General features: G+C 46.4%; 43 protein-coding genes and 1 tRNA gene (1 of these 44 running past the window's edge). 34 read left to right on the top strand and 10 right to left on the bottom strand.

From position 1 onward, the window contains the following. Both rho and BLS44_RS19370 read left to right on the top strand, forming a co-directional pair. Positions 1–1,096: the 3' portion of a transcription termination factor Rho gene (gene rho, locus BLS44_RS19375; RefSeq protein WP_090391889.1), read on the top strand. 596 nt of this gene lie to the left of the window's left edge; the window shows 1,096 of its 1,692 coding nt (coding positions 597–1,692); its start codon lies off the left edge, out of view; its stop codon occupies positions 1,094–1,096. A gap of 183 nt (positions 1,097–1,279) precedes the next feature. Then, positions 1,280–1,987, top strand: coding sequence for an NUDIX hydrolase (locus tag BLS44_RS19370; protein ID WP_090391888.1), 708 nt, complete (start codon positions 1,280–1,282; stop codon positions 1,985–1,987). A 47-nt stretch (positions 1,988–2,034) separates the two neighbouring features. On the opposite strand, the gene BLS44_RS19365 is transcribed toward BLS44_RS19370, so the two are convergent. Continuing rightward, the gene (locus BLS44_RS19365; RefSeq protein WP_090391887.1) at positions 2,035–2,361 is read right to left on the bottom strand and encodes a hypothetical protein; all 327 of its coding nucleotides are present in this window, start codon (positions 2,359–2,361) and stop codon (positions 2,035–2,037) included. Positions 2,362–2,417: 56 nt separating this feature from the next. Next, the gene (locus BLS44_RS19360) at positions 2,418–4,589 is read right to left on the bottom strand and encodes a S46 family peptidase (protein ID WP_245729287.1); all 2,172 of its coding nucleotides are present in this window, start codon (positions 4,587–4,589) and stop codon (positions 2,418–2,420) included. A 573-nt stretch (positions 4,590–5,162) separates the two neighbouring features. Between BLS44_RS19360 and nadA the strand changes: the two genes are divergently transcribed. The 4 genes from nadA (at position 5,163) to BLS44_RS19340 (ending at position 9,613) form a co-directional block, all read left to right on the top strand. Next, on the top strand, positions 5,163–6,173 hold the full coding sequence (gene nadA / locus BLS44_RS19355; protein ID WP_090391886.1) for a quinolinate synthase NadA: 1,011 nt from the start codon (positions 5,163–5,165) through the stop codon (positions 6,171–6,173). Between the two features lie 9 nt (positions 6,174–6,182). Continuing rightward, the gene (locus BLS44_RS19350) at positions 6,183–7,370 is read left to right on the top strand and encodes a PQQ-dependent sugar dehydrogenase (protein ID WP_143019853.1); all 1,188 of its coding nucleotides are present in this window, start codon (positions 6,183–6,185) and stop codon (positions 7,368–7,370) included. An 82-nt stretch (positions 7,371–7,452) separates the two neighbouring features. Next, positions 7,453–8,208, top strand: a complete 756-nt coding sequence (gene fabG, locus BLS44_RS19345; RefSeq protein ID WP_090391885.1) for a 3-oxoacyl-[acyl-carrier-protein] reductase — start codon at positions 7,453–7,455, stop codon at positions 8,206–8,208. A gap of 193 nt (positions 8,209–8,401) precedes the next feature. Next, complete coding sequence (locus BLS44_RS19340) at positions 8,402–9,613, top strand: chromate transporter (protein WP_245729285.1); 1,212 nt, start codon at positions 8,402–8,404, stop codon at positions 9,611–9,613. Here BLS44_RS19340 and nadD read toward each other — a convergent pair. Beyond that, positions 9,598–10,170, bottom strand: a complete 573-nt coding sequence (nadD, locus tag BLS44_RS19335; protein ID WP_090391883.1) for a nicotinate (nicotinamide) nucleotide adenylyltransferase — start codon at positions 10,168–10,170, stop codon at positions 9,598–9,600. The genes BLS44_RS19340 and nadD overlap by 16 nt on opposite strands. 6 nt (positions 10,171–10,176) lie before the next feature. Beyond that, positions 10,177–10,419, bottom strand: a complete 243-nt coding sequence (locus BLS44_RS19330; RefSeq protein WP_090391882.1) for a FeoA family protein — start codon at positions 10,417–10,419, stop codon at positions 10,177–10,179. 51 nt (positions 10,420–10,470) lie between these two features. Between BLS44_RS19330 and ybeY the strand changes: the two genes are divergently transcribed. The 5 genes from ybeY to BLS44_RS19305 all read left to right on the top strand — a co-directional run bounded on the left by ybeY (position 10,471) and on the right by BLS44_RS19305 (position 17,200). Beyond that, positions 10,471–10,911: an rRNA maturation RNase YbeY gene (ybeY, locus tag BLS44_RS19325; RefSeq protein WP_090391881.1), complete on the top strand. Its 441-nt coding sequence runs from the start codon at positions 10,471–10,473 to the stop codon at positions 10,909–10,911. Positions 10,912–11,976: 1,065 nt separating this feature from the next. Next, on the top strand, positions 11,977–13,845 hold the full coding sequence (gene mnmG / locus BLS44_RS19320; RefSeq protein WP_090391880.1) for a tRNA uridine-5-carboxymethylaminomethyl(34) synthesis enzyme MnmG: 1,869 nt from the start codon (positions 11,977–11,979) through the stop codon (positions 13,843–13,845). A gap of 34 nt (positions 13,846–13,879) precedes the next feature. After that, the gene (locus BLS44_RS19315; protein ID WP_245729284.1) at positions 13,880–14,629 is read left to right on the top strand and encodes a DUF2490 domain-containing protein; all 750 of its coding nucleotides are present in this window, start codon (positions 13,880–13,882) and stop codon (positions 14,627–14,629) included. 183 nt (positions 14,630–14,812) lie between these two features. Further along, a complete protein-coding gene (locus BLS44_RS19310; RefSeq protein ID WP_090391879.1) occupies positions 14,813–15,934 on the top strand; it encodes a glycoside hydrolase family 88/105 protein in 1,122 nt (373 codons plus the stop codon). Positions 15,935–16,150: 216 nt separating this feature from the next. Continuing rightward, on the top strand, positions 16,151–17,200 hold the full coding sequence (locus BLS44_RS19305; RefSeq protein ID WP_090391878.1) for a TlpA disulfide reductase family protein: 1,050 nt from the start codon (positions 16,151–16,153) through the stop codon (positions 17,198–17,200). 113 nt (positions 17,201–17,313) lie between these two features. On the opposite strand, the gene BLS44_RS19300 is transcribed toward BLS44_RS19305, so the two are convergent. Beyond that, positions 17,314–17,386: transfer RNA gene (locus BLS44_RS19300), tRNA-Phe, on the bottom strand. A 95-nt stretch (positions 17,387–17,481) separates the two neighbouring features. After that, positions 17,482–19,749 (bottom strand): DNA helicase RecQ, encoded by a 2,268-nt coding sequence (recQ, locus tag BLS44_RS19295; RefSeq protein WP_176954489.1) that lies wholly within the window; start codon positions 19,747–19,749, stop codon positions 17,482–17,484. A gap of 186 nt (positions 19,750–19,935) precedes the next feature. Between recQ and BLS44_RS19290 the strand changes: the two genes are divergently transcribed. Genes BLS44_RS19290 through BLS44_RS19275 form a run of 4 tightly spaced genes read left to right on the top strand, consistent with a single transcriptional unit; the run spans position 19,936 to position 23,048 of the window. Next, positions 19,936–20,898, top strand: coding sequence for a KpsF/GutQ family sugar-phosphate isomerase (locus tag BLS44_RS19290; RefSeq protein ID WP_090391877.1), 963 nt, complete (start codon positions 19,936–19,938; stop codon positions 20,896–20,898). A 10-nt stretch (positions 20,899–20,908) separates the two neighbouring features. Then, positions 20,909–21,988, top strand: a complete 1,080-nt coding sequence (locus BLS44_RS19285; protein ID WP_090391876.1) for a mannose-1-phosphate guanylyltransferase — start codon at positions 20,909–20,911, stop codon at positions 21,986–21,988. 2 nt (positions 21,989–21,990) lie between these two features. Next, positions 21,991–22,713, top strand: a complete 723-nt coding sequence (locus BLS44_RS19280; protein WP_090391875.1) for a 3'-5' exonuclease — start codon at positions 21,991–21,993, stop codon at positions 22,711–22,713. Between the two features lie 8 nt (positions 22,714–22,721). Continuing rightward, on the top strand, positions 22,722–23,048 hold the full coding sequence (locus tag BLS44_RS19275; protein WP_090391874.1) for an MmcQ/YjbR family DNA-binding protein: 327 nt from the start codon (positions 22,722–22,724) through the stop codon (positions 23,046–23,048). A gap of 370 nt (positions 23,049–23,418) precedes the next feature. On the opposite strand, the gene BLS44_RS19270 is transcribed toward BLS44_RS19275, so the two are convergent. After that, the gene (locus BLS44_RS19270) at positions 23,419–24,954 is read right to left on the bottom strand and encodes a GH3 auxin-responsive promoter family protein (protein WP_176954488.1); all 1,536 of its coding nucleotides are present in this window, start codon (positions 24,952–24,954) and stop codon (positions 23,419–23,421) included. Positions 24,955–25,221: 267 nt separating this feature from the next. On the opposite strand from BLS44_RS19270, the gene BLS44_RS19265 reads away from it, so the two are divergent. Continuing rightward, on the top strand, positions 25,222–27,510 hold the full coding sequence (locus BLS44_RS19265; RefSeq protein WP_090391970.1) for a GH92 family glycosyl hydrolase: 2,289 nt from the start codon (positions 25,222–25,224) through the stop codon (positions 27,508–27,510). A gap of 12 nt (positions 27,511–27,522) precedes the next feature. Here BLS44_RS19265 and BLS44_RS19260 read toward each other — a convergent pair whose 3' ends face one another. Then, on the bottom strand, positions 27,523–28,293 hold the full coding sequence (locus BLS44_RS19260) for a DeoR/GlpR family DNA-binding transcription regulator (RefSeq protein WP_090391873.1): 771 nt from the start codon (positions 28,291–28,293) through the stop codon (positions 27,523–27,525). Between the two features lie 180 nt (positions 28,294–28,473). Between BLS44_RS19260 and BLS44_RS19255 the strand changes: the two genes are divergently transcribed. The 11 genes from BLS44_RS19255 (at position 28,474) to BLS44_RS19205 (ending at position 42,681) form a co-directional block, all read left to right on the top strand. Further along, positions 28,474–30,039 (top strand): glycerol-3-phosphate dehydrogenase/oxidase, encoded by a 1,566-nt coding sequence (locus BLS44_RS19255; RefSeq protein WP_090391872.1) that lies wholly within the window; start codon positions 28,474–28,476, stop codon positions 30,037–30,039. A 33-nt stretch (positions 30,040–30,072) separates the two neighbouring features. Next, positions 30,073–31,401, top strand: a complete 1,329-nt coding sequence (glpT, locus tag BLS44_RS19250) for a glycerol-3-phosphate transporter (protein WP_090391969.1) — start codon at positions 30,073–30,075, stop codon at positions 31,399–31,401. Positions 31,402–31,447: 46 nt separating this feature from the next. Continuing rightward, positions 31,448–34,648 carry a SusC/RagA family TonB-linked outer membrane protein gene (locus tag BLS44_RS19245; protein WP_090391871.1) on the top strand — a complete coding sequence of 1,067 codons (3,201 nt, stop codon included), beginning with the start codon at positions 31,448–31,450 and terminating at the stop codon, positions 34,646–34,648. 10 nt (positions 34,649–34,658) lie between these two features. Further along, positions 34,659–36,131, top strand: coding sequence for a SusD/RagB family nutrient-binding outer membrane lipoprotein (locus BLS44_RS19240; protein WP_090391870.1), 1,473 nt, complete (start codon positions 34,659–34,661; stop codon positions 36,129–36,131). A 10-nt stretch (positions 36,132–36,141) separates the two neighbouring features. Next, entirely contained in the window at positions 36,142–37,407 is a 1,266-nt protein-coding gene (locus BLS44_RS19235) for a DUF5689 domain-containing protein (RefSeq protein ID WP_143019852.1), read from the top strand. 41 nt (positions 37,408–37,448) lie between these two features. After that, complete coding sequence (locus tag BLS44_RS19230; protein ID WP_090391868.1) at positions 37,449–38,126, top strand: GDSL-type esterase/lipase family protein; 678 nt, start codon at positions 37,449–37,451, stop codon at positions 38,124–38,126. Between the two features lies 1 nt (position 38,127). Beyond that, the gene (locus BLS44_RS19225) at positions 38,128–39,039 is read left to right on the top strand and encodes a glycerophosphodiester phosphodiesterase family protein (RefSeq protein ID WP_090391867.1); all 912 of its coding nucleotides are present in this window, start codon (positions 38,128–38,130) and stop codon (positions 39,037–39,039) included. 196 nt (positions 39,040–39,235) lie between these two features. After that, complete coding sequence (glpK, locus tag BLS44_RS19220) at positions 39,236–40,732, top strand: glycerol kinase GlpK (protein WP_090391866.1); 1,497 nt, start codon at positions 39,236–39,238, stop codon at positions 40,730–40,732. A 73-nt stretch (positions 40,733–40,805) separates the two neighbouring features. Next, entirely contained in the window at positions 40,806–41,513 is a 708-nt protein-coding gene (locus BLS44_RS19215; RefSeq protein ID WP_090391865.1) for an MIP/aquaporin family protein, read from the top strand. Positions 41,514–41,896: 383 nt separating this feature from the next. After that, complete coding sequence (locus tag BLS44_RS19210) at positions 41,897–42,178, top strand: hypothetical protein (protein WP_143019851.1); 282 nt, start codon at positions 41,897–41,899, stop codon at positions 42,176–42,178. Between the two features lie 74 nt (positions 42,179–42,252). Continuing rightward, positions 42,253–42,681, top strand: coding sequence for a hypothetical protein (locus tag BLS44_RS19205; protein ID WP_090391863.1), 429 nt, complete (start codon positions 42,253–42,255; stop codon positions 42,679–42,681). Between the two features lie 84 nt (positions 42,682–42,765). Here the strand turns inward: BLS44_RS19205 and BLS44_RS19200 are convergent, their stop codons facing one another. Both BLS44_RS19200 and lysS read right to left on the bottom strand, forming a co-directional pair. Further along, positions 42,766–43,851, bottom strand: coding sequence for an aminotransferase class V-fold PLP-dependent enzyme (locus BLS44_RS19200; protein ID WP_090391862.1), 1,086 nt, complete (start codon positions 43,849–43,851; stop codon positions 42,766–42,768). An 81-nt stretch (positions 43,852–43,932) separates the two neighbouring features. Further along, complete coding sequence (lysS, locus tag BLS44_RS19195; RefSeq protein ID WP_090391861.1) at positions 43,933–45,456, bottom strand: lysine--tRNA ligase; 1,524 nt, start codon at positions 45,454–45,456, stop codon at positions 43,933–43,935. Between the two features lie 236 nt (positions 45,457–45,692). Between lysS and BLS44_RS19190 the strand changes: the two genes are divergently transcribed. The 7 genes from BLS44_RS19190 (at position 45,693) to BLS44_RS19160 (ending at position 57,433) form a co-directional block, all read left to right on the top strand. Further along, complete coding sequence (locus tag BLS44_RS19190) at positions 45,693–46,454, top strand: helix-turn-helix domain-containing protein (RefSeq protein WP_176954487.1); 762 nt, start codon at positions 45,693–45,695, stop codon at positions 46,452–46,454. Positions 46,455–46,658: 204 nt separating this feature from the next. Next, complete coding sequence (locus tag BLS44_RS19185; RefSeq protein ID WP_090391859.1) at positions 46,659–47,858, top strand: Pycsar system effector family protein; 1,200 nt, start codon at positions 46,659–46,661, stop codon at positions 47,856–47,858. A gap of 16 nt (positions 47,859–47,874) precedes the next feature. Then, positions 47,875–49,896: a polyphosphate kinase 1 gene (gene ppk1, locus BLS44_RS19180; protein WP_090391858.1), complete on the top strand. Its 2,022-nt coding sequence runs from the start codon at positions 47,875–47,877 to the stop codon at positions 49,894–49,896. Beyond that, positions 49,893–50,723: an SdiA-regulated domain-containing protein gene (locus BLS44_RS19175; protein ID WP_090391857.1), complete on the top strand. Its 831-nt coding sequence runs from the start codon at positions 49,893–49,895 to the stop codon at positions 50,721–50,723. Before ppk1 ends, BLS44_RS19175 begins: the two co-directional genes overlap by 4 nt. Positions 50,724–50,728: 5 nt before the next feature. Further along, the gene (locus tag BLS44_RS19170) at positions 50,729–54,328 is read left to right on the top strand and encodes a BamA/TamA family outer membrane protein (RefSeq protein ID WP_090391856.1); all 3,600 of its coding nucleotides are present in this window, start codon (positions 50,729–50,731) and stop codon (positions 54,326–54,328) included. A gap of 6 nt (positions 54,329–54,334) precedes the next feature. Next, positions 54,335–56,734: a GAF domain-containing protein gene (locus tag BLS44_RS19165; RefSeq protein WP_090391855.1), complete on the top strand. Its 2,400-nt coding sequence runs from the start codon at positions 54,335–54,337 to the stop codon at positions 56,732–56,734. A gap of 321 nt (positions 56,735–57,055) precedes the next feature. Then, positions 57,056–57,433, top strand: coding sequence for a GxxExxY protein (locus BLS44_RS19160; RefSeq protein WP_090391854.1), 378 nt, complete (start codon positions 57,056–57,058; stop codon positions 57,431–57,433). Positions 57,434–57,671 lie beyond the last annotated feature (238 nt).

The following is a 57,671-nucleotide window of genomic DNA, read 5'->3' as shown; positions in this document are numbered from 1 at the left end:
TGAAGGGGTCCTGGAAATGATGCCGGATGGATATGGTTTCCTGCGGTCCTCTGACTATAACTATCTCTCCAGCCCGGATGATGTTTATGTTTCTCCTTCTCAGATAAAATTATTTGGTTTAAAGACCGGCGATACCATTCATGGAGCCGTACGTCCTCCCAAAGAAGGCGAAAAATATTTTGCTCTTCTGAAGGTGGATACGATCAATGGTAAAAAACCGGATGAAGTAAGAGACCGGGTTCCGTTCGATTACCTGACTCCGCTGTTTCCCTACGAAAAACTCAATCTGTTCACCCGTCCTTCGGACCTCTCTACAAGGATCATTGATCTCTTTACTCCTATTGGTAAGGGACAGCGCGGGTTGATCGTGGCCCAGCCAAAAACCGGTAAGACCATGTTGCTAAAAGCAGTGGCCAATGCTATTGCTGAAAACCATCCGGAGTGCTATTTAATGGTGGTACTGGTGGATGAACGCCCGGAAGAGGTTACGGATATGGAGCGCAGCGTACGGGCAGAAGTGATCGCCTCTACCTTTGATGAACCAGCAGAAAAGCACGTAAAGGTTTCTACCGTTGCTTTGCAAAAAGCAAAACGGCTTGTAGAATGCGGCCATGATGTAGTGATCCTCCTGGATTCCATTACCCGCCTGGCACGTGCACACAATACGGTATCGCCCGCCTCCGGTAAGGTGTTGAGTGGTGGTGTTGAAGCAAATGCCATGCAAAAACCAAAGCAGTTCTTTGGTGCCGCACGTAAAATAGAAAATGGCGGATCCTTAACGATCCTGGCCACCGCATTGATTGATACCGGAAGTAAAATGGATGAAGTGATCTTTGAAGAGTTCAAAGGAACCGGTAATATGGAACTGCAGCTGGATAGAAGACTTTCCAATAAAAGGATCTACCCGGCCATTGATCTTACCGCATCTTCTACAAGAAGGGATGACCTGTTGCTGGACAAAGATGTTCTGCAGCGGATGAATCTATTGCGGGTGTACCTGGCCGATATGAAGACGGAAGAGGCAATGACAGAATTGCTCCGTCGTATGAAAGGCACAAAAAGCAACGAAGAATTCCTGGCAAGCATGAATTCTTAATATACTATTTTCTGAATTTTTCAAAAGCAATGCGAGGCCTCAGCGTCTCGCATTTTCTTTTAAAAAGCGACAGATCTTCAAAAATAAAATACTTCATCCCCTCTTAAATTCATCTGCAGAACCATTACATTTGCCGTTACATAACATTAATTGTCATTTTGAAAATTCCAACCCGGCACATTTATGGCGGCAAAATATAGTAATCAATCGCGTTATACTGTTGCGGTGGATTGTATCGTTTTTGGCTACGATGGGCAAAACCTAAAGATCCTGCTCGTAAAGCGCGCGCTTACTCCACTAAAAGGAAGGTGGAGCCTGATGGGAGGATTTGTTGCAAAGAACGAGAGTGCCGACCAGGCAGCCAGCCGTATCCTTGCTTCCTTAACCGGTTTAAAAGACGTATACCAGGAGCAGTTTTATACCTTTACTGATCCGGGAAGAGACTCCCAGGAGCGGACCATTTCCATTGCATATTTTTCGCTGATCGATATTAAAAAATATAAAGAATTTATAAGTGATGCCTACCATGCCGAATGGTTCTCTATAAAAGACTTTCCAAACCTGATATTTGATCACGAAGAGATGGTAAAAACAGCAAAGAAACGGCTGCAGTATAAAGCAACATCACATGCCATCCTTTTTGAATTGCTTCCGGATAAGTTTACCCTTCCTCTCCTGCAAAGCCTTTTTGAAGATGTGTACGAATCCAGTTTTGATAAAGGTAACTTCAGCAGGAAAATGCTTTCCACAGGACTATTGCTGAAACAACGCGACAAAGACAAAACCGGATCAAAGAAGGGTGCCTATTTCTACAAGCTGGACCGCAAAAATTACCAGCAGAACCTGCATAAGATCCTGAAGCTGGTGCCTAATCCTAATAGTATTTTATAGCCCGCTTTTGTCCCTCACTTTTAACGGGAGGATGTTCTTTGTATAAATTAAGAAGGGGATGCCTCTGTGCTCCCGGTATCTGAAGCCGCTGTATGACTATCGGCACTCTTATTTCCAAAGAGATCGCTCATCCATTTTTCAGCACCGGGAAAATGTTCTTTTAATGAATCCATTCCTTTTGTTGCCAGCTCCGAAAAATAGTCCTTTGCCTGTTCCGCAGATTTTGAAGCGTCTTCTTTTAATTTATTCGCTTTCTCTTTCAGGTTATTCATCATCTGCTCCTTTTCCTCTTCGCTCATACTGGTATATTTTCCGGCGGCCAGCCCAGCCAGCGCCCCCAATATAAAGGTGGCAATGTGTTTGTTATTTACCATGAAGAATCAATTTTAAGTGAATCAATAGATACTTAAATATACAAAATAATGCCGGTTTACTTTCCGGCATCCACAAGCTTCATTTCCCGGATCAGGTGACCGGCTCCGGCATACTTTTCTATTATGAACAACACATACCGGATATCTACCATGATGTTACGGCAAATAGAGGCATCGTAACTGATGTCGCTCATTGTTCCTTCCCATACCCGGTCAAAATTGATGCCAGTCAGGTTACCATTTGCATCCAGGGCGGGGCTGCCGCTATTGCCTCCCGTAGTATGATTCGAGGCAATGAAACATACAGGCATCCTGTAGCTTCCCAGGCTGTCCCTTACACCATAACGCCCATAATCTTTTTCCCGGTACAGCCGGCGCAGTCTTTCCGGAACATCAAATTCATAATCTCCCGGAATGTATTTTTCTATTACTCCATCGAGATAGGTATAATAGCTGTATGTGACACCATCTGCCGGGTTATATCCATCAACCTTGCCAAATCCCACACGGAGTGTGCTATTGGCATCGGGGTAAAAAGTTTTATCGGCAAACACCTCTGTTTGTGCCTGCATATATCTTCGTTGCAAACGGTTGATCCCCGCCTGCAGCTCATTTAATTTCGGAGTTACTGTATTATTATACAGATCCGCCATTCCAAGGATCAATTTTGCCGCGGCGTCTTTTTCAAATGACTCATAAAGCACCGAAGGATCAGATCTTACCCCCTCCAGCACCTTTGAAGGATCCAGAAAAATACTGTTTGCATACAATGCCGCTGCCCATTGCTGATAGTTCCTCCCATACTGTTCAAATTGCTGTTTTGCAACCGGTGCTATATATTGCGCCTGCTGTTTTTCCATATAAACCGGCAGTAATGCTGCAAAAATGTCTTTATCCACATCAATACTCAGGTTCTTATACAGAGCCGTCAGCTTTTCCAATTGTGCAGCACGCTCTTTGGCATAATCGGGCTTATTTGTAGCATCCTTCAAAGCTCTCAGGCGGTTGATGATACCAAATAATTCAATTTTCCCGGTAATTTCAAGATAATAATCACGGGTAAGCGCATACGGTTCTATTGCCTTATATACCCTGTTCAGTTCTCCTAAAACTGTACGGTACTTTTCCAGGTTACCGGATTCCACCCGCTTTTGAAAATCAGCTTCATAGTTCAGCTTCTTTTGTACTCCGTTTGTACGGGTGAGCCCCAGTATTTCTCCCTGCCATTTCTTCCATGCGTTGGCGATACCGGCATATTTGGAAGCATACTTTATTTTCAATTCCTCATCTGCCTGCATATATTTTTTCATAATGCCAAGGGTCTTATCCCTGATCATAATTTTTGCCGGATCATTCACTTCTACGATCTGGCGTACTGCTTCACTGGGAAGGTACTCAGATGTACGGCCGGGAAAACCGAAGATCATGGTAAAATCGTCCTGTTTCATTCCCCTGAGAGAAATTGACAGGGCTTTCTTAGGCACATAAGGAATATTATCCGGTGCGTATTCAGCCGGGCTATTATCCCTTCCCGCATAGATCCTGAAAACACTGAAATCGCCGGTATGCCGGGGCCACATCCAGTTATCTGAGTCCTGCCCGAAATTGCCGATACTGGAAGGAGGAGCACCTACTAAACGTACATCCTTAAATGTCTCTGTTATAAAAAGATAATATTTATTACCCTCAAAAAAAGGACTTACAAAAGCATTTTCAAATTTGCTGAGCTTTGTTGCTTTCTTAAGCATATTGGTATTCCGGTCAACCATGCTCTGGCGCTCGTTTTCCTTCATATCACTGCGTACACCTTTTAATACCTGGTCCGATACATCATCGATCCGTACAATAAAAGTCACAAAAAGACCTTCATTAGGTAATTCCTCCGCCTGGTTGCGCGCCCAAAAACCATCCCGGATATAATTCCGGTCAAGTGTGGAATGTTTTTGAACAGCCTCAAACCCACAATGATGGTTCGTAAGTACCAGCCCTTTTTCAGAAACGACCTCACCCGTGCAAAAGCCCCCAAAGCTTACAATTGCATCCTTTAAACTTCCTTTATTAATATCATAAATATCTTTTGCATTGATCTTCATACCCAGTTGTTGCATCCGCTTCTCATTCAGGTTTTCCAGCAGCTGGGGCAACCACATTCCTTCATCGGCTTTTGCCAGGCCCATGCACAGTAATCCGGCCGTCAGGCCGAAAAATTTTTTAAAAAAATTCATCATTTTAAGAATTATAGATGGGGCAAGATAAAGTAAATTTTATTACTTACTTACATTCGTTTTTAAAAAATACCTCGTGCTTTTTTTCTTTTACAGCGTCTTTTTGTCCCCAACACCCTGTTAATTACCATAAGATAATGTGTATAACCCTGCGTGAAACGTGTATGTGAAATGTATTACTGGCTGAAAGATTGGACAGGATGTCCTCATTTTTTATTTTCGGTTAACAGCCGTCATTTTATACCAACAATATTAACATAGTGTAAATTTAATATGTCTTTAGTTTTTTGTAAACATCTATCAATTCACATTTTTGTTAATAACCACGCATAAGCCATAAGATCCGTACCTTCATTATGTGGATATCTGTACATTTAATGTGGGTAAACGAAAAGCGGGAAAAAACGGAAATTGGGAAAAACAGAGTTATCCACTAATCCACAGCCGTAATAATAATAGCTTATTTTAAATAAATAATTAATATAAATATTATTAAAAGGAAAAAACAGGATTTGAAAAAAGTTTGATTTTTTGTTTAGCTTGGTCGTATCATTGCAGGGATAAAATTTTTCAAGTATGAATTCAGGTATTTTGGAAGCAGCAAAGAGTGGCTTGGAAGAAAACGGTTTTCTGGATGTGACCGTTGATCCGAAATTGGATCTGTTTGTTGAGATTGAAAAATTGAAGCGGGAGAAGAATGCTGTTGTCCTGGCACATTACTACCAGGAACCGGACATCCAGGACATTGCCGATTACATCGGCGATAGTCTGGGACTGGCACAGGAGGCGCAGAAAACCGATGCCGATATGATCGTTTTTGCAGGGGTGCATTTTATGGCTGAAACTGCCAAGATCCTGAATCCGACAAAAAAAGTAGTGATCCCCGATTTTAAGGCGGGCTGTTCGTTAAGTGACAGTTGTCCTCCTCCCTTGTTCCAAAAGTTTAAAGAGCAGCACCCGGATCATGTGGTGGTGAGCTATATCAACTGCAGTGCGGGGATCAAGGCACTGAGTGATGTGATCGTTACGAGCAGTAATGCCCGGATCATTGTGGAAAGCTTTCCGAAAGATCAGAAAATTATTTTTGCGCCCGATAAGAACCTGGGCGCCTATATCAACAAGGTTACGGGAAGGAATATGTTGTTGTGGAATGGTGCCTGTATGGTACATGAAATATTCAGTCTTGAGAAAATTACCCGGCTGAAACATCAGCATCCAAATGCCAAACTGATTGCGCATCCGGAATGCGAGGAGCCCTTGTTAAGACTGGCTGATTATATTGGTTCAACCACAGGTTTATTGAAATACACCAAACAGGATGATGCAAAGGAATATATTGTAGCAACAGAAACAGGTATCCTGCATCAGATGGAAAAGGCAAGCCCCGATAAGCTGTTCATTCCGGCACCGCCGGATAATAGCTGTGCCTGCAATGATTGTCCGCATATGAAACGAAACACCCTGGAGAAGCTGTATCTATGTATGAAGTATGGATTGCCGGATATTATTATGGATGAGTCATTAAGGCTGGCTGCCAGGAAGCCGATAGACAGGATGCTTGAGATCAGTGCTGCTGCAGGCTTGTAAGTTTGTAACATGTGGAAATGTTTTGCGATAATCAGTAGTATTTTTATTTTACCGTTAGTTTCCCTTTCACAGGAGAAATTTCAATGGGATCAGCAAACCATCACATTAAAAAAGGGATCCCCGTTTCAGTTAAATGTTCCTCGGGGGTATCGTATTAATGTTGCTGCGCAGGGCCTGGAGCGCCCGCGCTTTTTTTGTAAGAGCCCGGATGGACGGTTGTTTGTTACGGATATGCATAACAGGGGCGACAATCATAAGGGAAGGGTGCTGATCCTTGAAAACTGGGACCATCAGAGAAAAACATTTGGAAAAGTAACTACTTTTTTGGAGAACCTGCATAACCCTAACCAGGTAGCGTTTTATACGGCAGGCGGTCAGGTATATCTCTATATTGCAGAAACGGGTAAACTGAGTTACTACAGGTACACCCCGGGCGATTCAATTGCCGCGGGAGCACCTGTGGTGATTGGCACTTTTCCGGACTATGGTTTGAGCTATAAATATGGGGGGTGGCATCTTACCCGGAGCATTGCTTTTAATAAAGGAAAGATTTATGTGAGTGTGGGAAGCAGCTGCGATGCCTGCATCGAGAAGGAGGATGTTCGGGCTACGGTGATGGAAATGGATCCTGATGGCGGTAATAAAAGGATCTTTGCAAGAGGCATCCGGAATGCAGTAGGTATAAAGTGGGTAAAGGACGTGCTTTGGGTAACGCATATGGGGAGGGATAACAGGGGACCTGATAAACCGGAGGAATTATTTCACCCGGTGGTGGAAAATGGATTTTACGGATGGCCTTATTATTATCAATATAGGAAGACGATTGTTGCCGATACACAGTTTGTAAAAAGCAGCCGTCCGGGTTTTGTGAGAAAACCTGTGGTGGCGCCCTACAGCTTTAAGGCACATGCAGCGCCTTTGGGTTTTGAATATGTAAGTGACTTTGAAGATCCGCTTCTGAACAGGTCTTTCCTGGTGGCATTACATGGAAGTACCAGTGTATGGCGGCAGCGTGGAAATGCAGTGGTGCAGCTGCTTCCGGGTGGCGGATACAGGGAAATCATCAAAGGATTTCTTCAGGGTAAAACGGAAGACAAAAGATATGGACGCCCATGTGATATTATTCAATGGGATACGAACTCTTTTTTTATCAGTGATGATAAGAGAGGAGTGATCTACTTTTTTACGAAGGGTTAATGCTGTGCCTGATTCTTTATTAAACTTTATTGTAACAAAATAATTAACTTTATTTGCAAGCTGTTAATAAACCATTTGTTTTATGAAATTACTGGAGAATAAAATTGCCATTGTTACCGGTGCGGCGCGCGGGATAGGGGAAGCAATTGTCGAAACTTTTGCAGCGCAGGGTGCTGCTATCGCTTTTTCTTATGTAAGTGATAGTAGTGCGGAAAAAGCAAATGCATTGGTAAATAAATGGACCAGTAAGGGCGTACATATTAAAGCCTGGCAAAGTAATGCCGGTGATTTTGCAGCCTGTGAAACATTTGTAGGTGAAGTACTGAAAGAGTTTGGAGCGATTGATATCTGTGTGAATAACGCCGGAATTTCGAAAGATAATTTGTTGCTGAGAATGACTCCTGAACAATGGGAGTCTGTTTTGCAGATAAACCTGAATAGTGTTTTTTATATGACAAAGCAGGTGATCAGACCCATGATGAAGGCAAAGAGCGGCAGCATCATTAATATGAGTTCAGTGATTGGTGTAATGGGAAATGCAGGACAGGCAAGCTATGCAGCCAGCAAGGCAGGTATTATTGGTTTTACAAAAAGCGTGGCAAAGGAACTGGGAAGCCGTAACATACGTTGTAATGCTATTGCACCGGGATTTGTGGAAACAGACATGACCAGTTATCTGCACGATGGTGATGCGTCTTCCAAATATCTTGCAGATATTCCCCTGGGCAAATTTGCAAGTGCCGCAGATATCGCGAATACCGCTTTATTTCTTGCTTCTGATATGGGATCTTATATAACCGGGCAAACGATCAGCGTTTGTGGTGGATTGAATATTTGATAACAGCAAGCTTAGGTCCTACGCATCTTTTAAGATAAAGATGGGGCGGGGTTTTTGGTTTATGGCGTATGTGGTTGAAAGTAGTAACTTTTGAGGAAATTTTGTTGTAGTTCCGGTTTTTCTGTTTTATAAGGAAAATTAAAGGACTGGATATTTTGAATCATTAGAGATGTTGCTAAGGCATTTGCATTTTTTGAGATTAGTTTTGCTGCATGGCTTAACGGCTTTTGGCGGTCCGCAGGCGCATCTGGCCATGATGATGAAGACCTTTGTGAAGCAAACGCCTTATATAACGGAGAAGGAGTTGATGGAGTACAATGCATTTTGCCAGTTGCTTCCGGGTGCTTCCTCTACACAAACGCTAACGCTGATCGGGTTTAAAAGAGGTGGGGTGCCGTTGGCGATACTGACCTTGCTGGTATGGATCCTGCCGGCCTGCGCCATTATGGGCGGACTTTCTTTTTTGGTGAATTATCTGAATGGTGAGAGCCTGAATATTTTTCGCTTTATTGTTCCTATGGCGGCCGGGTTTTTAATTTATGCCTGTGTTTCGGCTTTTCCGTATTCGGTGAATAATACGATTACTTTGGTTATCGCTTTTATAGCGGGCCTGGTTACTTTTTTCTTCTTTGGCAGACCCTTTATTGTTCCTGCATTGATCGTTGCCGGGGGGGTCGTTACGAATCTTAGTAGGAAACGGATACCGCAGGTTGCGGTAAGACCGGGTAAGATCCAGTGGTGGAATATCTGGCTTTTTGCGATCATTTTTATTTTCGCCGGTATTTTTAGTGAGCTGGCGCGGAAGAATGAGTGGCAATACCGGAAGCCTGTTAACCTTTTTGAAAATACCTACCGGATGGGTAGCCTGGTTTTTGGTGGCGGAAATGTACTGATGCCTATTATGTATGAGCAGTATAGTGTTCGTCCGGATGAAGTAAAGGAGAAGAATCCGAACGCTATCAAGATTGATAAGGGGGAAATGCTTACCGGTATAGGTATGGTTCGGGCGATGCCGGGGCCGGTTTTCTCGATTGCATCTTATACGGGTGGGCTGGCATTAAAGGATATGGGTCCTTCTATACAGGTGCTGGGTGCCATTATAGGCATGGTAGGTATCTTTTTGCCCAGTGCTTTACTGGTGTTATTCTTCTTTCCAATATGGAATATGCTAAAAAAATATTCAGTGATCTACCGGTCGCTGGAGGGTATCAATGCTGCGGTAATGGGGATTATGATGGGGTCTACGGTGTATATTATGAAAGATCTTTCCATATTTAATTTTCAGTCTATAGCCCTGGCAAACCTGGGGGTTTTGCTGGGTACTTCTGCTGTATTGATCTTTACAAAAATACCGGCACCGGTATTGGTTGGCTTTTGTTTATTGCTGGGTTATTTTCTAAAATAGCCGGCTTTTTCTATTTCTTCAATAACAGCTTCCGGAAGTAAATACCGGATCGATTTTTTTGCTTTGATCAGCTGACGTATATGCGTGGCTGATAGTTCCAGCAGGGGAGCGTCCAGTAGTGTAATTCTATTACTTAAACGGGTGTCTGTTTCAAAGCCGGGTCTGTTATAAATTAATATATTAAAATTTTCTAATATATATTTATAGTTCTTCCACTTCTCAATATTTTGAAAACTGTCGCCTCCCATGATCAATGAAAAGTCATGCTGGGGATATTTTTCGCTTAGATGGGCCAGGGTTACGGCGGTGTATGAAGGGCGGGGTAGGGTGAACTCTATATCTGTGGCCTGCATACGGGTATCATTATCGATGGCGAGTCTTGTCAGATGCAGGCGCTGGTTCTCGTTAAGAAGAGATGCTGTTTCCTTTAGCGGATTATGGGGGGATACTACAAGCCATACTTTATTAACCAGCTCCTGGTTGAGGATATGATTGGCTATGATAAGATGTGCATGATGAATGGGATTGAAGGAGCCAAAGAAAAGTCCGATTTTCATATAGGGTTAGATTATAGTATCAACAACGATAAACCGGGCTTCATCAAGCCGGAGACTGAGGGTATAACCTGCAACAGATATGGAAATGGGATCATTAAGAGGTGCTACTTTTATGATCTCTATCTCTTCACCGGGCAGGCAACCCATTTCCATCAGTTTCAGAAAGATCTCTTCCGTTGTAAACTTTTGAATGCGCGCACGTTGCCCGGGCTTTAGGTCGGACAATAAGAGTTCTTTTTGTTGTTCCATGTTGCAAATCTAACTATTGTAGGTTGTGTTTTATTTACGAATTTTGAAAATATGACATCCATTCATCTACCCCCGGTTATTTTTTCTTTTCATAAAAAAGTTACACTCAGAGAGCGGAAAAGGCTGAAACATTTTCTGGCGATCCTGTTTAAAGAAAACAAACAGGAGCTGGATAGGTTGCACTATATATTTTGTGATGACGAGAAAATACTGGGAATCAACCGGCAGTACCTGAAGCATGACTATTATACAGATATTATAACCTTTGATGTGCGCGAAAAACCATCGGAGCCAATGGTAGCTGATATTTTTATCAGTGTTGATACTGTGCGTTCGAATGCCCTGGTTCAAAAGGAGCCTTTTAACCGGGAATTACATAGAGTTATTTTCCATGGAGCTCTTCATTTGTGTGGGTATAATGATAAAACACCCCGGGAACAAGCGGTTATGCGGAATATGGAGGATCAGTGTCTTTTGAGGTATGGATTGTGATATTGTTTCACGTGGAACAGGCGAAGTACCTATAATGGGAGCTATTTTTGGGACAACTACCGGTGTTTTATAGATGATCGGGGTATGGATGATGGGGTTGGGAAAGTCTGATCGGTTGTTCAGGAATGCTGGAAACTTATGTAGGACCAAATTTCCGCTTATGACTTGAAAGTATTTCTCTGTTAGAAGTAGCGGGCATTTAATTGCTCTTAGTATGGTGTTAATAGACTTTTTTAAATAGCCCTGGCATTATTTATTTTGAACTTTTGCATAAAGGGGTGCTCCGGGGGTGATTCGGATTGCTGGATGTTTGTTCCACGTGGAACATAGACGGGTTCCGACAGGATGATTTCTTTGGGAATGACTTTGTTTCATTTATGTTGAGTTGCTGACTACACCTTGTGTAAAGGGATATTTGGTATTTATACAGTGTTGTTTCAATCAGAGATCTTATAATTTAGAAAGCCAGTTATTAAAATTTATCTACGGAAGCTATAACTATCGTTTAATTGGTTCTAAAATTTCCTTCAACCATGGCCGGTGCCTGGTTTTTAACCGGGAGCCTAAGCAATTTTAGCCTGTTCCACGTGGAACATTGAGGTTGATTTAATTGCTATTAGTTTTATTTCCGGGCGAATCTGAGAGCGGACTTCCCCGGAGTCGCTGCTTTTTTCTCATTGTTTTTTAGCATCTCCCGGAGAACCGGATATGGGGATTCCTGCTGACTGTTTCTTTTGCGGCGGCTGGTTTCATTATTGCTTAGACAACGGACCCTGATTCGGATCTTTTTACAGATAGAAATAGGCGTCATTCCTTGTAAATCCGGAATATAACGGATCTCAATTTGATAGGAGTCCTGGCTTTCGGTTGGGATGAACTGATTTGGATCCCCTGGTGCGGAAAGATGAAGGGATAATATTTTGCGCTTTTAGAGGGCTGTTGTTTCACGTGGAACAACAGATAGTAAGGACAATAAAATGAATAGGGCTTATTTAGTAAGGCGTTTCTTTACAGAATCATTCGGGGAAGTAGAGTAAAACAAGGGAATGGTGTAATTTTGCACCCATGTTTCCAGAATATGATGTAATTGTAGTGGGTGCAGGACATGCAGGCTGTGAGGCTGCTGCCGCTGCTGCCAATATGGGCTCTAAAACCCTGTTGGTGACGATGAATATGCAGACTATAGCACAAATGAGCTGTAACCCTGCTATGGGTGGGATTGCCAAAGGACAGATTGTGCGGGAAATCGATGCATTGGGTGGGTATTCGGGTATCGTTACAGATCTGTCTATGATCCAGTTTCGCATGCTTAACCGGTCAAAAGGACCGGCTATGTGGAGTCCAAGAGCCCAGAGCGACAGGATGTTGTTTGCAGCTAAATGGCGGGAGATGCTGGAGCAGACTCCCAATCTTGATTTTTACCAGGATATGGTGAAGGGATTGCTCGTTAAAAATGGAAGAGCAGCTGGTGTGGTCACAGGTCTTGGCCATGAAATTCATAGCAAAGCAGTTGTATTAACCAATGGTACTTTCTTAAATGGAATTATCCATATTGGCGAAAAGCAGTTTGGAGGAGGAAGGGTTGCAGAAAAAGCAGCCAGCGGTATTACGGAACAACTGGTAAGCCTTGGTTTTGAAAGTGACCGGTTGAAGACAGGTACCCCGCCAAGGGTTGATGGAAGAAGTCTTGATTATTCAAAAATGGAGATCCAGGATGGAGATGAGGAAATTGTGGGATTCTCGTTTTCTGATACACCAAAGATCGACCCTAAAAAGCAGCGTTGCTGCTGGATCACTTATACCGATCAGAAAGTTCATGATATGCTGAGAACCGGTTTTGACCGAAGCCCCATGTATGCCGGAAGAATTGATGGGGTAGGACCACGGTATTGCCCCAGTATTGAAGATAAGATTAACCGCTTTGCAGACAAGGAGCGGCATCAGCTTTTTGTGGAACCAGAGGGATGGAATACCGTTGAGATCTATGTAAATGGCTTTTCTACTTCCTTGCCGGAGGAAGTACAATATGCTGCTTTGCAAATGGTTCCCGGCTTTGAGAATGCCCGTTTGTTCCGACCTGGTTATGCTATCGAATACGATTACTTTCCTCCAACTCAGCTTAAAAACACATTAGAAACAAAATTAATACATAATTTGTATTTTGCCGGTCAGATCAATGGAACTACAGGTTATGAGGAGGCCGCTTGTCAGGGGATTATGGCTGGAATCAATGCCCACCTCAAAGTACGGGAAAAAGATCCGTTCACACTCGGGAGAAGCGATGCTTACATTGGTGTACTGATCGATGATCTTATCAATAAGGGAACGGAGGAGCCTTACCGCATGTTTACATCCCGTGCAGAGTATCGTACCCTGCTGCGCCAGGACAATGCGGATGCGCGGTTAACACCTATCAGCTATAACCTGGGACTCGCATCTGAAGATAGAATGAATAAAATAAGGCAAAAAAATGAAAATATTGCCAATATACGGGAGATATTAAAAAGCCTGGCCCTGCGTCCTGAAGATATCAACGGGTTTCTTTCTGAACATGACTCATCGCCGATCCAGGAAAAACAAAAGATAGAAAAGATCTTATTGCGTCCGGATATTGAGTTGGATAACCTGGTGAATGCTGTTCCTTTTCTAAAAGAACAGGTAAAGAACTATACAAAGGAAGAACTGGAGCAGGCTTCTATTCTTACAAAGTATGAAACCTATATTGAAAAAGAGCGGGAGCTCGTAAACCGGATGTCTGAAATGGAAAGTCTTTCAATACCCGCCGGGTTCGACTATTCCCGTTTAAGTTCCCTTGGAAACGAGGCCCGGGAAAAATTAAACAGGATCCGTCCTCAGACCCTGGGGCAGGCCAGCCGGATCTCAGGAATCAAACCCAGCGATATCCAGATCCTTATGGTATATATGGGCCGGTAGTTCCAAAAGACCCTATGGTATATTAAAACAATCAATGAGCAATAAAATTATGTTTCGCAGCACCACCATAGTACTTGTATTTATTTTCCTGACCAGTTATACAGTAATTGCCCAAACCGAAAACAAAGAACATCTTTCAGGTTTCCTGATGACGTCAATTACTTATAAGTTTAACCCCAAATGGACGGCATATACCGAGCTGCAGGCACGATCCATAGAAAAATTTACTCCCCTGGATTATTATGAAACAAAAGGAGGGATCGGGTATAGTATTAACAGCAGAAATCAGCCATTCATTGGTTTTGGAAGGTATACTACATTCAGGGAGCATGACCTCTATCAAAGAGAGCTGCGGTTGTGGCTGCAATATACCTTTACCAACAATATCGGTAAACTGAAACTGGATCATCGTGGCCGTGCTGAACAACGCTTTTTTCATTACCCGCAAACAGCGGATAATAAAACCGATCAGCGTTTTCGCTACCGCCTGAGCGCAACCCTGCCTATTAACAAGAAAAAAGTTGAAGCGCAAACCTTTTTCGTCAATGGTTTTGAGGAGCTGTTTTTTGGACCCAGGGCCGATCTGTTGAAACGAAACCGCCTCTTTACAGGCCTTGGTTACCAGTTTACAAATACAGTAGGGGTCTCTACCGGCTATATGTGGCAGCGGGAGCTGGCGCCTGGCGGTAACCGGAACCTGCATTTTATTTACCTGGCGCTAAACTTTTTATTGAATAAGAAAAGTGACGAAGGCCACCACATAGATGTGCCGGTGGCAGATTAGAAAGAAAAAACATATACGAATTATTTCGTCGATTTTGCCGCACTTCAATTGCTATAGCTGTATCAATGGGGTTGTTACTGGTTTTGCAAAACCAAACCAAGGTTGTTTCTATCTTGATTTCTCCGGCACTTTTCTTACTTTCATGTCTAATAACGATTATTGAATACATAACAAAAATGCAGTATGACGACTTCTTCCTTTAAGACCCTGTTTATTTTTTTAGCAGCAGCTTTTTTTACAATGACGACCCGTTCATCGGCAGCGGATCCAAAACCCAAAGAAGTTTTAAAGATCATGCATCGCGTGGCCGACTGGCAGTTGAATAACTGGGAAACAAAGGGGTTTAAATATTCCAAATCAGACTGGACAAACGGTGCCTGCTATACCGGGTTGTACAGTGCAGGTACACTCAAAGGAGGAAAGAAATACCTGCAGGCACTGGTTCGTATAGGAAATGACCTGGGATGGAACACTGGTCGCCGGCGGTTTTTTGCAGATGACTACTGCGTTGGCCAGACTTATGCGCAGCTTTCAATGAAATATGGAGATAAAAAGATGATAGCGCCTTTTGTGCTGCTGGCAGATAGCATCCTGGCAATGCCGCATGATGAGCCGCTGAACTGGAAAAATAATGTGCACATGAGGGAATGGGCCTGGTGCGATGCATTGTTTATGGGACCACCATCCCTGGCTTATCTTACCAGTGCAACAAAAGACAGCCGGTACCTGGATATGGCAGCGAAGCTCTGGTGGAAGACTACAGATTTTCTTTATGACCCCTCTGAGCAACTTTATTTCAGAGATGAGAATTATTTTAATAAAAAGGAAAAGAACGGACAAAAAACATTTTGGTCCCGGGGAAACGGTTGGGTATTAGGAGGGCTGGTACGTATGCTGGAGAATATGCCTGCAAATTATCCCGACAAAGCAAGATTTGAGAAGCTTTATAAGGACATGATTGCAAAGGTGGTTTCCCTTCAGCAACCAGATGGCAGCTGGCATGCATCACTCCTGGATCCGGAAAGTTTCCCGGTAAAGGAAATGAGTGGCACCGGTTTCTTTTGCTATGCAATATTATGGGGATTGAACCATGGCCTGCTGGATAAAGCTGCTTACTGGCCGGCAGCACAGCGCGCCTGGGCTGTTATGGTGTCTTCAGTGAATGCAGAGGGAATGTTGGGTTACGTACAACGGATTGGTGCTGCACCAGACAAGGTGAATGCGGAAAGCACAGAGGTTTACGGGGTAGGGGCCTTCCTGCTGGCGGGTACTCAATTGTATCATTATTTGAACGGTCGCCGGTAGACTGTTTGGCTTTACGTTTGTTGCGCTGGCTATATGAGCTATAATGTTTGGAAACATGCGGGGCTTAAAAGGGATTGCTCACCTGAAGTAGCTGCATTCTGCAGATGCTAATTGCTAAAGGAGCCTGTATCATTAGTATAAGTTGGTAATGAGGGCATAAATGGTATATTTATGTAAACGTGATCGTTTATCTACAATACCAAAATAATAAACTATATGACTGTTGTAAGAAAAATACTGTTCTTTTTCATCCTTCTGGCTTTTTATGGCACAAACTCAATAGGTCAAAATTACATTGTGAACGGCCATATAAAGGAACTTCCGGAAAACAGTAAAGTTTATTTAGCAAGGGCATTTGATCGGCAGATAGATTCCACAATTGTTCGAAATGGTCAATTTAGTTTCAAGGGAAGTATTAACCAGCCCGTTGAAGCAGCAATATTTGTGGATGATTTGACTAATTTTTCAAACAAGCAGAAACGATGCATTTTTTGGCTTGAGGATACGCTTATAAAAATGGATGCTATAGCATCGGATTTACCCAATGCCCGTGTTACGCAAACCAGAACAAATAAGGATTATATACAGTATAAGAATATTCTTAAGGATAAAGAATTTGAAAAATATAACGACACGATTAAAATGCATCGCGTGCTGTCCTACATTGAACAATACCCCGCATCCTATAAGAGTGTAGTGGAGTTATATCTGTATCGTCAGATGTTACCATTCACTAAGGTAAAAACACTGTATGCCACATTCAGTACTCAAATAAAAACATCGCATTTTGGGGAGCTGCTGGCGGAATTTTTGGCTGCTCATAAAGATGGATTAAAGCCCGGTGATAAAATTCCACCCCAATTTTTAAGTTTCCTAAATGAGCACCGCAAAAATGGGGCGTTAAAAAATCCCTCAACCCGGTATATGCTGATTGATTTTTGGGGAAGCTGGTGCGCTCCCTGTATTTTCGAGCAAAAGGTTTTAAAACCGGTATATGCGTCTTTCAAGGATAAAGGGTTTGAAATTTTTGGTGTTGCGCTGGACTCCAGGGAAAAAATGGAGGAGGCTATTAAAACGTCAAACATCGACTGGTACAATGTGAGTATTGGAGATGGATATGATCATCCTCTGCTTTATGCTATGGGTGTATGGGCTGTTCCCCAGAACTACCTGATTGATGAAAACGGCGTAATTATCGCTATTAATTTGATGGAAAGAGACAATAAATCATTGTCTCGCAAACTGGAAGCAATATTCGCAAACTAAAGTATCACAAGCGTTGGATTTCCGGATAACCTGATTGCTTTTTGAAATGCTATTTTCCGGATTTCCGGAAAGTGCATAAAAGCAAAGATCCCGAATTACTCCGGGATCTTTTGTGGTGTGGGCCGGGATCGAACCGGCGACACAAGGATTTTCAGTCCTTTGCTCTACCGACTGAGCTACCGCACCATCCTTTCCGCCTTAGCGGGGTGCAAATATAGCGTATATACAGTATATTGTCAAAAATATGTGGAAAAACTTCTAAAAAGCTTTAAACCGGATCATCACATACCGTATTCGCTTAAAAATTTGATCCGCATGATCTTGAGCTGTTCCCAGTTGAAATCGAATTCGGCCAGTTCTTCCTGCGCCAGCTGCAGGGACGAGGTTTCACAGCTTTTGAAATAATCAATGATCTCGTCCTGTTCCTCCTCATCCAGCATTTCATCGATGGCATAGCCCAGGTTCAGCTTGGTGCCGCTGGCGGCAATGGTTTCCATTTCCTCCAGGAGCTCGTTCATTTGCCAGCCCTTGTTTTTGGCAATGGTTTCCAGGGGGATCTTTTTGTCGGTTTGCTGAATGATATAAACCTTATTCCCGCTTTTATTCACTACACTTTTCATGACAAAGTCGTCCGGCTTCTGGATATTGTTGTCCTCTACATACCGGGCAACCAGCTCTACAAAAGGTTTCCCATACCGGATGGCTTTTCCCTTGCTCACTCCCTGGCATTTTTCCAGTTCAGCCACGGTGGTTGGGTACAGGGTGGCCATATCCATTAATGAGTTCTCCAGAAAAATAACAAAAGGCGGCAGGCTCTTTCGTTTGGCTTCTTTCTGACGCAGTTCTTTCAGCATTTCAAACAACTGCTGGTCGGTAGCCGCCCCGTCACCGTCTTCAGCGGCGGCGGCTTCGTCATCGTCCCAGGCTTCCTCAAATTTATTATTGAGTACGATAGAGAGTGGTTTGGGCTTCTTCAAAAAGGCTGTTCCAGCCGGCGTTATTTTGATTACACCATATTCCTCAATATCTTTTTTTAGCAACCCTTCCAGCAGCATCTGGCGTATCAGGGAGTTCCAGAACAATGTATCCTGGTCTTTTCCTATACCAAAAGAAGACAATCCCTCATGACGGAACATCTTGACCTGGGGTGTTAGTTTGCCAATAAGGATGTTTACAGTATAATCTGTTGCAAAACGTTCGTCCAGTTCTTTAATGGTTTTCAACACCAGCACGGCCTGGGTCTTTGCTTCCATACGTTCCTTCGGATGCTTGCAGTTGTCGCACTGCCCGCAGTTTTCCACCTCATATTGTTCTCCGAAATAACTCAGGATCACTTTCCGGCGGCAAACGCCGCTTTCGGCATAGGCCACCGTTTCGTTGATCAGCTGGGCACCTACTTCGCGTTCGCTAAGCGGTTTGTCGCGCATCAAATGTTCCAGCTTGCTTACATCTTTATGCGAATAGTAGAGCAGGCATTTTCCTTCCAGCCCGTCGCGGCCGGCGCGCCCTGTTTCCTGGTAGTAGTTCTCGATCGATTTGGAAATATTGTAATGGATCACAAAGCGGATATCCGGTTTATCGATCCCCATTCCGAATGCAATAGTGGCCACAATCACCTGCACGTCTTCATTCAAAAACTGGTCCTGCCGCTCTGCCCGCAGCTTACTGTCGAGACCTGCATGATATGCCACTGCCTTGATACCATTGGCCATCAGGATATCAGCCAGTTCTTCTGTTGTTTTACGATTCAAGGTATAGATAATACCGCTTTTGTTCTTCATGCTTTTGATAAAGCGGACAATACTTTCGTTGGTTTGCTTCTTATTCACCTTGGGTACGATCTCATAGTAGAGATTGTCCCGGTTAAAAGAAGATATAAAGATATTTGCATCTTTAAGTACCAGGTTCTTAATGATATCGCTCTGTACTTTTGGAGTAGCGGTAGCTGTTAGTGCAATAACGGCTGCATGGGGATTGATCTGGTTCATCATTTCCCGGAGGCGGCGGTATTCCGGCCGGAAATCGTGTCCCCATTCAGAGATACAATGCGCTTCGTCCACCGCAAAAAAGGAAATATCCAGGTCGCTGAAAAAAGCAAGGTTCTCCTGTTTGGTAAGTGTTTCCGGCGCTACGTATAACAGCTTTGTTTTGCCGGATAACAAATCGTCATGAACCTCCTTTATTTCCTTTTTATTTAATGTAGAATTTAAAAAGTGCGCGATCTCATCATTGCTGTTATAACCCCGCACCAGGTCTACCTGGTTTTTCATCAAAGCGATCAGCGGAGAAACAATAATGGCAACACCGTCCATGATAACGGCAGGTAGCTGGTAACAGAGGCTTTTACCACCACCGGTTGGCATAATAACAAAAGTATCTTTTCCTGACAAAAGCGATTGGATGATGGCTTCCTGCTTTCCCTTGAATTTTTGAAACCCAAAATTCTTCAGTAATTCTCCATGTAGATCTGTCTTTGTTTCTGTCTTCTTTGAGCGGCTGACCGCAGGTTCCTTTTTTTTGGTGGCCTTCTTTTCGCTTTTCACTGCCATTTCTGTAATATAAAGATTTAATTGTCGTTCAATATCCTTAAAAGATACGCCGGATATTCAGAAAAAAAAAATTTTCGGGTAGCGAATTTAGCTAAGGTTGGCCTGCTTTTAAAATATTAATGGTTAAAGTTTTTTGTGCCTATATAAATAATACATTTGTGTTTTCTTAACGAGGCTGATATATAAATGAGTGACAATATTTTACAACGCGCCAGAAAGACATTCCAGCTAGAGGCCGATGCGCTTAGCGAAGTACAGCTGTTGTTGAATGATGATTTTAAACAAGCGGTTTTGCTCATTCAGAATGGCACGGGACGTGTGGTATTTAGCGGAATTGGCAAAAGTGCCCTGGTGGCGCAAAAGATTGTGGCTACGTTTAACTCTACCGGAACGCCTTCTATTTTTATGCATGCAGCTGATGCATTGCATGGTGATCTTGGAATGGTACAGGAAGCGGATGTGGTAATCATTCTCAGTAAAAGTGGGTATAGCCCGGAGATAAAGGCGCTGGTGCCCCTGGTGAAAAATTTTGGGAACAAGCTGATCGCGATAGTGGGCAATACAAACTCTTACCTGGCCCAGCAGGCCGATCTTATTTTAAATACGACGGTGAGCCAGGAAGCCTGCCCTAATAATCTTGCGCCCACTTCCAGTACCACAGCCCAGATGGTAATGGGCGATGCATTGGCCGCCTGCCTGATGGACCTGAAAGGGTTCAGGGATGATGATTTTGCAAAATTTCATCCGGGGGGAACATTGGGAAAAAAGCTGTACCTGACTGTTGCAGATGTTTTTCCGGGAAATGACCGCCCCCTGGTTTATGAAAACCAATCGTTAAAAGAGGTCATTGTTGAAATTACACAAAAAAGACTGGGAGTAACGGCTGTTGTAAATGAACAAAAAGAGCTTGAAGGAATTATTACTGATGGGGATCTGCGGCGGATGCTGGAGAAGAATACCGATATTGAGGGCACGGTGGCCCGCGATATTATGACACGGAGCCCAAAGACGATAGAAGCGGGTGAACTGGCTGTTTCAGCACTTGATATTATGCGGAAAAATGCAATAACCCAACTGGCAGTAGTTGAAGGAAAGAATTATTTGGGAATTATTCACATTCATGATCTGTTAAAGGAAGGATTGATTTAAAAAAGAAGGTATGAGTAACCGCTATGTGGCAATAATGGCAGGTGGCATCGGAAGCCGGTTCTGGCCTAAAAGCCGGACGGACTATCCGAAACAGTTTTTAGATATTTTAAATACGGGCAAAACACTGATCCAGTCTACTTTTGTGCGGTATAACCAGATTGTTCCGGCTGAAAATATTTTCGTGGTCACTTCCGAAGAATACCGGAACATTGTAGCACAGCAGCTTCCGGATCTGCCCGCTGAAAATATCGTAACGGAACCCTTCCGGAAAAATACGGCGCCCTGTATTGCCTATATCGCATTCAAGATCCAGAAAAAAGATCCGGAGGCCATTATGATCGCTGCTCCTTCGGATAATTTAATACTGGAGGATATCGCGTTTAATGAAACGGTTGAAAATGCATTGAAATTCGTAGAATCCGTGAATGCGCTGGTAACCCTGGGGATAAAGCCCCGTAATCCCAATACCGGTTATGGCTATATACAGCATGATCCCATTGAAGCAGCGCCGGGTGTTTTCAAAGTGAAAACGTTTACGGAAAAACCGAATCTGGAGCTGGCCAAAGTATTTGTGAAAAGCGGGGATTTTTTATGGAATTCCGGCATTTTTACCTGGAAGGTAAAAAACATCATTGCTGCTTTTGAAAAGTATCTTCCGGAGATCCACGAAGTATTTGCCGCTTACCAGGGCCAGTTCAATACCCCGGAAGAAGCAAAAGTGATCGGAGATATCTATGCACAGTGTTCCAATATCTCGATCGACTTCGGGATCATGGAAAAAGCATCAAATGTTTATGTGATACCGGCCTCATTTACCTGGAGCGACCTGGGAACCTGGAAGAGTGCTTACGAAAATATGAGTAAGGACTATTTTGATAATGCCGTTGTAGGACAGGATGTAATGGTATATGATACGCATAACTGCATGGTACATGTACCCGAAGGAAAACTGGTGGTGCTGCAGGGGCTTGAAGACTTCATCGTGGTGGATACAGATGATGTGCTGCTGATCTGCAGAAAAGACCAGGAGCAGGAGATCAAGAATTATGTTGCAGACGTGAAGCGGAATAAGGACGAAAAATATCTTTAAATATGCTTTCCCAATATTCAATTCATTCCATTCTTTTCCTCGATATTGAAACGGTGCCGCAGTATGCTTCTTTTAACGAAGTTCCGGAGGCCTGGAAACATTTATGGGAACGGAAAGCCGGGTCCCTCTTGCGTAACAGAGAGGATGAAACGCCGGAAAGTATTTATGAACGTGCGGGGATCTATGCCGAGTTTGGCAAGATTGTTTGCATCAGCTGCGGGATTGTTCAGGGGAGCGCCGGTCAGCGAAAAATGATCATGAAGTCCTTTTACGGAAGTGATGAAAGACAGTTGCTGCAGGCCTTTTCTGAAATGTTGCAGAAATTTTCAGCAAACGAACAGAAATACCTGTGCGCACATAATGGAAAAGAGTTTGACTTCCCCTATTTGTGCAGGAGGATGCTGATCAACGAAGTTCCGATCCCCCTGCTTTTAAATACAGCAGGAAAGAAGCCCTGGGAAGTAAACCACCTGGATACGATGGAGCTTTGGAAATTTGGAGATTTTAAAAGTTATACCACGCTGAACCTGCTGGCCCATGCACTGGGGGTGCCCACTCCGAAAGATGATATTGACGGAAGCATGGTGGCGGATGTTTTTTATAAAGAGCAGCAGGTTGAACGGATTGTAACCTACTGTCAGAAAGATGTGGTTACTGTTGCACAGATCTTTCTGAGGATGAATGGAGAGCCATTGATCAGTGAACAAAATATTGAATACAAATAGCGTTCTGTATGAACATTGAAGATCTCCGGGAATACTGCCTGCAGCATCCGTTTGTAGAGGAAGGGTTTCCGTTTGGACCCGAAACCCTGGTGTTTAAAGTAAACGGAAAAATATTCCTGCTCACCGGCCTGGATAATGACCCGCTGCAGTTCAACGTAAAGTGTGATCCGGAAAAGGCGGAGACGTTGCGGGAGCAATATACATCCGTATTACCCGGGTACCATATGAATAAAAAACACTGGAATACTGTTGTAGTAGATGGATCGGTACCGGCCCGGTTGTTAAAGGAATGGATAACTGATTCCTATAACCTGGTGGCAAAGAACAGGAAATAAAATTAAACCTGAAAACGGCTTTAAAAATACGCCGGTTGCTCTATGATTTCGGTTCTATAAACACAACACGTGGCGCCTGTGACACCAGATCCTTATATACCGGGTTTGCTTCTTCAATCTTAAACCGGTTCTTTGAATCCCGTTAAAGTTAGCTTCACGCGTATGCGAGCTTTCCCGGGTTGATGGTAACCTGTTATTGTCAACAACCGGATTACTTTTAAAGAATTATCTACCCTCCTGCAAATAAGCGAGGGCAGCATTTACAGAAATGTGAGCATCCTGCGCAGGCAGCAGATCATTAAACGCATAGGCCCTGCAAAGGGCGGGTATTGGGAAGTTGTAAAAAAAGCGCAACAGGGAAAAAGAAACGCTAAAACACCAGGTGTTGTTCTTTCCTGCTTCTGTAAAAAGAAAGGATCTCTTCGAGCAGCGTACGGTCATTGCTTAAACGCGGTACTTTGTGCTGACCTCCCAGCTTTCCTTTGTAATGCAGCCAGTCTATAAAAAAGCTTTTGGGTAAAGGATGAACCACGGGCATCTTTAATGCAATATCTTTATGGCGCTTGGCCTCATAATCGCTGTTGATGGACTTGAGCGCAGCGTCGAGGTGCTGTATGAACCTGTCTAAATTTTCGGGCGGCTTCTCAAACTCGATCAGCCACTCGTGGCCTCCGTTTCCTTCATCGGAAAAATAAACAGGGGCAGCGGTATAGTCATTAACGATGGCGCCGGTTTGCTGGCTGGCGATCTGTATTGCTTTATCCGTATTATCAATGATCACTTCTTCGCCAAAGGCGTTGATAAAATGCCGCACTCTCCCGGACACAACGATCCTGAAGGGATTTTTTGATATGAACCGGATCGTATCGCCCAGCAGGTAACGCCAAAGCCCGCCGTTGGTACTGATCACAGGGGCGTAGTTGGTATGCAGGTCCACATCCTTTAACCCGATGGTTTGGGGATGGGGGCTGCCATACTCGCTTACCGGCATAAATTCCATAAAAATACCATGATCGGTAAATAACAGCATTCCCTCTTCACCCGGTACCTGCTGAGCGGCAAAAAAACCTTCACTGGCATTATAGGTTTCGAGGTAATGAATGTCTTTGCCGATGATCTTCTTAAACTGATCGCGGTAAGGCGTAAAAGAAACGCCTCCGTGCATATACAGCTCAAGCCCCGGCCATACATCTGCAATAGATGATTTCCCGGTAATTTCGAGGACCCGTTTAAATAAGACGAGCGTCCAGGTAGGAACACCACTTACCGAGGTTACATTTTCATTAAGGGCCTGTTCTGCTATTTTTTCGAGCTTGGTTTCCCAATCGTCCATTAAAGCAATGCTTAACTCGGGCGTCCGGAGCCAGTGCCCCCAAAAAGGGCTGTTCTGTAACAGCACCGCACTCAGGTCGCCAAACTGGGCATCTTCATTTAACGCATTGATATTATGGCTTCCGCCAAGTACCAGCCCCTTGCCGGTAAGCATGGTGCTGTCCGGTTTAAACTGGTAGTACATTGTTAACACGTCCTTTGCTGCCTTATAATGACAATCTACCAGGCTTTCTTCGCTGATTGGGATAAACTTGCTTTTGTCGCCGCTGGTGCCGCTGCTTTTCGCAAACCATACGATCGGGGAGTTCCAGAGCAGGTTCTGCTCACCGTTCATGCAGCGTTCAATATAGGGCTTCAGATCATTGTATTCCTGAATCGGGATGGCTTTTTTGAAGTCGCGGATATTGTACAGGCTGCCAAAGTTGTATTTCCTTCCAAATTCCGTGTATTGTGCAGAAGTAACCAGGTTCTGCAATACCTCCCGTTGCGCATCCAGGGGGTGACTGCGCCAGCCATCGATGCGCCATTGACGCATGCGGGCAAGAGATGATATCGCCGGACTTAACAGGGGCATTTGGAACTTGCAATATAATCACAAAGTAAGAAAAAAGAACCGGGCGCTTCTTTTACGAAGACCGGCACGATAAAATTTTGAAGTTTTCTAAAATAAATGCCCTTAAAAAGAGGGCTTTTATATAGCAGGGTTTCCTGCAGTGGCCGTTTTTTACCTATCTGCCCTCTTGCTCCCGGAAGATGTCTTCCTTCCCCTGGGCCATAAAAATAAAAAGAGTTCCGGCCCGTTTGTTTTCAAATGATCTCAACAGGGCGTAATTTTATGAAGATGAAAAATCGATTTTACCTTTGTTCGCTGGTCATTTTGCTGGCACAGGCCGGAGTTGCCCAGGATCAGTGGATCCAATATGTAAACCCGCTGATCGGCACCCGGAAGATGGGGCATACCTTTCCGGGTGCCACCGTTCCTTTTGGCGCGGTGCAGCTTAGCCCGGATACAGATACGCTTCCTTACGATGTCAACGGAACATATAATGCCGGGGTGTATAAGTACTGTGCGGGCTACCAGTACGACGATCCCACGATCGTGGGATTCAGTCATACCCATTTCAGCGGTACCGGTCATTCGGATCTCGGCGATTTCCTGATCATGCCCACTACCGGGGCGCTCCAGCTCAACCCGGGAACAGCCGCCGATCCGGGATCGGGCTATCGCAGCCGGTTCCGGCATGCTACCGAAACGGCGGAGCCCAATTATTACAAAGTAAGGCTGGATGATAACAACATCCTTGCAGAGCTGACCACCACCACCCGGGTAGGCGTACACCGGTATACCTTTCCGCAATCAGACGACGCACATATTATCCTCGACCTGATGCATGGCATCTACAATTATGCCGATAAGAATGTATGGACTTTTGTGCGGGTGGAAAATGATACGTTGATTACCGGGTTTAAACAAACGAATGGCTGGGCACGTACGCGTACTGTGTATTTTGCAATGGTGTTCTCCAGGCCTTTTCGCTCCTATGGATTTACCAATTTTAAAAACTACCCCTACAAAGGATTTTACAAACGGTTTGATCAAACAAAGAACTTTCCTGAAATGGCCGGGGAACAGATCCGTGCGCATTTTGATTTTAAAACCAATGCCGGTGAACAGATCGGTATCCGCTTTGCGCTTTCCCCGGTGAGCACCGGTAATGCGCTTGAAAATCTATTGGCCGAAACCTCGGGCCAGGATTTTGAAATGATCCGGAAGAAAGGGCAGGATCAGTGGAATAAAGAACTGGGCCGGATCAGGATAGAAGCGCAGGACCGGGAATCGCTCGTAAATTTTTATACCGCATTGTACCATGCTTTTTTGAGTCCGACGGTGTATATGGATGGGAACGGGGAGTATAAAGGCCTGGATCAGAATGTTCATAAAGCATCCGGATTTACCAACTATACAACGTTTTCACTTTGGGATACTTACCGGGCGCTGCACCCGCTTTTTAGCCTGGTGCAGCCCCGGCGGAACAGTGATATGATCCGCAGTATGCTGGCGCATCAGCAGCAAAGTGTACATAAGATGCTGCCCGTGTGGAGCCATTATGCCAATGAGAACTGGTGCATGAGCGGGTATCATAGTGTACCGGTTATTGCCGATGCCATCGTGAAAGGACTTACCGGGTTTGATGCAAACCAGGCGCTGGATGCCTGTATCCAAACCGCCAATGTGGGTTATTATGACGGGCTGGAAGCCTACCTGCAAAAGGGATATGTGCCGGATGATGTGCGGCCCAATTCGGTTTCCACAACCATGGAATATGCCTTCGACGACTGGAGCCTGGCGCAGGCTGCTAAAAAACTGGGCCGGATGGATGTATATGAAACATTTATGAAGCGATCGCAAAACTGGAAGAATGTCTTTGATGCATCCATTGGATATATGCGTCCGCGGCTCAGCGATGGAACATTCCGTAAGGCGTTTGACCTGCTCTCTACACACGGACAGGGTTTTATTGAAGGAAATGCCTGGAACTTCAGTTTATTTGTTCCCCAGGATCCGGAAGGAATGATCAGGGCAATGGGAGGCGAAAAGCGATTTGTATCACACCTGGATTCCCTGTTCACGATGCACCTTCCGGATCTGTTTTTTGAAGAAACGGAGGACATTACCCGTGATGGGATCATCGGTAACTATGTGCATGGAAACGAACCGTCACACCACGTAGCCTACCTGTATAATTTTACGGGTCAGCCCTGGAAAACACAGGAGCGGGTGCGCATGATCCTGAAAAAACAGTACCAGCCGGCCGTTGACGGCCTGGGCGGGAATGATGACTGCGGACAGATGAGCGCCTGGTATATTTTCAGTACGCTTGGGTTTTACCCTTTTGCCCCCGGCTCAGAAGACTATCAGTTAGGAAGCCCCGCAATAAAGAAAGCCGTACTTACATTGGAGAACGGGAAAACGTTTACCATTGATGTAAAAAATCAGGGAGCCAGAAATGTATATGTATCAAAAGTGCTGTTAAACGGGCAACCGGTCAACAAACGGACGCTGAAACACAGCGATATTTTAAAAGGCGGCATAATACAGTTCATTATGGCGGCGCGGCCGGCGAAATAGCCCGGGTTGTTTTCAAACCGGTAATACGGTTACTTCTATTCCGCCCGCCCTTAGCTCATCCACAATATGCTGGGAAATATTGCTGTCGGTGATGATCTGTTCTATATCCTCCAGCCCGCAGATCTTTCCGAATCCCCGTTTCCCGAATTTGCTGGAATCTGCCAGTACGATTGTTTTGCGGGAGGCGGCGATCATTTTGCGGTTTAGTTGTGCTTCCATCATATTGGTGGTCGTTAATCCAAATTCCAGGTCGATACCGTCTACGCCAAGAAATAGTTTACTGCAGGAGAAGTCTTCCAGTATCTTTTCTGCATAGATGCCGGTAACGGATGAAGACGTTTTACGCATAATGCCCCCCAGCTGGATCACTTCAATACCCGGGTGGTGGGCAATTTCCATAGCCACATTTAATGCCGCAGTGATCACGGTTACATTTCCTTTCGGGTGAATGTGTTTGGCAAAATAAAATACGGTAGTTCCTGAGGCTATCAGGATACAATCGTTAGGTTCGATAAGCCCCGCAGCATACTGGCCGATTTTTTCTTTTTCTGTCGATTGTATGCTTACTTTTTCAATAACCGGCCGATCCCCGATATAGGGATTGCTTAATGTAGCACCTCCGTGTGTACGGAAAAGCTGGTTTTTATCTTCTAAGAACTGAAGGTCCTTTCGGATTGTTACAGATGAAACATCCAGTTCCCGGCAAAGATCCAACACCTGTACAATGCCCTTTTTTTTCAGGGAATCTATTATATGTTGGTGGCGTTCAACTAAACTACTCATATAACCAAAAATAACGAATCTCTTTTATTTTCAAAAGAAATAAAAAGAAAGCCATAAGGAACGATTGAGTTGTTATTAATTTTTTCATTTTACAAATAAAATGTTATTATTGCTTTCGAAATCTTTTGCTTTTGATAAATATGTGGGATTTCGAAAACAAAGACAACAGGAAAGTACAATATGAGGAGTGGAATTATTGATAGGGAACAATTGGTAAAAAAAGCCACAGAGGCCGGCACACTTTGGGATGTACTGGTGATCGGAGGTGGTGCTTCGGGCCTTGGCATTGCGTTAGAGGCGGTTACCCGCGGGTATAAGACCTTGCTGCTGGAGCAGTATGATTTTGCAAAGGGTACATCCAGCCGCAGCACAAAGCTCGTACATGGCGGGGTGCGGTACCTTGCCCAGGGGGATATTGCCCTTGTGCGGGAGGCAAGCATTGAACGGGGCCTGCTGCAGCAGAACGCACCGCACCTGGTAAAGAACCAGACCTTTATTGTGCCGGTTTATTCGTTCTGGGATCGGATTAAATATACGATCGGGTTAAAAGCCTATGACTGGATCGCCGGCCGGCTGTCGCTGGGAGCATCCGTTTTTATTTCACGAAAGGAGACGATGGCCGCCATACCGGATGTAAAATCAAAAGGACTGGTTGGCGGGGTTTTATATCATGACGGGCAGTTTGATGACTCAAGGCTGGCGCTGAACCTGGCGCAAACGATCATTGAGCAGGGAGGTGTGGCGGTAAATTATATGAAGGTTACAGGGCTGGAAAAAGATCCCGGAAATAAACCTTCCGGGGTGGAGGTGGAGGATACGGAGCTGTCAATATCCTATAAGATCAAAGCAAAAACGGTTATTAATGCTACCGGTGTGTTTGTTGATGATGTGCTCCGGATGGATGACCCTGTTGCTTCAAAAAGCGTAGTGGCCAGCCAGGGTATTCACCTTGTTTTAAACAGGGAATTCTTTTCGTCTTCCCATGCGCTGATGATCCCCAAAACCAACGACGGGCGTGTGCTGTTTGCTGTACCCTGGCACAATGAGGTAGTGGTTGGTACCACGGATACACTGGTGGGAGCGCCTTCTGTAGAGCCCCGTCCGCTGGAAAAAGAAATCGAATTTATATTGGAAACAGCAGGGACCTACCTGGTAAAAAAGCCGGTGAGAGCAGATGTGTTAAGTGTGTTTGCCGGCTTACGCCCGCTTGCCGCCCCTAAAGAAGGAGCGCAGAAAACAAAGGAAATATCCCGCAGCCATAAGATCATGGTTTCAGCCAATGGATTATTTACCATTATCGGAGGAAAATGGACCACCTACCGGAAGATGGGAGAAGACATGATCGACTGTGTGGAGAACAGGCAGGGTTGGGCAAAAAGAGACTCAAAGACCCCCCATCTGAAGATCCATGGTTTTGCCAGGGGTACGGACTGGGCAGATCCCCTTTATTTCTATGGCAGCGATGCGCAACATATAAAAGCCAGGGGCAATGGCCGGTGGATCAGCGAGCGGCTGAAGATCAATGAGGCCCAGGTAGAATGGGCCGTTACCCATGAAATGGCCCGTACAGTGGAGGACGTACTGGCCCGCAGAACCAGGGCATTGTTACTGGATGCCCGGGAAAGTATAAGGATCGCCTCCAAAGTAGCCACTGTAATGGCCGGGATCCTGAACCGGGATGAGCATTGGATAAAAGAAGAAACAAAACGATTTGAGGAGCTTGCACGGCAATATATTTTAACCTGAGTATCATTGAACGATTGATGTGCTATGAAAAAAATGAGATTTTTAAGGCCTGCGCCTCATAAAGAATTATTGCCGGAAAAGGCTGCCGGCCCTGCCTACAGGAAATTAAGGCTACAGGTATTCCTGGGTATTTTTATCGGGTATGCGGGCTATTACCTGGTCCGGAAAAATTTTTCACTGATCATGCCCGACCTGGAGGAAAGGGGATTTAGCAAGGGCCAGCTTGGGCTGGCACTTTCCGCCATTTCGATCGCCTACGGATTGAGCAAGTTTGTAATGGCCACCATCTCTGACCGGAGTAATGCAAGGGTCTTTCTGACATTGGGACTGGTTGGTTCTGCACTGACCCTGATCCTGATGGGACTGCTTCCTTTTGCCACGGCCTCCATAGGCATGATGTTCGTGTTCTTATTTATCAACGGATGGTTCCAGGGCATGGGCTGGCCGCCCTGTGGAAGAGTAATGGTGCATTGGTTTTCTGTAAAGGAAAGAGGCACTAAAATGTCCATATGGAATGTTGCCCACAATGTGGGCGGGGGTATAATGGCTCCGCTTGCCATTTTCGGCTTTTCCGTTTTCGGGGTATGGCAGGGCAAACTGTATTTTCCTGCTATCGCAGCGCTTTTCGTTGCTTTCATTACCTATATGCTGGTGCGGGATACTCCTCAATCCTGCGGGTTGCCCTCTATTGAATCCTACAGTGGTACCCAATCCCGGGAATATGATCAATCCCACGAAAAGGAGCTGAGCACGCGGCAGATCCTTATGGATTATGTTTTGGTTAATAAACTCATCTGGTATATTGCCCTGGCCAATGCCTTTATATATTTGGTGCGTTATGGTGTACTGGACTGGGCGCCTACCTACCTCAAAGAGGCCAAGGACTTTTCTTTAAAAGAAACCGGGTGGGCCTATTTTCTTTATGAGTGGGCCGGAATTCCCGGAACGCTCTTATGCGGCTGGCTCAGCGATAAGGTGTTTAAAGGCCGCCGGGCTCCCGCTACGGTCATTTACATGATCCTGGTAGCGGTGGCTGTAGTGGTGTACTGGAAAAATCCTCCCGGGAACCCGGTGGTAGACAATATTGCACTTATTGCAATAGGCTTCCTGATATACGGACCGGTTATGCTTATTGGGGTTCAGGCACTGGACCTGGTTCCTAAAAAGGCCGCCGGAACTGCGGCGGGCCTAACGGGGCTTTTCGGATATCTTGGCGGTGCGCTTTTTGCAAACGCCGCAATGGGGTATGTGGTGGATCACTGGGGCTGGGATGGGGGATTCCTCGTGCTCGTGGCCAGCTGCTTACTTGCGATCCTGTTCACCGCCATGACCTGGCGCAAAGAAAAGACAAACCTGTCCTGAGTGATTGAACAGGGCTTACGATTAATTAGTAAAACTTCAAAACGATATGACAGAAAACAGCAAACTGAAGACCGGGCTTAAAGCACACCTGATCTGGTGTGTTATGCTGCTCTTGCCGCTGCTTGTACAGGCCCAGCAGCAAACGGTAAGCGGACTGGTTACCTCGCAGGAAACAACGGAGCCTGTTGCCAATGCCTCTGTAATTGTAAAGGGTACATCCCGGGGGGTTACTACCAAGGCCGATGGGCGCTATTCGATTACTGTAAGTGCGGGGGAAACGCTGACGTTCTCTGCGATTGGATTTAAAGAAGCAGACAGGGCGGTAGGAACGCAAAGGGAAATAAATGTGTTACTCGAAAATGCCGGCAAGCAGGAAGAGGAAGTAGTGGTAACGGCGCTTGGGATCAAACGGGAAGAAAAGGCGCTGGGCTATTCCGTAAAAACGGTTTCCGGTGAAGAGCTTACCGATGCCTTATCCAATAACTGGACAGATGCGCTTTCCGGGAAGGTTGCAGGCTTAAACCTGTTAAAATCAGGTGGCGGACCAGCGGGAACCAATCAGATCATTTTGAGGGGTGAACGGTCGCTGACCGGCGATAACTCGGCGCTTATTGTTGTGGATGGTGTAATTGTAAGTGGTGCTTCAGGTACGATGACCGGTACCGGCAGCAGTAATTATCAGAGTGCGGATGCTCCTGTAGACTTCGGAACCGGGCTGGCGGATATTAACCCCAATGATATTGAAAGTGTTTCTGTGCTGAAAGGACCGGGTGCTGCCGCGCTTTACGGATCCAGGGGTGCGAACGGGGCAATTATTATTACCACCAAAGCAGGCAAAACCAACAAGAAGGGAATTGGCGTCACGCTTAACTCCAACACATCTGTTGGCACAATTAACCGGTGGCCGGATTATCAATATGAATATGGCCAGGGCGCTGCGGGAGAAGACCTCTACTATTCTTACGGGCAAAGCGAGGATGGACCCAGCACATATAGCAGCAGCTCCGCCTGGGGCCCGAAATTCGATGGACAAATGTATTACCAGTACAATCCGGACGATCCGGCCTATTATCGCGCGAAGCCTCCGGAAAGGACCTTATGGCAGCCCTATAAAAATAACCGGAAAGATTTCTTCCGGCCCGCGGTTACACTTACAAACAGCCTTACTGTTTCCGGAGGTAATCAATCGACCAGTGTACGGTTGTCTTATACCAATACCAGCAATAAATGGATAGTGCCCAACACCGGTTACGGCAGAAATAATATTGCGCTGGCGTTGAAGCATAAAATAACAGAGAAGCTGTCCGTTTCCACCAATATCACGTACAGTAACCGCAAAAGTGATAACCTCCCCAATACCGGGTATAATAACCAAACGATCATGTATTTTATGAGAGGGATTACGCCCAGCATGAACCTGGATTGGTTCAAACAATACTGGCGCCCGGGAAAAGAAAATATAGAGCAGACAACCCCCTTCTCGAACCTGTTGGATAATCCCTATTTCCAGGCTTATGAAATCATCAACAGCCAGGATAAGAACGGCTTCACCGGAACCGTGCAGGCGAACTATGCGTTTAGCCAGCAATTGAATTTAATGGTCCGTTCAGGAATTGATCTTCAGTATGACCGGCGCCAGCAGAAGCGCCCGTTCGATACCTATAGATATTCGTACGGCTATTATCGGGAAACCAATATTTATACACAGGAAGCCAACAGCGATTTTTTACTTCAGTACACCAGTAAAAAAACAAAGCTTTTTAACTATGGGGCCAATATTGGCGGGGCAATAATGGAGAACAGGTACAACAAAGAGGATCTCTACACAGAAAAGCTGGTTTACCCCGGAATTTTTAATCTGGCAAACAGCGCCGAGGCCATAAAGCAAAGCCCGTTCAGAAGAAGCTACGCAACAACAAGCCTGTATTCATTGATAAACGGGTCCTTTAAGGATTATCTGTTCCTTGACGGAAGCATGCGTGTGGATTGGGCAAGTACCCTGGCTTCGCCGCTGCGGAATGAGGTTAAACCTTTTTTCTATCCCTCCTTAAATGGTAGCCTTGTAATAAGCGATGCCTTTAAATTGCCCCGGGAGATCAGCTTTTGGAAATTCAGGGCCTCGGTTGCCAGTGTGGGCGGCGGCGGCACTACCCCTTACTTAAATGCTTATACATACCCGCGGGCAGAGAATTATACCGCCGGACTGGTAAATCCGACGGTTATCCCGAACGAGGACCTGAAATATGAAAGAACATTAGCCTACGAAGTAGGAACAGACTTCAGGATGTTTAAGGGGCGTTACACATTAGATCTTACCCTTTATAATGAAAATTCGTTTGACCAGATCCTTACCGTGCCGATTGATCCGTCCAGCGGGTATGCCTTCCAGGTTATTAATGCGGGCAATGTAAGAAACAGGGGTATTGAAGCAAATGTGAGCGCAAAAATACTTTCAGCCCCGGATAAGCTGAACTGGAGAACATATGGAAATGCCAGTAAGAACGACAGTAAAATACTGACCCTGCCCAATGAAGACGGGCGGGTGGTCATTTCGACGATATTTGGTTCACGCGGTACCATTGAAGCCCGGGTAGGGCAGGAGTTTACAGCGATGTATGGATATGGCTATAAGCGAAATCCGGAAGGTCAGATTGTTTATAAAGACGGACTCCCGCAGGTTTCTGAGGATTTGATCTACTTAGGCAACGCTACGGCCACCACAAAGGCCGCCTGGGGCAATGAGTTTACCTACAAAGGATTCCGTTTGAATGTATTGTTCGACGGCCAGTGGGGAGGAATGGGCTATTCGCTTACCCATGCCGTGCTGATGGAAGAGGGCAAACTAAAAAAGACATTACCGGGCCGGTATAATGGTATCGTGGGGGATGGTGTTGTTGAAAACAGTGATGGAACCTATAGCCCCAATACCGTTGTTGTAAGTGCGCAACCGTATTACTATGCACATTTTAACCGGGATAATCTTGAGTCCAATACGTTCTCCACTGATTTTATTAAGTTAAGAGAAGTTAGGCTGGACTACTCCATACCGCCCCGCATTATAAAAAGATTAGGGGTGCAAAAAGCGCTTATTGGCCTGTATGGACGCGACCTGCTGGTGTTCTCCAACTGGCCGGCATTTGATCCCGAATTCGGTTCTTTAAATGGCGATGGCATTCAGAAAGGAGCCGAGGTAGCACAGTTCCCTTCCCTGAGGACCCTTGGTTTTAATTTATCCGTTAATTTCTAATTTTCAGAACATGAAAACGAACAGAGATAAAATATTTTTTTCATTTTTTATATTAATGGCGGTTGCTGCATTGGTAAGCTGCACAAAAAAATATGTGGATATAAACACGAACCCCAATGCGAGTACCGCTGCAAGCCCCCAGAGTTTACTGGCGCCCACATTAATGAACCTCGTAAGTGGAAACCTTGGCAGGAATGTGCGCATCAATAATGAATTTATGCAGGTAACGGTTACAACCGCAGACAGCAGGGAGTTTCATCGTTACGAAGTAAAGCCGTCGGAATCTGATGCCCAGTGGCGATTGTGGTATTTGCAGTTGACAAATATCAGGGATATTTACAGGAACGCGGAAAAAACACAGCAGGCCGGGTATAAAACCTTTCAGGGCATTTCTTTGATCCTGGATGCCTGGGTTGGATCATTGTTAACGGATATGTATGGTGACGTCCCTTATTCAGAATCCAACCTGGGGTATGAAGAACAGAACCTGACCCCTGTTTTTGACAGCCAGAAGAGCATCTATGAGTTGATTTTTAATAAACTGGAAGCAGCCGATACGCTGCTTAAGCTAAATGCTGCGGTCCCCTCGGAGTTTGAATATGCGGATCCCATATTTAAGTGTTCACCGGATTTATGGCGGCGGTTTGGAAATTCGCTCTACCTGAGATTGTTAATGAGGGTGGCTCATAAAACAGATATTGACGCCCGGGAGCGTATTTATAAAATAGTGGAAGAACAGGCCGCTAACTACCCGTTAATGACAGACAACAGCGGTTCCGCAATTTTGAAGTTTACAGGAGTAACTCCCTTTCAGTCTCCTTTTGCCACTACCCGCGATTTTGATTTTAACGGAGATAAAGGGTATTCAGAGTTTTTTATCAATAACCTGGTCACTCTGAAAGACCCCCGGTTGCCGGTTTGGGCCACAGAGGCTTCTCTGGGTGTGTATGGAGGTATGCAAAGCGGTTATGTACAGGGGAATATTCCCGACCGGCAATCTACGCTACAATTGGCCTTAAAAACGGAGCCGCTGCTGGGCAATATTATGAACTATGCCGAGGTGCAGTTTCTCCTGGCAGAAGCGGCTTTGAAGGGCTATATTTCAAAACCCTACCGCCCGTACTATCAGAACGGGGTAAAAGCCTCTGTTGAGTTATGGGGAAAAACAATTGATACCGCTACTTATTTTAAAACCCCGCTGGCGTCCATAGACAGCGCCGCAACAGATACGGACAAGTTAAAGCGGATCCATTTGCAAAAATATTTTGCCATGATGTTTACCGATTTTCAGCAGTGGTATGAATATCGTCGTACAGGGGCGCTGGATCTGTATATTGGCCCGGGGCTGCAGAACGGAAGCAAAATGCCTTCAAGAATGGTGTATCCAACGCTGGTGCAAACATTGAACCGGGCAAATTATGATAAAGCGGTAGCGGCGATGGGCGGCAACGGCATTAATCAAAAAGTTTGGTGGCAACAATAAAAAGTAAATTATGAAACTAAAATACTTCAAACACATTTTTATAGTGTTGTTCGTTATTTCTTTGACGTCCTGTTTTAAGAAAGACACCAATTATGCACTTGGAACCGTAAATGAAGAAGCGTCCATTTATGTATTGCGAAAAGCGTTTAAAGGCAGCCCGGTTACGCTGTCGGCCGACAACCTGGCCGGAGCGCATATTGTGGCGGGGGTGGTGATTTCAAGAAGCGGGAATAAAAACTTTCCCCAGGGATATATCGCTCTTGAAAGCGTTTGGAGAAACCAGGTGCGGGGGATCTTAATAGCCGTTCCGGATGCAGCGAAATACCAATTTGGGGATTCGCTCCGGATTGATGTAAGCGGGGCTAAAATGGAACAGAAGGAATATGGACTGGAGGTTAACAATATTTCCGATAACCGGATAGAAAAGGTTCCCGGGGTCAGCATTGCCAAAGTACACCGCCCGGTATCTATAGGCACTATTGAAAAAGACCCCGACGCCTATGAAAGCACGTTGATAAGCGTTACTGCAGATGTGAGCCCGGATCCTGTTACCGGTGAGCCTTTTAAAGGGACCAAAGCAATTCTGGATGGTGAAGGCAAAACAATAGAAGTGTATACAGAAGACGGGGCTGTCTTTGCAGATGAGAAAATAGCGCCCAGTGCCTCCTTTCAGGGAGTACTATTACAGAGAGATCATAAGTTGTCGCTGCGCATGCAGTCTTATGATGACATGATGTACCCTTCCGGCAAGCTTTATCAGGGCTGGCCTGAAACCTTTGAAGATCCGTATCAGACCAAAACCAGCTATAATATGACGGCCATTAATAACCTGGTAACAATGCCTACAGGTATTTGGTATATGCTGCAATGCATCCAGGGCAATACAGCAGGAAGGGATCGTATCGTATCCGGTAAGCAGGCCGTGCGCTTTCAGCAAAACCTGTCCTCTTCTGCACTGCTGCAAATGAATTTTGATGTGCCGGATGGCGCCTCTAAAGTTACCGTTTGGTATGGCTCTTACTATACAGACCGGTCCTGTACATTCCGGCTTGAGTATTCGACCGACCAGGGTGTTACCTGGCACAAAACAGGGAACGATATTTCAGACGCGCATTCTACGGCAGTAAGCCTCACCGCGAAGCAGGCCGTTTTTCTAATGGATATTCAGGGTCCTGTAAGGTTCCGGATTAATAAATTGGGTTTGGGCACCAGTGATAATACCATATCAAACGGCCGGCTGGGCCTGGATGACTTTGCTATTTATAAGGCCTATTAAATGCTGGAAAGATTTTTTTTAAACAAAAAACCGGTATCGTTATGTTGAAAAACAAGATTACAGGCGCCCTGCTTTTTTGCGGGGTGAGCCTTTTTACACAGGCCCAAACCTCCGCGTGGGACAGTACTTACCGCCCCGGCAGTTATCAGCTGCGGGTGGACCAGTTCAACGCCTTTCCCAATTCTTCCAGGGATATTATTTTCCTGGGCAACAGTATTACCGCCGGCATTGATTGGGAAGAGTTGTTGCAAAACCCGGCGGCCAAAAACCGGGGCATCAGCGGCGATATCACGTTTGGCGTGCTGGAGCGCCTTCACGAAGTAACAGAAGGCAAGCCACGGAAGGTCTTTATCCTGATCGGCACCAATGATATCGCCCGTAATATCCCGGACGCCGTAATCCTTGGCAACTATAAGCGCATCATCCGGCAGATCAAAAAGGAAAGTCCCGCCACTAAAATTTATTTTCAAACCGTACTACCGGTAAACAGCGAGGTGCCACCAAAGAAAAATCATTATGGAAAAGATGCGCATATCGCAGCAGTAAACGAGGGGTTAAAAAAACTGGGCAGGGAAGAGGCCATTACGATCATTGACCTCCACCCGCATTTCCTGAAGGAAGGAAAGCTGGATAAAACCCTTACCTATGACGGGCTGCACCTGAATATAAACGGCTATAAGCTTTGGGCCACAATTTTAAAAGACGGAAAATACTTGTAATATGAAATTAAAACTATTAGGTACAGCAGTATGGGTGTTGGCGGCTATGGCGTCCGGCGCACAAAAGAAAATTGAACTTCCGGTAAAATACAGGCACTTCGACATGGAAGCGCACCGGGGCGGCAAGGGATTGATGCCGGAGAATACCATACCTGCCATGCTGCATGCCATCGACATGGGCGTTACCACCCTGGAAATGGATATGCAGGTAACCAGGGACGGGCAGATCGTTGTATCGCATGATGCAACCTTCAACTATGGGTTTACCACAACGCCCGCGGGGGACACCCTTACACCCGAAGCGTCGAAAAAACGCATCCTTTACACCATGACCTATGATTCCATAAAGAAATATGATGTAGGAAAAAAATTTTATGCAGCAGTGCCCCGCCAGCAAAAAATGGCGGTGGTAAAGCCGCTGTTAAAAGACCTGCTGAAGGCCACGGAGGCCTATGCGAAAAAGAAAGGGGTAAAGATCCAGTACAATATTGAAATAAAATCCAATCCAAAAGGCGAAGGGGTATATTGTCCGCCGGTGGCGGAGTTTACGGATCTCGCGATGAAAACCATATTGCCGTTTAAGATCGGCAAACGTATGATCATCCAGTGTTTTGATGAACGGGCCTTAAAGATCATGCATGAAAAATACCCGCAGGTGCAAACCTCCCTTCTGATTGGCGACAAGGAAAAGCGCAGCCTGGATGAGCAATTAAAGAGCCTGGGCTACACCCCCGAGTATTACAGCCCGCACTATTCTATTGTAACCCCAGAGCTGGTAAAAGCCTGTCATCTGCACAAGATGAAGATCGTTCCCTGGACGGTAGATGATATCGAAAACATCAAAAAGCTGGCCGATATGGGGGCAGACGGATTAATTACCGATTATCCGGATTTATTTTACCTGTTGAAATAATTTTTTATTTTAGGGGCAGATAATGATCTGCTGTATTGAAATGGAGATGGTTTTAAGGAAGAAGACGCGGTTGTGCTGTTGATCCCGGCAGGAACAGCCGGAACGTTAACGCAGGAGCATCGAAGGAATAAAAAAGAGATAACAATTACGAATAACCTTTTAAACCCCGCCAGGGTAAAAGCAAAAAATTTATTGCATGCCAAAATATGTTCTATCCCTTGATCAGGGAACCACAAGCTCCCGGGCCATCGTTTTTGATAAGGCCGGTACCATTGTTGCTGTTGCGCAAAAAGAGTTTACGCAGCTCTTTCCCCAACCTGGTTGGGTAGAGCATGATGCCAATGAAATATGGTCTACCCAGCTCGGAGTGGCCACTGAAGCCATCGTAAAGGCCGGGCTTACCACGCAGGATATTGCCTCCATCGGGATCACGAACCAGCGGGAGACAACGGTTGTGTGGGACCGGAAGACTTCCCAGCCTGTTTACAACGCCATAGTGTGGCAGGATCGCCGGACCTCTGATTATTGCGATGCGTTGAAAAAGGATGGCTCGGCGGAAAAGATAAAACAAAAAACAGGGCTGGTAACCGATGCCTATTTTTCGGCAACCAAGATAAAGTGGATCCTGGATCATGTAGAGGGCGCAAGGACCAAAGCGCAAAACGGGGAGCTCTGTTTTGGAACCATCGACTCCTGGCTGCTGTGGAAGCTGACCAACGGAGCCGTGCATGCCACGGATGTCAGCAATGCCTCCCGTACCATGGCCTTTAATATTCATACCCTGCAATGGGATGAGGAGTTGCTGCAGTTGTTTGGCATTCCGCAAAGCATGATGCCGGAAGTACGCTCCAGCAGCGAAGTGTATGGCCATACCCAGCAGCTCCTTACTGCTGCGCAGATACCGGTGAGCGGTATTGCCGGTGATCAGCAATCGGCATTGTTTGGGCAAATGTGCACCCAGTCCGGGATGGTAAAGAACACGTATGGAACGGGATGCTTTATGCTGATGCATACCGGAAACCAGCCCGTGCCCTCCAGGAATAACCTGCTCACCACTATTGCCTGGAAGATCAATAACGAAGTAAGCTATGCATTGGAGGGCAGCGTATTTATTGCGGGTGCCGTGGTGCAGTGGCTGCGTGACGGGCTGAAACTGATCCAGAACTCAGGGGACATAGAAGCACTGACCGCAACGGCCGCCGACAATGGCGGCGTATACATGGTACCGGCGTTTACCGGGCTGGGTGCGCCGTACTGGAACCAGCATGCCCGGGGTATTATTACCGGGCTTACCCGCGGCAGTACCGACGGGCATATAGCGCGTGCAGCGGTAGAAAGCATTGCGTACCAGACCATGGATGTATTAAAAGCCATGGAGGCGGATGCCGGCCTCCAGATCAAAGAAGTACGGGTAGACGGTGGTGCTACGGTAAATAATTACCTGATGCAGTTCCAGGCCAACCTGCTGGATACCGCCGTAGTACGTCCGAAGATCACAGAAACAACAGCCCTGGGCGCCGCCTATCTGAGCGGACTGGCGGTTGGCTTTTGGAAAGACCTTGATGAGATCAAACAGTACTGGCAGGAAGATGAGCGGTTTGAACCCTATATGAGTGAGGAAGTGCGGGAGCAGCTGAGCAAAGGGTGGAAACGCGCAGTGCGTGCGGCACAGGTATGGGCGGAGGAAATTTAATTTGAAATATGTGAATAAAACCGGTGCGGCGTGAGACCTCAAACAAGAAACTTCAAACGACAAACAAAACCATATGAATATTTTTACAAGTGAATTAATTGGTACATTCTTTCTTATTATTTTGGGGAACGGAGTGGTGGCCAACGTGGTATTAAATAAAACAAAAGGCAACAATAGCGGCTGGATCGTTATTACATTCGGTTGGGCTATGGCCGTTTTTGTAGGGGTCTTTGTTTCATCAAAAGCAAGCGGGGCGCACCTGAATCCCGCCGTTACGGCAGCACTGGCCTATCTTGGCAAAATAGAAACGGCAACGATCCCGCAATACCTGGGCGGCCAATTGCTGGGCGCTATGCTGGGGCAGCTGGGTGTATGGGCGGCTTACCGGCAGCATTTTATTGAAACAGACGATACTGTGGCAAAGCTGGCCGTGTTCAGTACGGTACCTGCTATCCGCAATGCAGGCCATAACCTGGTAACGGAGGCTATCGGTACTTTTATCCTGATCCTTTCCGTATTGTTTATTATTGCGCCTTTCAATAGTTTGGGTGCGCTGGATGCATTGCCTGTTGCGTTTATCGTGCTGGCCATCGGCTTAAGCCTTGGCGGCCCCACCGGGTACGCCATCAATCCCGCCAGGGACCTGGGCCCGCGCATTATGCATGCGCTGTTGCCGATTGGCAAAAAAGGCAGCAGCGACTGGAGTTATAGCTGGATCCCCGTTGTAGGCCCCCTGATCGGCGCGCTGCTGGCGGCCATTGTTTTTCAACAACTGAGTTAACCTGGTAAGGGTTTAAGATTTTGCCTGTACGGTTCCGGGAGCCGTGCAGGCTTTTTGTTGATACCTTTCCGTTGTTAAACCCTATGAGGGCTTGCTGATTCATGCAGCAATCGGTCAAATTACACGATCCGTACACCAATGCTCTTTCTGACCCTTTTTCTTTGCCCTAAAAGGCATGCGAAGCTTCGGGAGTACACCACTTATATGTCCAGGACAAAAGAGCGCAACAACGTTAATGAAGTGATTATGGTTAATGAGCAGACAATGCTTAAAAAAGGGGCTGACTTTTTCTAAACGGCATCTCAGGGAAAACCATGAGAAAAAAATCAGGGTTTCCGAGGATTGTTTTTAAAAGCAATGCATACCAACTTTACAGCAACGTTTTGAGCAGAATGCAAACCGCTATCTGCATCAAAGCATCGCTTAAACCCTATGTAGTGGTGGCCGGAGGGTATGAAATGACCGGAACCGGTGAAGACAAAAACAAGTTTTCCGGGTTGCTTATTGGCGGGGGATTAGGGGTGTCCTGCTTTGTAAATAAAAAGAGCTCGGTAGATCTTCAGTTGAGCTATTCGCATGAGTCTTTAACCAGTAAGGAAGATAAAAACGATAAGTTTAAAACCAACCAGTTTTCCCCAACATTGGGCTTTACGATCTTTTTGTAAAAAGTATATAACAAAGGGTCGCCTTCTTCCGGATTTTCGAAACAGGGTTTAATACGCAGAAAAAAATCATACAAATGAAACAGGTACTCACGGTTTTTCTTTTGCTGGCCGTTAGTGTTTGCAGTGCTCAGACACCGAACCTTCAGCAGGGTAAAAAGGCTTTTGTTGTGGCTGCAACAGGCGATGCGCATGAGGCGGCTGTACGTTCTGAACTGATCAAGCAGCTAAAAGAATGGGGCTACTGGCAGATAACGGCCGGGCGCAAACAGGCAGACCTTATACTCCATCTTGAAGCGCAAACACATCGTGGCGTTACGGCCTGGTCCTGGGGCGGCATTACTACCAAGGCCTATCTCAGGGTAACCGATAAAGAAGACCAAACTGTTTGGCAAAGCAGGCACTATAAAGCCAATCCTAATGGCACCAATGGGTTTAACACCGCCAAAGCTACCATCACCAGGATTGTGAAAGAAATGAAAGTTGCTGCAGCAAAAATAAGATAGCCAATTAGTATCGATTGCAGATGTAAAAAATGAATGACTGTATTGGTGGGCTGCAAATCAAGTAGCAATTATGGATTCCGGTATTTACAGTTTTGCCCAGTCTTTAATGCAGCAGACCACCGTGTCGATATCCGCTTCTGTGTTGTGCAAATGAATGCTGATACGTACCAGGCCATTCCGCCCGGTAGTGATCACGTTATTTTGGGAAAGATGCGCATGCAGCCCGTTTTTGTCTTCCAGCACAACAATAGAGCTTCTGTGTTCTACAGCCGCAGGACCAATGATGGATACCGGCAATGATGCAAGTTCCTCCAGCAGCATTTTGGTAAGTGCCCGGTTGTGCTGTTCAATAAAAGGCATTCCAGACGCTTTCTTTTCCAGGATGGCCTGGTTTAAAACAGCAAATCCAAACATATTCAGACTGCCCGGTTCATAGTTGGCCACGCCACCGTCGAAGCTGAACCCGTTACCGGCAATATGAAAGGTATTGCTGTTCATCCCCGTTATCTTTGCCGGGTACTGTGCCGCAAAGCGGGGGTTCATGTATAAAATACCATTGCCAAAACCGGCATTCATCCATTTGTAATTGCTGGAAATTAAAACATCAGGATCTGTATCAGGAATTTGAAGATCCACAGCCCCCAGGCTTTGTGTGGCATCAATGATGGTACGCACTCCGTGCTGCCGGCACAGGAGGCAAAGAGCTTTAATGTTGAGCCTGAAACCGCTTTGCCACTGCACGTGGCTGATGGCTACGAGGTCTATGTGTTGTTCCCGGATGATGGATTCAATTTTATCGGGGTCGATGGTAAACCCGTTTTCATCATCGAGCCATACGATGTCAAACTTGTTAATAACAAAGGGAGCATACACAGACGGGAAATCTTTTTTATACAGCAGTACTTTTTCCCGGCCGGTCAGTGCCTGTACCACGGCATTCATCCCAAAGGAAAAATTCGGGATCAGGGCGATATCGGCAGCGGGGGCGCCTATAAAGCCCGCTATGTTTTCTTTGATCTGCAACCGTTCCACATCGCGCCAGTGCTCAGCAGCCCCTGAACTGTTCTGCGCAAAATGATCATACAGGCCGGTGCCGGCTTTTAGAACGGAGGGCGAGATAAGACCACAGGCGGCCGTATTGAGGTAGGTATTGTTATTTGTTGCAGGCATTCCTTTTATTTATAAAGATAAAAAAAGCGCCGTTGCCGGCGCCTCCTCCTGAACCTGCCAGGTTTATTAAACCTAACAGGTTCAGGACAGCTTCTCCGGCCGCATTTGCGGGAAGAGCAATACATCCTGTATCGACGGCTGATTCGTCAGCAACATCACCAGGCGGTCTACACCAAAGCCGATACCGGAGGTAGGCGGCATGCCATATTCCAGTGCCCGTAAAAAATCGTAGTCGATGTACATGGCTTCTTCATCACCCCGCTCCAGCAGCTTAGCCTGTTCTTCAAACCGCTCCCGCTGCTCTATAGGGTCATTGAGCTCAGAGTAGGCATTGGCAATTTCCTTCCCGTTAATCATCAGCTCAAACCGTTCTACCAGCCCTGGTTTGCTGCGATGCTTCTTGGTAAGCGGACTCATCTCCACCGGGTAGTCAATAATAAAAGTGGGCTGTATATAATGTGCTTCGCATTTTGCGCCAAAGATCTCGTCGATAAGTTTGCCCTTGCCCATTGTTTTATCTACATGAATATTCAGTCCGGCACAAACGGCGCGTAACCCTTCTTCATCCAGCGTGCTTACGTCATGACCGGTATGCTCCTTAATGGCATCATAAATAGAAACCCGTTGAAAAGGCGCCTTAAAAGAAATGGTTTTATCGCTAACCGGAACATCGGTGGTGCCGCAAACATCCTGTGCCGCTTTTTCCAGCAATTGTTCGGTCGTTTCCATCATCCAGTAATAGTCTTTATAGGCCACATAGAACTCCAGGATGGTAAATTCAGGATTATGGGTACGGTCCATTCCTTCATTGCGGAAGTTGCGGCTGAATTCATACACCCAGTCAAAACCGCCCACGATCAGTCTTTTTAAATAAAGCTCATTGGCAATGCGCAAATAAAACGGCACATCCAGCGCATTATGATGTGTTTTAAACGGGCGGGCCGCTGCGCCTCCGGGGATGGATTGCAATACCGGCGTATCTACCTCCAGGGCGCCTTCTTTATTCAGAAAATCCCGGATCGAGTTCACCAGGAGGGTACGTTTGAGAAAGGTTTCCCGCACTGCGGGGTTAATGATCAGGTCTGCATAACGCTGCCGGTATTTGAATTCCGGATCGGTAACCTCATCAAAAACGTTCCCCTCCTCATCGCGCTTTACTACGGGTAAAGGCTTTAATGATTTAGCCAGCAGGGTAAGGGTCTGTGTATGGATCGAGGTTTCCCCGGTCTTGGTAATAAATACAAACCCGGTAACACCGATGAAATCTCCCAGGTCGAGCCCGTGTTTTACCACGTTATCCCAAAATGATTTATCCTCGCCGGGGCAAAGTTCATCCCGTTTTACGTAGAGCTGGATCAGTCCCTGTTTGTCCTGGATCTTGATGAAAAAAACTTTGCCCTTGTCATTGATACTCATAATACGACCGGCAACACATACCTGGGCAAAGGCCGCCTTGTTTTCTTCGGTAAACTGGTCTTTTATATCGGCAGAAAAATGACTTACCGGGTACAATGCCGCCGGATAGGGATCAACGCCTGCCTCTTTTAATTTTTGTAATTTCTCTCTTCTTATTTTTTCCTGTTCGGAAAAGGATTGTGTACTCATGAACTGCTCCAGATTTTTATGAGCGGCAAAGATACTTTATCATTCCGGAAAACAGGGCAAAGACCTCTTAATTGATCCTCCGGAATGCTTCAGCGGCGGCTTTTCCTGCAGATGAAGCCGGTTTCCGTCCGGATCCGCCTTCCGGCGGGTTACCGGGCTGTACCTGCTGCGAAAAAGCCGGACATCTGTACCTTGGGGAGCCTCATTATATGTACCTTTGTTCTAATATAAAAGCCATGTCTCAAAACCTTTACAAAACGGACGAGTTCTCGATCGAATATATTCCCGCGGCGGATATATTGAAGGGTGACTTCCTGAAATGTAAAACCTCGGGAGAATATGTGCGGGCCATCCGGGCTTTTAAGGAGGTCTATGAGCGGGTACTTCCGCGGTATACGTTTTGGGACAATACAAAGTTCCGCCATATTATTACACCCCAGGAACAAAAGTGGACCGATTCTTTTCTGAATTATCCGGGTTCGCAAAAGGGGGTGACCCAAAAAGTGGGCATCCTGGTAAGCCAGGATGTACTGGCAATGCTTTCCGTTTACGAAATCTTTGAGCAGGGAAAGGCGCCCCTGCGCCCCGGATTTTTTTCACATGAAGAACAGGCCCTGGAGTGGCTGGCAAAAAAAGAAGATCCCGTTGCCCCGTTACCGGATCATAAACCGTCTATTGCGATAGACTGGAATAAGGAGAAGGCCAAGGCCGTGATCCGCTTGGAAATGGATGCGCAGGATCTTCCCTATTACATGGCGCGGTTCAAACGGTTTTTAAATGAGCATGATTTTTTAAAAAAGAACCTTCTCCTGTTTCAAAGCCTCACAAAACGGGAACGGAAGATCCTTTCTATGATCATAGAAGGTCAGCATAATGGAGAAATCGCCGAACAGCTGTTTATCTCCTGCGAAACCGTAAAAACCCATCGTAAGAATATTATGCGTAAACTGGACTGTTCCGGCTTTCGCGAGCTGGTCCGCTTCGGGTTGTTTCTTTAAGAAAGACTGTTTCACGGGAAGGCCGGTAAATAATAAAAGCGCTGTAAACAGGTTTTTCATAAGCGCCCTGAGGAGCCGCGGTAAACAAGCCGCCGGACCCGCTCCCTGCAGGAATGAGCTTTTTGAATTCCCCGTCGTATCTTTAACAGCCGCTATTTTTCCTGTAAACAGGTAACAGGCCTGCGGTATATTTAAAAAGATACAATGGAGTACACTGCCCTATTGCCGGATGCGGCGTATTATGTAGCGCAATACATTGCTGATCATGTCAGGCCCGGGTTGCATTATCATAACCTGGAGCATATTACCCATGCAGTTGCTGCAGCAAAGCAAATTGCGGATCATTACCAGCTTCCGGAACCGGAATATGCAACGGTGGTGATTGCCGCCTGGTTTCACGACCTGGGATATTACGCCGGTGAACGCACGGGTCATGAAGAAACCGGCGCCCGCCTGGCAGCTGAGTATCTTGCAACAAAGAACGCAGACGCCGCTTTTATAACGGCGGTTTCCGGTTGTATAAGGGCTACAAAAATGCCCCAGCAGCCGGCCAACCGGCTGGAAGCCATCGTTTGCGACGCCGATCTTTTTCACCTGGGTACGGCCGATTTTGACACGTTTAATAAGTTGATGCGTAAAGAAGAGGAAGCCGTTTTTCAGAAAAGGATCTCCAAAGAGGATTGGCGCAGCAGTACCATCCGGCTTTTGCAGCAGCACCGGTATCATACGGACTACTGCCGGCTGCTTTTAAATGATAAAAAACAGGAGAACCTGGGAAAGCTGCTTGCCAAACAACAGGAAAAGGCAGCGGAGGCTCAATTACCCGCAAGCGATCACAGCACCGAACCGGCCACGCCCGGTAAAAAGAACCCGAAGGACCCCGGCCGGGGTATAGAAACGATGTTCCGGATCACTTCCACCAATAACCAGCGGCTGAGCGATATGGCCGATAACAAAGCGCAGATCCTCATTACCGTGAACTCGATCATTTTATCCGCCATCATCACCTTGCTGCTAAGAAAGCTGGATGCAAAAGACCCGCTGGTATACCCAACCTTCCTGATCCTCTCCACGGCGGTCATTACCATGGTGGTGGGGATACTGGCCACACGCCCCAGTTTGCCCAATGGTATATTTACAAAAGAAGACGTCGATTCAAAAAAGATCAACCTGCTGTTCTTTGGTAATTTTTACCGGATGCACCTCGATGAATATGCCTCGGGTATGCGAAAGATCATGGGAGACAAGGATTTCCTGTATGACACCCTGATCAAAGACGTATTTTCGCAGGGAGTGGTTTTGGGAAGGAAATACAAATTATTGCGGCTGGCATATAATATTTTTATGTTCGGGATCATTTTTTCGGTGATCGGTTTTTTAATTGCCATGATCCTGAATGACTAACGGTCAATAATAGGTGATGGAGATTTTGCAAAAATGGAATGACCGGGACATCAGCTGGTTACAGTTTAACGGCCGTGTGCTGGAGGAGGCTGCAAGGCAGGAAGTGCCATTGCTGGAACGGGTCAACTTTCTTGCTATTTATTCTTCGAACCTGGATGAATTTTACCGGGTGCGCATGCCGGTGATAAAAGCGATCGGGAAACTGGAGGCGGGTACAACCCTGCAGGTAACGGATGTGGTAAAAGAGCTGATCAACCGGCAACAGCAACGATTTGGCTATATACTGCGGGAGCAGATCATTCCTGCGCTCCGGCAGGAGCAAATTTACCTGGTATATAATGAGCCCATTCCGGAAGGCATCCATGCAATCGTAAAGGCGTATTTTTTTGATGTACTGGCGGCTTATATTGTATTGATACCGTTGAATGCCGAAAAACCGGCATTTCTCGAAAACAATAAGCTGTATATGCTGGTAGCGCTGGAGCAGGAATCCGGCCGGGGCTCCTGCATTGTAAGCATCCCTTCAGATAAAGTGCCCCGTTTTCTGCACACCGTTTATGAGGGGATCACCTATGTGCTTTTTATAGATGATATCATCCGGATGCACCTGGGTGTGATCTTTAAGGACGCGGTCATCAATGGCGCATATAATATTAAGATAACCCGGGATGCGGAGCTGAGCCTGCAGGATGAATATGCCGGCGATATTGCCGTAAAAATAGAAGCGGAGATCCAGAAACGGGATTTTGGGCTGGCTACGCGCCTTTTATACCCGCCCGATCTGCCGGCGGAGTTGTTGCACTCGCTCATAGAAACGTATGGATTACAGGGAGCTAATACCACTTCCGGGGGGTATTATCACAACCTGAAAGATTTTTTTTCGTTCCCGGTAAAGCCGCGCTTCCTGCTTTATCCTCCGGAACCGGCCTTTTCGCTGGTATCGGAAGCGCCCTCCCTGTTTGAGCATATTGCCGTCAAAGATTTTATCGTGCACACACCCTATTGTTCTTATGATGCGGTATTACGGTTCTTTAACGAGGCGGCCATCAACCCGGATGTGGCAGAAGTATATACCACCATGTACCGGGTGGCACGGGATTCGAGGATCGCAAACGCCCTGATCACCGCAGCAAAGAATGGGAAAAAAGTGACGGCCTTCGTTGAGCTGAAAGCCCGTTTTGATGAAGAGAACAATATCCGGTGGGCTAAAACGATGAAGGCCGCAGGGGTAAAGATCATTTACAGTATTCCGGGGCTGAAGGTCCACGCAAAAGTAGCCCTGGTCCGGATCCGCAAAGAGGGACGGCTAAAAGATTTTGGTCTTTTCTCCACCGGAAATTTTAATGAATCCTCTGCCCGGATCTATACGGATCATATCCTGTTCACTGCCCGGCCGGAGCTGCTCCGGGAACTCGAACTCCTTTTTATCTTCCTGGCCAAGCGGCGCAAACCGCTGCCGGAAGAACAAGCCCTGTTTACCACACTACTGGTGGCACAGTTTAACCTGCAGCAGGAGTTCCTTAAAAGGATCGACGCGGAAATCGGGCATGCGCGCGCTGGGCGAAAAGCCGGCATTACCATAAAGCTCAATAATCTTGAAGAGGAGGTCATGATCTCCAAACTCTATGAGGCCAGCTGCGCCGGAGTAACCATCAACCTGATCGTACGTGGTATTTGCCGGCTGGTACCCGGTGTGGAAAACTTAAGCAGCCGGATTAAAGTAAAAAGGATCGTAGACCGTTATCTGGAACATGGGCGCATCTTTTTATTTGAGAACAATGGCGACCCCCAGGTGTACCTGGGCTCGGCCGATTGGATGAACCGGAACCTGTACCGGAGGATAGAGGTTTGCTTCCCGGTAAATGATCCGGAGCTTGAAAAGGAGCTGATAACCATCCTGCAGATGCAGTGGGAAGATACGGCTGCGGCTGTCCGGGTGGGGGATGAGGCCCGGGACGTACCATTGTGGGGGAACAAAAGTGCCTTCAGATCGCAACGGGGTATTTACCTTTACTTAAAAGAAAAATACGAAAGATGAATAAATTCGGTATCCTGCTTTTTTCCCTTGCGGCGGTTTCCTGCATGGGGCAGAAGGAATATACGAGCCCGGCCGGTTATGATCTGTCCCGCCCCGAAACCTTTAAAATGCCGGTGATACTCGACGAGATCTCCGGGATCACCTTTACAAACAGCGATACGCTTTATGCTGTTCAGGATGAAAAGGGAACCGTATTTCATTTTCAACCGGGCAGCGAAGCGCTGGCAGCGACAAAGTTTGGCAGGAAAGGGGATTATGAAGACCTTTCGGTAAGCAACGGCAATATCGTTGTATTGAGGAGCGATGGCAGTTTGTATGCTTTTCCGTTGAATGAAACGGCGCAACCCGAAGCGGCTTCCGTAAAGGAATGGAAAAAGGCCGTGCCTGCGGGGGAATATGAAGCGCTTTATGCAGACCCGCAGAATAATGAGGTGTATGTGCTGTGTAAACAATGTGAAGCGGATAAAAAGACCAGCCAGGTTACGGGGTATATTTTACAATGGACCGGTGGGGAGCTGGTTACAAAAACGACGTTTACACTGGATGCGGCCACCCTGCAGAACGGCAAATCAAAAAAGGCGGCTTTAAAACCCAGTGCCCTTGCCCGGAACCCGAAGACTGGTGAATGGTATATCTTATCTTCTGTGAATAAGTTGCTGTTGGTAGCAGACAGGGAGTGGCATGTAAAGGAAACCCATACCCTGAAACCCTCCCTATTTCCGCAGCCCGAAGGAATTGCCTTTGACAAAGCAGGGAATTTATGGATCAGCAACGAAAAAGATCAGGCAGCTTATGGCACCGTTTTAAAGTTTGCGCTTAAACAATAGCCCCTATGCTGAAGAAAATGATCGGATATCTTTTATTATTCATTCCGCTTACCGGGATACAGGCGCAGGATTCTGTTCAAAACCGCCTGATACTGATCGGGGATGCAGGGGAGATCAATCCCCATCAGTCTGCGGTGATTCAAACAGCCGCGGAGAACGTATTGGATCAAAGAACAACGGTATTGTTCCTGGGGGATAATATTTATCCGAACGGGATGCCGCTGAAAGATACCGCAGCCATTTCCGCAGCAGAAAAGGTACTGTCGGCACAATACGAACCCATGCTTCAGAAGGGGGCAAAAGTGCTGTTTGTACCGGGCAACCACGATTGGGACCGTATGGGCAAACAAGGATACCGGAAGATCCTGGCCCAGGATGCTTTTTTGAACGGACAAAACAATCCCAATTTAAAGCTGCTGCCCGGAAAAGGCTGCCCCGGCCCGGAAGAGGTTCCGGTTTCGGAAAATGTGGTATTGATCGCCTTCGACAGCGAATGGTGGTTGTTCCAGCATGAAAAGAACAGCGAAGAATGTGCCTGCAGCACAAAGGAGGCGTTCCTGGAAAAGCTGTCCGAAATCGTAAGCCGTAACCGAGGTAAAATGATCTTCCTGGTTTGCCACCACCCGTTCCAGAGCTATGGCGTGCATGGAGGCCGTTATAACCTGAAGGACCATATCTTTCCGCTGACCAACCTGAATAAGAACCTTTATATTCCCCTGCCGGTGGTCGGGTCGCTTTACCCCCTGCTCCGGAGCAGCATTCCCAACCCCGAGGACCAGGGGCATCCGGATTATAAAGAAATGACGGCCCTTATTGACAGTGTATTCAGCGGGTATAAAAACCTCGTGCATGTGGCGGGGCATGAGCATGGGCTGCAATTTATAAAAGGGCAGGAAGTACAGATCGTAAGCGGCGCCGGGGCAAAAAATGCCTATGTAAAAAAGGGGCCACATAGCCTGTTTGCCAAAAAGAACAGCGGCTTTGTAATCGTAGATATTCTTACCGGCGGCGTGTTGAAGATCCGCTACTATATGATGGAAGGCGGGCATATGCAAGAGGCCTTTACATACCGCCTGCCGTTTATCACACCCGGGCAGCAGCTAAAGGCGGTGAACGATGCATCCCTGGCAGCAATGGATAGTGTGGTGGTACGTACCAATGAAGCGCTTGATAAGCCGGGCGCCGGTCACCGTATCTGGTTCGGGGAAAATTTCAGAAAGGAATGGGCAGCTCCCGCTAAACTGCCGGTGCTGCGGATTTCACAGATCAGCGGAGGGCTAACGCCGGTAAAAGAGGGCGGCGGCCTTCAAACCAAATCGCTCCGGCTGGTAAGTCCTTCCGGGGAAGAATGGGTGCTGCGCAACGTGAACAAGAATATGGAAATCCTGCTGCCGGAAGCTCTGCGGAATACGTTTGCAAAGGATGCCGTTACGGATGCCCTGAGCGGGCAACATCCCTATTCGGCCCTTATTGTGCCTCCGATTGCGGAAGCGGCGGGGGTGCCCCATGCCAACCCGGTAATTGGTGTAGTGGCACCCGATACGGCGCTGCTGCCCTATGCGGATAATTTTTTCAACAAGGTTTGTTTGCTGGAAGAGCGGGAACCGATCGGCAAATCGGACAATACCGAGAAAATGTATAAGAACCTGCTGAAGGATAATGACAATACCGTAGATACCGCCACCTATTTCAAAGCCCGCCTGGTAGACCTGCTTGTGGGAGACTGGGACCGGCATGAAGACCAGTGGCGCTGGGCCTATGATAAAAAGAAGAAAGATCGCCGGTATGTGCCGGTGCCGCGGGACCGCGACCAGGTTTTCCACGTGGTGCAGGGCATCCTGCCTACCATTGCTTCCGGTCCTTCGATCATGCCGCGGTTTCATGATTTTACGGGCCGGATCAAAAAAATAAATGCCTATTTTATGGCGGGCAGGGGATTGAATGGCCGCTTTTTTAACCAGTACAATTACGACCAGTGGATGCAGCTGGTACATGGTTTTACCGCGGCAGTCACCGATTCGGTGCTGGAAGCGGCGCTGAAACGGTTGCCGGCATCTTCCTATGCTATGGATCACGACCGGTTCCTGGCGATCCTGAAAGAACGGCGCAACCGCCTTCCGGAAGCAATGACCACCTACTACCGGTTTTACAACCGGGTGGTAGACATACAAACCTCCGATAAGAAAGAGCTGGTACAGATCACCGATGCCGGCAACGGGGGGCTTAAGATCAGCATTCATAAGATCAATAAGGAAGATGCTGTTTCGGATCAGTTGTTCGAGCGCGTATTTGACCCCGCTGTTACCAAAGAGGTCCGCCTGTACATACATTCCGGCAATGACCGTGTGCTGATCAATGCCCGGTCTAAAATAAGATTGCGGATCATCGGGAACAACGATGAAAAACAATACCAGGTGCTCAAAGGAAGAAAGAATATCCGCATATACGGGAAAAAAGAACAGGTTCATTTTACGGGGGAAGATCAAAGCATCAGGAAGCGGCTGTCGAATGACAGCAGCAACACCGCCTATGTGCCAACCGATCTGTACAACCGGTACTTTATACGCCCCAACCTTGGTTTTAACAGGGATGATGGGATCATGCTGGGATTGGGAGTGCGGTTTGTGAACCAGGGCTTCCGGAAAAAACCGTACGCAAATGCGCACCAGTTATCGTACCTGCATTCCTTTTCTTCCGGTGCGAACAGTTTCCGGTTTAAAAGCGACTGGCTGCATGCCATCGGGAAGGCAGACCTGGTGGTCACGGGCCGGGTCATGGCTCCCGATAATGTACAGAACTTCTTTGGGTTGGGTAACGGAACAGGATACGACAAAACAAAGGGGATAGGATACTACCGTGCCCGGTTCACACTTGTTGATATTGCACCGGGACTGAGATGGCGCTTTAAAGATACAAGGACCCTGTCTGTGTCGCCTTTTTTCCAGCATTACCGTTACGATGCAGATCACAACCAGGGAAAACTGATTGCAACACCCGCACTTGTTGGTACGTATGACAGTAACACTGTAGATCAGAACAAAAATTACACGGGACTTGTTTTAAACTATGAGGCAGACTCAAGGGATAACCCGTTGCTCCCCACTTCCGGGGGACTTTTGAACCTGAGAGTACAGGGGTTTAAGGGGCTGAACGTTAGCGCCCGGGACTTTGCGCAGCTATTGCTGGAGCTATCCTTTTTCAGGAAACTGGGCGCAACGGGGAATGTGGTCTTCTCCGATCGGATCGGCGGCGGTGCTACCGTGGGGAATGCGCCGTTCTACCAGTCGCTGTTTTTAGGCGGGCAGGAGAACCTGCTCGGGTACCGCAAGTTCCGGTTTGCAGGGGAGCAGCTGTTGTATAATAACCTGCAGCTGAGAGTGAAGATAGCAGATATCGGGAGCTATATCCTGCCGGGACAGCTGGGCTTTTCAGGCTTTTTTGATGCCGGAAAGGTTTGGGCAGAAGGAGATAACAGTAATAAAATACATACAGGAGTAGGGGGCGGCCTGTACTTTGTACCGGCACAGATGGCCGTGGTACAGCTCCTGGCCGGATACTCAAGGGAAGGCTGGTATCCTCATTTCAGCATCGGATTCAGATTTTAAACTACCATGCAAACCAAATTACTTGATTTAACAAAATGGCAGGCGGTCCGGATGGAAGGCATTGAAAACGTACTTTCATTTGACCCGCTCATACAATACCTGAAAGAAAGGATTCGCCGGGAAACAACCATAAAGAAGCACTTCTTCGAATTTGTGCTCAACAAATTACTGGCAAATCCCCATCTTAAAGAAGAGCTGACAGTGGACGAAATGGGGCACTTCCAGGATGCGCTGGAACTCGTTTATTGCCTGGTGGAGCCGGCTTTTGCCGAGGAGGAAAAAACGATCTGGGCCATCAGTGTACCATTGGATCCGCTGGTGATCTGTGGCACAGACGCTTTTTATGAGATGATGCAGGGAGGCAATGACCTGATGCACCGGTCAGTGATCCAGCCAACACAGGATAAGTCCGTGGTGCAAACGCGCATGGAGTTCGTTTATTCTGTGATCTTTGAAAAACTGTATAACCAGAAGATCCCCATTGGCAATGATGTCAGTTATGCACTTTCCTTTTTAGAAAAAGGGCTGCCCCGCTATTTTAGAATAAACATTGATACCCGTTTTATAGAAGTGGTGGCCCGGGGGCCGCTTCCGCCGTTAAACCTGATCGAATGGGCAAAGGACATAAGAGGCGAGGACTACGACTGGAGCCAGGGGATCAAACAACTACCGCTTTCATTATTCAAATTCCGGGGGCTTGCCATTATTACGGTTACGGATATTACACAGGAGCAAGCGGTGGACAATATTAAAGCAATAGCGCTTAGCCGGCATGGGTTTGCTTTAAAAGAAGATACACAGCAGGTGATCCACTCCCTGAAAGTACTGATGGGCAGCCCTGAAACAGAATTCGGGCTGTTGCCCAATTTGCGGGTAAATGATAAACTGGTTTTTACCCTGGAAAGTGGTAACAACAGTATTTTGCTGCAACCCAATCATTGTATCGACAATGGAAAGAGTTTTCAGAAACTTGCCGAAGAGTATCTCAATCATCCCAAACCGGTACTGATCGATGATACGGCACAGGGAGAAGATGCCCGGCAATTATTACAGTTCCTGAATATGGCGGGTATCCAGGCCTATGCTTTATTTCCTATTTTTCATAGCAATGAAGTGGCCGGGGTGCTGGAGATCTATTCCTATAAAAAGGGAGTACTGAATTTGCAGAGCCTGGTAAAATTAAAGGACGCACTACCGGTGATTGCACAGCTACTCAAAAACTCTATTGACGAATTCAACAATCACCTGGATAATATTGTAAAAGATAAATTTACAGCGTTGCAGCCGGCGGTACAGTGGAAGTTTAATGAGGCTGCCTGGAATTACCTGCGGGAGAACCGCCTGTCGAACCAAAAGCGCCCCATTGAGAAGATCTCTTTTAAAAGTGTTTTCCCATTATATGGAGCCATTGATATACGGAACTCGACCATAGCGCGTAATAAAGCAATGGCGGCAGATGCAGCCTTTCAGCTGGAGCTTTTGATCCGGCTGCTGGAGCGTATCCGGCAGCAGACCGGGCTGGTGCTGGTAGACGATATGATCGTAAAATGCAATAAATGGCTGTCCGGAATCCACGGAGACATCCGGGATTCTGAATACGGGAAACTGAATGAGTTCCTCGACAACAAAATTGCCCCGTTCCTACAGGATCTGAATGAAAAAGACAGCACCCTTCAACCCCTCATCCGGCCTTACCTCGAAGAAACAGAAGCCAGCACCGGAAAAGCGCTCAACAACATAAGGGTATTTGACAATGCCTTAAAAATACTCAATAATACGATCAACAGCTCCCTGGAACAGTTTAACAACGAGTTGCAGACCTTTTACCCGTATTATTTTGAAAAATTCAGAACGGATGGCTTTGAGTTTGACATTTACGTAGGCCAGGATATTGCCCCGCAGAGACCGTTCAGCCGGTACTACCTGCAAAACCTTCGCCTGCGGCAATTGCAGGTGATGGCAGAAATTGCCCGGGAAACCCATGCGCTTTTACCAAAACTGGAAATTCCCTTGCAAACAACACAGCTGATCTACATCCGGTCGGCGCCCATTGATATCGTTTTCAGGCAGGATGAGCACAAGTTTGATGTTGAAGGGAGTTACAACATCCGCTACCAGGTCATTAAAAAAAGGATCGACAAAGTACGGATCCTGGGTTCAGAAGAGCGGCTTACGCAGCCTGGCAAGATCGCGTTGGTATACCTGAATGAAAGCGAGGTCCGCGAGTACAGGGATTATATTGCCTATCTGCAGGAAGAAGGACTGCTGCTGAACGACCTGGAAGCCGTAGAGCTGGAAGAGTTACAGGGCGTAACAGGGCTCCGCGCATTGCGGGTGAGTATAAATGTTGAGAAAACAGATGAGGTTGTTCCCGATGCACTTACCGGTGCCACAAAAGAGGCGTAGGTCTTTTTGAGATTGGATTTCTGCCAACAGAACGCGGTAACGGGAGCAACCGGGTCGTTGTAATTTCTTCGCGCTCTTAGCGGTAAAAGAAACCGCAATGCACCCGCAAAGTTCGCACGATGGCCGGATCGTTGTAGTTCTTAGCTCCCTTTCGCGTAATCCTCGCGCCCCTTGCGTTAAAAAGAAACCGCAATGTAAGGCCGCCATGGTAAGTAAATGCACCCACCTACCTTTTACTTTTTTTAATTTATATTTACCATGCTATCGAAATGCGCTATTGTATAAGCGCACACCTATTGTTAAACATCAAAATAGCTACCTATGACAGAAAATGAACTATCCAGAATCGTATTTAACGCTGCGCTAAAAGTTCATCAACATTTAGGTCCGGGATTACTGGAAAGTGCCTATGAGGCATGTTTGTTTTATGAGTTATGCAAAAGCGGGCTTTTTATCCGGAAACAAGATGCGTTGCCGCTCATTTATGAAGAAATAAAACTGGATGCAGGATATCGCGTGGATCTACTGATCGAAAATAAACTGATTGTGGAAGTAAAAGCTGTAGAGTCACTAAATGATATTCATTTGGCGCAGGTATTAACGTATTTAAAACTTTCGGGTTGTAAGCTCGGAATGTTGATCAACTTTAATGTAACCCTTATTAAGAACGGAATAAAAAGAATTGCAAATCATTTATGACGCAGAACTCGTCAGCTTATCTTGGTTCTTCTTTAACCGCAATGTACGCAAGGTTCGTAATGGAGGCTGACTGTCGTAATCTCTTCGCGTATCCCTCGCGCTCTTAGCGGTAAAAGGAAACCGCAATGTACGCAATGCACCCGCAAGGTTCGCAATAGAGGCTGACTGTTGTATTTTCTTAGCGTTCTTCGCGTATCCCTCGCGCTCTTAGCGGTAAAAGAAACCGCAATGTACGCAA

The sequence above is a fragment of the Niabella drilacis genome (genome assembly GCF_900101395.1).
Taxonomy (GTDB): domain Bacteria; phylum Bacteroidota; class Bacteroidia; order Chitinophagales; family Chitinophagaceae; genus Niabella; species Niabella drilacis.
Note: the sequence above shows the minus strand (reverse complement) of the source record. Positions and strands in the feature narration are given on the sequence as shown.

Excerpts from the sequence above, each read along its gene's own strand:
- nadA (WP_090391886.1), top strand. The coding sequence starts at position 5,163 with ATGAATTCAGGTATTTTGGAAGCAGCAAAGAGTGGCTTGGAAGAAAAC.
- BLS44_RS19270 (WP_176954488.1), bottom strand. The coding sequence starts at position 24,954 with ATGCCCCTGTTAAGTCCGGCGATATCATCTCTTGCCCGCATGCGTCAA.
- BLS44_RS19235 (WP_143019852.1), top strand. The coding sequence starts at position 36,142 with ATGAAACTAAAATACTTCAAACACATTTTTATAGTGTTGTTCGTTATT.
- BLS44_RS19330 (WP_090391882.1), bottom strand. The coding sequence starts at position 10,419 with ATGGAACAACAAAAAGAACTCTTATTGTCCGACCTAAAGCCCGGGCAA.
- BLS44_RS19285 (WP_090391876.1), top strand. The coding sequence starts at position 20,909 with ATGAGTAACCGCTATGTGGCAATAATGGCAGGTGGCATCGGAAGCCGG.
- mnmG (WP_090391880.1), top strand. The coding sequence starts at position 11,977 with ATGTTTCCAGAATATGATGTAATTGTAGTGGGTGCAGGACATGCAGGC.
- BLS44_RS19275 (WP_090391874.1), top strand. The coding sequence starts at position 22,722 with ATGAACATTGAAGATCTCCGGGAATACTGCCTGCAGCATCCGTTTGTA.
- ybeY (WP_090391881.1), top strand. The coding sequence starts at position 10,471 with ATGACATCCATTCATCTACCCCCGGTTATTTTTTCTTTTCATAAAAAA.
- BLS44_RS19190 (WP_176954487.1), top strand. The coding sequence starts at position 45,693 with ATGTCTCAAAACCTTTACAAAACGGACGAGTTCTCGATCGAATATATT.
- BLS44_RS19240 (WP_090391870.1), top strand. The coding sequence starts at position 34,659 with ATGAAAACGAACAGAGATAAAATATTTTTTTCATTTTTTATATTAATG.
- nadD (WP_090391883.1), bottom strand. The coding sequence starts at position 10,170 with ATGAAAATCGGACTTTTCTTTGGCTCCTTCAATCCCATTCATCATGCA.
- BLS44_RS19350 (WP_143019853.1), top strand. The coding sequence starts at position 6,183 with ATGTGGAAATGTTTTGCGATAATCAGTAGTATTTTTATTTTACCGTTA.
- ppk1 (WP_090391858.1), top strand. The coding sequence starts at position 47,875 with ATGGAGATTTTGCAAAAATGGAATGACCGGGACATCAGCTGGTTACAG.
- BLS44_RS19215 (WP_090391865.1), top strand. The coding sequence starts at position 40,806 with ATGAATATTTTTACAAGTGAATTAATTGGTACATTCTTTCTTATTATT.
- BLS44_RS19175 (WP_090391857.1), top strand. The coding sequence starts at position 49,893 with ATGAATAAATTCGGTATCCTGCTTTTTTCCCTTGCGGCGGTTTCCTGC.
- BLS44_RS19160 (WP_090391854.1), top strand. The coding sequence starts at position 57,056 with ATGACAGAAAATGAACTATCCAGAATCGTATTTAACGCTGCGCTAAAA.
- BLS44_RS19255 (WP_090391872.1), top strand. The coding sequence starts at position 28,474 with ATGAGGAGTGGAATTATTGATAGGGAACAATTGGTAAAAAAAGCCACA.
- BLS44_RS19185 (WP_090391859.1), top strand. The coding sequence starts at position 46,659 with ATGGAGTACACTGCCCTATTGCCGGATGCGGCGTATTATGTAGCGCAA.
- BLS44_RS19290 (WP_090391877.1), top strand. The coding sequence starts at position 19,936 with ATGAGTGACAATATTTTACAACGCGCCAGAAAGACATTCCAGCTAGAG.
- BLS44_RS19230 (WP_090391868.1), top strand. The coding sequence starts at position 37,449 with ATGTTGAAAAACAAGATTACAGGCGCCCTGCTTTTTTGCGGGGTGAGC.
- lysS (WP_090391861.1), bottom strand. The coding sequence starts at position 45,456 with ATGAGTACACAATCCTTTTCCGAACAGGAAAAAATAAGAAGAGAGAAA.
- BLS44_RS19310 (WP_090391879.1), top strand. The coding sequence starts at position 14,813 with ATGACGACTTCTTCCTTTAAGACCCTGTTTATTTTTTTAGCAGCAGCT.
- BLS44_RS19360 (WP_245729287.1), bottom strand. The coding sequence starts at position 4,589 with ATGATGAATTTTTTTAAAAAATTTTTCGGCCTGACGGCCGGATTACTG.
- BLS44_RS19280 (WP_090391875.1), top strand. The coding sequence starts at position 21,991 with ATGCTTTCCCAATATTCAATTCATTCCATTCTTTTCCTCGATATTGAA.
- BLS44_RS19165 (WP_090391855.1), top strand. The coding sequence starts at position 54,335 with ATGCAAACCAAATTACTTGATTTAACAAAATGGCAGGCGGTCCGGATG.
- BLS44_RS19170 (WP_090391856.1), top strand. The coding sequence starts at position 50,729 with ATGCTGAAGAAAATGATCGGATATCTTTTATTATTCATTCCGCTTACC.
- fabG (WP_090391885.1), top strand. The coding sequence starts at position 7,453 with ATGAAATTACTGGAGAATAAAATTGCCATTGTTACCGGTGCGGCGCGC.
- BLS44_RS19365 (WP_090391887.1), bottom strand. The coding sequence starts at position 2,361 with ATGGTAAATAACAAACACATTGCCACCTTTATATTGGGGGCGCTGGCT.
- recQ (WP_176954489.1), bottom strand. The coding sequence starts at position 19,749 with ATGGCAGTGAAAAGCGAAAAGAAGGCCACCAAAAAAAAGGAACCTGCG.
- BLS44_RS19245 (WP_090391871.1), top strand. The coding sequence starts at position 31,448 with ATGACAGAAAACAGCAAACTGAAGACCGGGCTTAAAGCACACCTGATC.
- glpK (WP_090391866.1), top strand. The coding sequence starts at position 39,236 with ATGCCAAAATATGTTCTATCCCTTGATCAGGGAACCACAAGCTCCCGG.
- BLS44_RS19260 (WP_090391873.1), bottom strand. The coding sequence starts at position 28,293 with ATGAGTAGTTTAGTTGAACGCCACCAACATATAATAGATTCCCTGAAA.
- BLS44_RS19225 (WP_090391867.1), top strand. The coding sequence starts at position 38,128 with ATGAAATTAAAACTATTAGGTACAGCAGTATGGGTGTTGGCGGCTATG.
- glpT (WP_090391969.1), top strand. The coding sequence starts at position 30,073 with ATGAGATTTTTAAGGCCTGCGCCTCATAAAGAATTATTGCCGGAAAAG.
- BLS44_RS19265 (WP_090391970.1), top strand. The coding sequence starts at position 25,222 with ATGAAAAATCGATTTTACCTTTGTTCGCTGGTCATTTTGCTGGCACAG.
- BLS44_RS19205 (WP_090391863.1), top strand. The coding sequence starts at position 42,253 with ATGAAACAGGTACTCACGGTTTTTCTTTTGCTGGCCGTTAGTGTTTGC.
- BLS44_RS19305 (WP_090391878.1), top strand. The coding sequence starts at position 16,151 with ATGACTGTTGTAAGAAAAATACTGTTCTTTTTCATCCTTCTGGCTTTT.
- BLS44_RS19370 (WP_090391888.1), top strand. The coding sequence starts at position 1,280 with ATGGCGGCAAAATATAGTAATCAATCGCGTTATACTGTTGCGGTGGAT.
- BLS44_RS19315 (WP_245729284.1), top strand. The coding sequence starts at position 13,880 with ATGAGCAATAAAATTATGTTTCGCAGCACCACCATAGTACTTGTATTT.
- BLS44_RS19200 (WP_090391862.1), bottom strand. The coding sequence starts at position 43,851 with ATGCCTGCAACAAATAACAATACCTACCTCAATACGGCCGCCTGTGGT.